This is a genomic window from Klebsiella sp. CN_Kp091 (genome assembly GCF_040065095.1).
Taxonomy (GTDB): domain Bacteria; phylum Pseudomonadota; class Gammaproteobacteria; order Enterobacterales; family Enterobacteriaceae; genus Klebsiella; species Klebsiella aerogenes.
In genome coordinates, this window is record NZ_JBEAIO010000041.1 from 111902 (window position 1) to 169572 (window position 57671).

The 57671-nt window shown below is 40.6% G+C and carries 48 protein-coding genes (2 of these 48 running past the window's edge); 28 read left to right on the top strand and 20 right to left on the bottom strand.

Annotated elements, in window-relative coordinates:
- The 6 genes from ABLV17_RS16450 to ABLV17_RS16475 form a co-directional block, all read right to left on the bottom strand.
- A protein-coding gene (locus tag ABLV17_RS16450; protein ID WP_348854441.1) for a hypothetical protein crosses the window boundary here: on the bottom strand, nt 1-43 show its beginning. 356 nt of this gene lie to the left of the window's left edge; the window shows 43 of its 399 coding nt (coding positions 1-43); it begins with the start codon at nt 41-43; the stop codon falls past the left edge of the window.
- Nucleotides 15-323 carry a hypothetical protein gene (locus ABLV17_RS16455; protein WP_155765189.1) on the bottom strand — a complete coding sequence of 103 codons (309 nt, stop codon included), beginning with the start codon at nt 321-323 and terminating at the stop codon, nt 15-17. Before ABLV17_RS16455 ends, ABLV17_RS16450 begins: the two co-directional genes overlap by 29 nt.
- A 58-nt stretch (nt 324-381) precedes the next feature.
- Nucleotides 382-822 (bottom strand): hypothetical protein, encoded by a 441-nt coding sequence (locus ABLV17_RS16460; protein ID WP_348854442.1) that lies wholly within the window; start codon nt 820-822, stop codon nt 382-384.
- A gap of 390 nt (nt 823-1212) precedes the next feature.
- Complete coding sequence (locus tag ABLV17_RS16465; protein ID WP_348854443.1) at nt 1213-1482, bottom strand: hypothetical protein; 270 nt, start codon at nt 1480-1482, stop codon at nt 1213-1215.
- Complete coding sequence (locus ABLV17_RS16470) at nt 1475-2194, bottom strand: hypothetical protein (RefSeq protein WP_348854444.1); 720 nt, start codon at nt 2192-2194, stop codon at nt 1475-1477. Before ABLV17_RS16470 ends, ABLV17_RS16465 begins: the two co-directional genes overlap by 8 nt.
- Nucleotides 2195-2228: 34 nt before the next feature.
- Complete coding sequence (locus tag ABLV17_RS16475; RefSeq protein ID WP_348854445.1) at nt 2229-2582, bottom strand: hypothetical protein; 354 nt, start codon at nt 2580-2582, stop codon at nt 2229-2231.
- A 558-nt stretch (nt 2583-3140) separates the two neighbouring features.
- On the opposite strand from ABLV17_RS16475, the gene ABLV17_RS16480 reads away from it, so the two are divergent.
- From ABLV17_RS16480 to ABLV17_RS16495, 4 genes are all read left to right on the top strand, one after another.
- Nucleotides 3141-3560 carry a hypothetical protein gene (locus tag ABLV17_RS16480; protein ID WP_348854446.1) on the top strand — a complete coding sequence of 140 codons (420 nt, stop codon included), beginning with the start codon at nt 3141-3143 and terminating at the stop codon, nt 3558-3560.
- Nucleotides 3561-3779: 219 nt separating this feature from the next.
- Nucleotides 3780-6209, top strand: coding sequence for an Ig-like domain-containing protein (locus ABLV17_RS16485; RefSeq protein ID WP_348854447.1), 2430 nt, complete (start codon nt 3780-3782; stop codon nt 6207-6209).
- Nucleotides 6210-6324: 115 nt separating this feature from the next.
- On the top strand, nt 6325-8739 hold the full coding sequence (locus tag ABLV17_RS16490) for an Ig-like domain-containing protein (protein WP_348854449.1): 2415 nt from the start codon (nt 6325-6327) through the stop codon (nt 8737-8739).
- Nucleotides 8740-8876: 137 nt separating this feature from the next.
- Nucleotides 8877-11279: an Ig-like domain-containing protein gene (locus tag ABLV17_RS16495; protein WP_348854450.1), complete on the top strand. Its 2403-nt coding sequence runs from the start codon at nt 8877-8879 to the stop codon at nt 11277-11279.
- A 306-nt stretch (nt 11280-11585) separates the two neighbouring features.
- Here ABLV17_RS16495 and ABLV17_RS16500 read toward each other — a convergent pair whose 3' ends face one another.
- The 9 genes from ABLV17_RS16500 to ABLV17_RS16540 all read right to left on the bottom strand — a co-directional run bounded on the left by ABLV17_RS16500 (nt 11586) and on the right by ABLV17_RS16540 (nt 24138).
- Nucleotides 11586-12608 carry a hypothetical protein gene (locus ABLV17_RS16500; protein ID WP_348854451.1) on the bottom strand — a complete coding sequence of 341 codons (1023 nt, stop codon included), beginning with the start codon at nt 12606-12608 and terminating at the stop codon, nt 11586-11588.
- 527 nt (nt 12609-13135) lie between these two features.
- Nucleotides 13136-14146, bottom strand: a complete 1011-nt coding sequence (locus ABLV17_RS16505) for a ParB family protein (RefSeq protein ID WP_348854452.1) — start codon at nt 14144-14146, stop codon at nt 13136-13138.
- Complete coding sequence (locus ABLV17_RS16510) at nt 14146-15393, bottom strand: ParA family protein (protein ID WP_348854453.1); 1248 nt, start codon at nt 15391-15393, stop codon at nt 14146-14148. Before ABLV17_RS16510 ends, ABLV17_RS16505 begins: the two co-directional genes overlap by 1 nt.
- A gap of 2444 nt (nt 15394-17837) precedes the next feature.
- Nucleotides 17838-20276: an Ig-like domain-containing protein gene (locus tag ABLV17_RS16515; protein WP_348854454.1), complete on the bottom strand. Its 2439-nt coding sequence runs from the start codon at nt 20274-20276 to the stop codon at nt 17838-17840.
- 160 nt (nt 20277-20436) lie between these two features.
- The gene (locus tag ABLV17_RS16520; RefSeq protein WP_348854455.1) at nt 20437-20895 is read right to left on the bottom strand and encodes a YuiA family protein; all 459 of its coding nucleotides are present in this window, start codon (nt 20893-20895) and stop codon (nt 20437-20439) included.
- Nucleotides 20896-21152: 257 nt separating this feature from the next.
- The gene (locus ABLV17_RS16525) at nt 21153-21281 is read right to left on the bottom strand and encodes a hypothetical protein (RefSeq protein WP_255299947.1); all 129 of its coding nucleotides are present in this window, start codon (nt 21279-21281) and stop codon (nt 21153-21155) included.
- Nucleotides 21282-21322: 41 nt separating this feature from the next.
- On the bottom strand, nt 21323-22513 hold the full coding sequence (locus ABLV17_RS16530) for a DNA-binding protein (RefSeq protein WP_348854456.1): 1191 nt from the start codon (nt 22511-22513) through the stop codon (nt 21323-21325).
- Between the two features lie 127 nt (nt 22514-22640).
- Entirely contained in the window at nt 22641-23408 is a 768-nt protein-coding gene (locus tag ABLV17_RS16535) for a hypothetical protein (RefSeq protein WP_348854457.1), read from the bottom strand.
- Between the two features lie 22 nt (nt 23409-23430).
- A complete protein-coding gene (locus ABLV17_RS16540; protein WP_052544821.1) occupies nt 23431-24138 on the bottom strand; it encodes a hypothetical protein in 708 nt (235 codons plus the stop codon).
- A gap of 1428 nt (nt 24139-25566) precedes the next feature.
- Here ABLV17_RS16540 and ABLV17_RS16545 point away from each other — a divergent pair.
- From ABLV17_RS16545 to ABLV17_RS16590, 10 genes are all read left to right on the top strand, one after another.
- On the top strand, nt 25567-25935 hold the full coding sequence (locus ABLV17_RS16545; protein ID WP_009652482.1) for a hypothetical protein: 369 nt from the start codon (nt 25567-25569) through the stop codon (nt 25933-25935).
- A gap of 81 nt (nt 25936-26016) precedes the next feature.
- On the top strand, nt 26017-26337 hold the full coding sequence (locus ABLV17_RS16550; RefSeq protein ID WP_042927287.1) for a type IV conjugative transfer system protein TraL: 321 nt from the start codon (nt 26017-26019) through the stop codon (nt 26335-26337).
- Between the two features lie 16 nt (nt 26338-26353).
- Nucleotides 26354-27217, top strand: coding sequence for a TraE/TraK family type IV conjugative transfer system protein (locus ABLV17_RS16555; protein ID WP_348854459.1), 864 nt, complete (start codon nt 26354-26356; stop codon nt 27215-27217).
- Nucleotide 27218: 1 nt separating this feature from the next.
- Nucleotides 27219-28376: a type-F conjugative transfer system secretin TraK gene (locus tag ABLV17_RS16560; protein ID WP_348854461.1), complete on the top strand. Its 1158-nt coding sequence runs from the start codon at nt 27219-27221 to the stop codon at nt 28374-28376.
- Nucleotides 28369-28887, top strand: a complete 519-nt coding sequence (locus ABLV17_RS16565) for a hypothetical protein (RefSeq protein WP_348854462.1) — start codon at nt 28369-28371, stop codon at nt 28885-28887. Before ABLV17_RS16560 ends, ABLV17_RS16565 begins: the two co-directional genes overlap by 8 nt.
- The gene (locus tag ABLV17_RS16570) at nt 28847-30214 is read left to right on the top strand and encodes a TrbI/VirB10 family protein (protein WP_348854463.1); all 1368 of its coding nucleotides are present in this window, start codon (nt 28847-28849) and stop codon (nt 30212-30214) included. The genes ABLV17_RS16565 and ABLV17_RS16570 overlap by 41 nt, the downstream gene beginning before the upstream one ends.
- Nucleotides 30215-30216: 2 nt before the next feature.
- Nucleotides 30217-30681 (top strand): hypothetical protein, encoded by a 465-nt coding sequence (locus ABLV17_RS16575; protein WP_348854464.1) that lies wholly within the window; start codon nt 30217-30219, stop codon nt 30679-30681.
- A 1-nt stretch (nt 30682) separates the two neighbouring features.
- Nucleotides 30683-31534: a DsbC family protein gene (locus ABLV17_RS16580; RefSeq protein ID WP_348854465.1), complete on the top strand. Its 852-nt coding sequence runs from the start codon at nt 30683-30685 to the stop codon at nt 31532-31534.
- Nucleotides 31535-31543: 9 nt separating this feature from the next.
- Nucleotides 31544-32278: a TraV family lipoprotein gene (locus ABLV17_RS16585; RefSeq protein ID WP_071984201.1), complete on the top strand. Its 735-nt coding sequence runs from the start codon at nt 31544-31546 to the stop codon at nt 32276-32278.
- A 48-nt stretch (nt 32279-32326) separates the two neighbouring features.
- Complete coding sequence (locus ABLV17_RS16590; RefSeq protein ID WP_069476742.1) at nt 32327-35044, top strand: TraC family protein; 2718 nt, start codon at nt 32327-32329, stop codon at nt 35042-35044.
- Nucleotides 35045-35072: 28 nt separating this feature from the next.
- Here ABLV17_RS16590 and ABLV17_RS16595 read toward each other — a convergent pair whose 3' ends face one another.
- From ABLV17_RS16595 to ABLV17_RS16610, 4 genes are read right to left on the bottom strand one after another with little or no spacing between them, the layout of a single operon-like run.
- Nucleotides 35073-35486, bottom strand: coding sequence for a trhZ (locus ABLV17_RS16595; protein ID WP_348854467.1), 414 nt, complete (start codon nt 35484-35486; stop codon nt 35073-35075).
- Nucleotides 35461-35961, bottom strand: coding sequence for a hypothetical protein (locus ABLV17_RS16600; protein WP_348854468.1), 501 nt, complete (start codon nt 35959-35961; stop codon nt 35461-35463). The genes ABLV17_RS16595 and ABLV17_RS16600 overlap by 26 nt, the downstream gene beginning before the upstream one ends.
- On the bottom strand, nt 35948-36664 hold the full coding sequence (locus ABLV17_RS16605) for a hypothetical protein (protein WP_348854469.1): 717 nt from the start codon (nt 36662-36664) through the stop codon (nt 35948-35950). Before ABLV17_RS16605 ends, ABLV17_RS16600 begins: the two co-directional genes overlap by 14 nt.
- On the bottom strand, nt 36654-37457 hold the full coding sequence (locus ABLV17_RS16610) for a TrhO (protein ID WP_348854470.1): 804 nt from the start codon (nt 37455-37457) through the stop codon (nt 36654-36656). The genes ABLV17_RS16605 and ABLV17_RS16610 overlap by 11 nt, the downstream gene beginning before the upstream one ends.
- A 687-nt stretch (nt 37458-38144) precedes the next feature.
- Here ABLV17_RS16610 and ABLV17_RS16615 point away from each other — a divergent pair.
- The 8 genes from ABLV17_RS16615 (at nt 38145) to traN (ending at nt 50117) form a co-directional block, all read left to right on the top strand.
- Nucleotides 38145-38597, top strand: a complete 453-nt coding sequence (locus ABLV17_RS16615; RefSeq protein ID WP_348854471.1) for an HtdA — start codon at nt 38145-38147, stop codon at nt 38595-38597.
- Nucleotides 38587-38982 (top strand): hypothetical protein, encoded by a 396-nt coding sequence (locus tag ABLV17_RS16620; RefSeq protein WP_348854472.1) that lies wholly within the window; start codon nt 38587-38589, stop codon nt 38980-38982. The genes ABLV17_RS16615 and ABLV17_RS16620 overlap by 11 nt, the downstream gene beginning before the upstream one ends.
- Entirely contained in the window at nt 38967-39506 is a 540-nt protein-coding gene (locus ABLV17_RS16625; protein ID WP_348854474.1) for a plasmid transfer protein, read from the top strand. Before ABLV17_RS16620 ends, ABLV17_RS16625 begins: the two co-directional genes overlap by 16 nt.
- A gap of 126 nt (nt 39507-39632) precedes the next feature.
- A complete protein-coding gene (locus ABLV17_RS16630; protein ID WP_348854475.1) occupies nt 39633-43874 on the top strand; it encodes an Ig-like domain-containing protein in 4242 nt (1413 codons plus the stop codon).
- A gap of 145 nt (nt 43875-44019) precedes the next feature.
- Nucleotides 44020-44544 carry a signal peptidase I gene (gene lepB / locus ABLV17_RS16635; RefSeq protein ID WP_348854476.1) on the top strand — a complete coding sequence of 175 codons (525 nt, stop codon included), beginning with the start codon at nt 44020-44022 and terminating at the stop codon, nt 44542-44544.
- On the top strand, nt 44531-45892 hold the full coding sequence (locus ABLV17_RS16640) for a TrbC family F-type conjugative pilus assembly protein (protein ID WP_348854477.1): 1362 nt from the start codon (nt 44531-44533) through the stop codon (nt 45890-45892). The genes lepB and ABLV17_RS16640 overlap by 14 nt, the downstream gene beginning before the upstream one ends.
- Nucleotides 45889-46926 (top strand): IncHI-type conjugal transfer protein TrhU, encoded by a 1038-nt coding sequence (gene trhU, locus ABLV17_RS16645; RefSeq protein ID WP_009652382.1) that lies wholly within the window; start codon nt 45889-45891, stop codon nt 46924-46926. Before ABLV17_RS16640 ends, trhU begins: the two co-directional genes overlap by 4 nt.
- A 14-nt stretch (nt 46927-46940) precedes the next feature.
- Nucleotides 46941-50117 (top strand): conjugal transfer protein TraN, encoded by a 3177-nt coding sequence (traN, locus tag ABLV17_RS16650; protein ID WP_348854478.1) that lies wholly within the window; start codon nt 46941-46943, stop codon nt 50115-50117.
- A 39-nt stretch (nt 50118-50156) separates the two neighbouring features.
- On the opposite strand, the gene ABLV17_RS16655 is transcribed toward traN, so the two are convergent.
- On the bottom strand, nt 50157-51008 hold the full coding sequence (locus tag ABLV17_RS16655) for a hypothetical protein (RefSeq protein WP_348854479.1): 852 nt from the start codon (nt 51006-51008) through the stop codon (nt 50157-50159).
- A gap of 266 nt (nt 51009-51274) precedes the next feature.
- On the opposite strand from ABLV17_RS16655, the gene ABLV17_RS16660 reads away from it, so the two are divergent.
- The 6 genes from ABLV17_RS16660 to ABLV17_RS16685 form a co-directional block, all read left to right on the top strand.
- Nucleotides 51275-53074: an ATP-dependent helicase gene (locus ABLV17_RS16660; protein WP_348854480.1), complete on the top strand. Its 1800-nt coding sequence runs from the start codon at nt 51275-51277 to the stop codon at nt 53072-53074.
- Between the two features lie 330 nt (nt 53075-53404).
- Complete coding sequence (locus tag ABLV17_RS16665; RefSeq protein ID WP_348854481.1) at nt 53405-54400, top strand: hypothetical protein; 996 nt, start codon at nt 53405-53407, stop codon at nt 54398-54400.
- A gap of 105 nt (nt 54401-54505) precedes the next feature.
- Nucleotides 54506-54859 (top strand): hypothetical protein, encoded by a 354-nt coding sequence (locus tag ABLV17_RS16670; RefSeq protein ID WP_348854482.1) that lies wholly within the window; start codon nt 54506-54508, stop codon nt 54857-54859.
- 59 nt (nt 54860-54918) lie between these two features.
- Nucleotides 54919-55776, top strand: coding sequence for a hypothetical protein (locus tag ABLV17_RS16675; RefSeq protein WP_348854483.1), 858 nt, complete (start codon nt 54919-54921; stop codon nt 55774-55776).
- Nucleotides 55773-56834 (top strand): AAA family ATPase, encoded by a 1062-nt coding sequence (locus tag ABLV17_RS16680; RefSeq protein WP_348854485.1) that lies wholly within the window; start codon nt 55773-55775, stop codon nt 56832-56834. The genes ABLV17_RS16675 and ABLV17_RS16680 overlap by 4 nt, the downstream gene beginning before the upstream one ends.
- Nucleotides 56835-56926: 92 nt before the next feature.
- Nucleotides 56927-57671: the 5' portion of a DUF3150 domain-containing protein gene (locus ABLV17_RS16685; RefSeq protein ID WP_348854486.1), read on the top strand. It continues 332 nt past the right edge of the window; only the first 745 of its 1077 coding nucleotides appear in the window; it begins with the start codon at nt 56927-56929; its stop codon lies off the right edge, out of view.

The window sequence follows — 57671 nt, forward strand, 5'->3', positions numbered from 1 at the left end:
TGCCTCTGTCATTACTATTCTTTGAAAGTTCTAATGTTTTCATACACTTTTATTTTGCCATCTGAATATGTTCTCAGCCTGATATTCATTTGCCCATGTTCTGCTTTCACTGCCTCAAGAGGAGAAAGGTTCGCCTGAAAAATCCTATTTCCTTCATCAAAATCCGGAAGGGTATAGAAAACAATCCTGTATAGTACATTTCCATACACCATCTCTGTTTTAACCACTTTAGCGGTAGCCCATGAGGACTTTGATGTTCCTAAATCACAGCCAGACAGACACAGGGAAAGTGATAACGCCATGAATATTAATAATTTATTCACAAACAGCCTCTTGGGTCGTTTAAAATAGGTGATAAGAAAGTTACTTTCATGAAATCAGCTATGGACTGAGTTTTGATGTTAGTCCTGCATGTTTCAGATTTTCATTGCGTTGTTGGTACAATAACCATTCGGTTGTGTAATAGTCGTAACTGTATTTTGGAATGTTTTCAATCACTCCGTTGCAATTAACCTTGTTTGTCGGTTCGTCAAAAAGACCATTGTTAATGTTAGTTTCAAGTAGCTGGCACTCATTAAGCCAGCGCTCTCCCATCTTAATATCATCCAATGATATTGAACTACGGTTAACAACAATGAACATGACAAAACCAGCCAGGATTAATGTAATTCCTGATATGATAAGCCCACCATTAGCCGTTGATTTTATTTTTAGCATTGAAGTGATTTTATGGGACAATAAAAATACAATGCCAAAAACGACAAAACCCATAGCAAGGTATAAAAGCCAGTCTACATTTTTACCGTCCATATAGATATTCATAATCGCCCCCGGCGACATCATTTAATAAGAAGAATGTCATATTCTGATTGTCTGGATTGATAGCCATGTTGAAAAGTTGCTTTTCGGTCCAGAGCCACAAGATTTGACCAGATGTGGAACAGCGCTAAAGCTGTCCCTCGGTTCCAGCGATGCAGTAAATGGTAATATAAAAATTCACTGCACCAGCTGCCTTGCAGAGTAAAAGAAATCGGTAACGCTGAACGCTGTATTGAACAGAATCAGTTTTATGGATGTGAATAATCATACCGCTGATACTTAAAAAACATAACGTCAGAATGAAGCTCAGTGCTCCAAAAAATGGGTAAAACATGACAGCTTACTCCATATGAAAAGAACAGCCCTGATATTTCATTTTATCAGCTGGAGTCTCTACACCCCTGAATTTCCTTCCTTTCCTTCCTGGGGAATCATTTTAACCCAACCTTTCCCGGTAACGTGATGGATCAAACCTTTCTTTCGTAGAGCCTGTAGTCGCCTGTCGAGTATACGAGCAGGCTCTTTTTTATTGTCATTAAGAAATTCCACGCAAAGCGTGTATATTTCCGGAAAATATATATCCACGAATGCTTTTGGATGTTTACCCACCTTTTCCAGAATCTTTGCATCAACAGCCTCGTATAGAGCTGGCGTGTTATTCATTCCTCCCCCTGTCGATATCCAGTAATTTAAACGTGACAACCCAAACGACCGGGTTAGAAGCCCAGCTTCCAGCTTCATAAATCTTATCCCACAGGCTCTGGAAAGAGTTACGGTACAGTTCATTCATTTCGACGTAGTGATCGATATCGTCAGACCAGTACTGAAAGAATGCATCGGGTATACCGTAATTTCGGGCAACGACAACCTGGTCCCACACTTCAGTGAGTACCCCCTCCGCATATGCATCGGTTTCAGAGATATCGCAGAGTTTCTCAAGGCGCGTATCACAGACTTCGAGCAAATACCGGCTAGCCCATCGAGGCATACTTACCGGCGTTGCCCACGCAGGCACGCCTTGTGATGTCAGACGTTTTGTAGGGAACAATCGGCACGATGAATCGCTGGTCAGTTCCCGGTACTCGTTATCAACTCGGTACCGTACTCCGGTCTGAACCCTTAACGGGAACTCCTGTACTTGCTGCCACTCGGCCCTTGCTGTTTCTCTGATCCAAATCCGGTCGCCGGGCTGACCATAAGGGCATTTTAGTACTGGTATTGCAGGTCCCGAAGTCACTCTGGTGGTGATACTTTCTGAAAAAGCATCGCGACCTTTCAATGCCCGGCGGAACTGGGTTTTGTGCCCGTTCTGTAGGCAAATAATTTCTTCAGGAGAAAAGGTCAGCGGTGTGATTTTGGGGGTATAACTAAGCATTCAGGCTCCTTTAATCAAAGAGGTCCGGTGGACGTCAGGTACGCGCTCTCCAGACGTTGAAATACACATATCCCATCCCGATGAGCAAAGGCGCGTAAACCATCTGATACTCAATGAAACTGGCCCTGCTATACCCGGCATTGATATAGAGCTGGATGAACGAAAGAATGGTAAAAACAAGGTGGTGTGAGATGATGGACAAAACCAGAAACCGTAAATTTTTATATTGTGGCCGCAGGGTAAATAAGCGAACCGCAATAGCCATAGTCACGATGACCAGAAAAATGGGCTGCGAATGAGGGAACAGAACAATCTGACCACAAGCAATGATTGTGAAATAGACGACCGCCAGAATATTAAACTTTTTCTTCAGATGAGTTGCATGCATATACATCCCGCTTGAATAACCTGGAAGTTAAGCTGATTTTTCAGAAGCTACCGCCATTCCCTTTTACCAGACAGGGCACTGGTTTAGTTCTGGCCTAATAAAACAGGTCATAATCTAACATAGAGAATTTTGAGATTTTCCCGCCACGAAACTCATTCTTGCAGTTGAGCGATTTTTTTTAACGTTCAAAGATGGATTTTTCTCTGAATGCCTCTTGATACATAACCTCATCAATTAGCTGATCAAGAATTCTGTTAGTAATGAAACTGTCATTAGGGCTGTGAATCAGCCTTCCCCTTCTGCGAAGCCGCTTTCTTCTTGCTGTGTATACATTTTTCTCATTACCAAACCTGAATGCAGGTGTCATTTTGACTTCTCCGTATGTATTAGTCTTCTGACAATAGCAATTTGAATCGCTCCTGGAAGACCCTATTTTTCTGTCGTATTTTTTTTTGCCATGGCTTTTTTTCGTCCTGTTATTCAGAAATTTTCGATCCTGATTTTGATATAACTGGATTATTGGCATCAGGCCTATTCATACGGAAAAGGGAACCTTTGATGAGCTCAAAAACCGTGGTTATTAGTGCGAAACATCCGGTTGCCGGAAACCTGTACTTGGAAATGATCCCGGATAGCGAGGTCGGGTTTTCAGATATCTATCAGATAACAGATAGTCTTTTTCGTGCTGACGTACTGCCCTCTGACTGGCGAGAACAAAAACTGCAGTGGGTTAAGGAATTTCTGGGCCACGGCTCATGGGATGTGTACTACATCAAACAGCATGTGAACCGGATTAACTGGTTTGACAATGGCGTCATTAAAAGAATCGTGGTCAAGCACAAACTGTCCATAAAAGAGCTTATTGACTGGGTGGCCGACCCTTGGCGTTGGAAAGATATTACCGTTGATGTGGATGATACCAGTGGTTCCAGACCTATGGCCGTCACCATAGATAGCGCTACTGATACACCTCTGTAAGCCAACGAACCAGAGTCGTTTTGGAGAAAAGTAACTTTTGAAGAGAAGGATAGCTCTGTGAACCATATGGGAAAAGTGACTTTTTAAGGTAAGGATAGCTCTGTGGACCATATGGGAAAAGTGACTTTTTAAGGTAAGGATAGCTCTGTGGGCCATATGGGAAAAGTAACTTTTATCCCGCTGGCAGGCTTAGAACGCTCTTTTTTGGAATAAATTGAAATGGTAAAAAAAGCAAAATTTATGTCAACCCTACTCCTTGCAGGATTTGCCATGTCAGGTCATGCTAGGGTCTATGAATATGCTTTCAAGGATATTAATGGTTCACAAAAATCCATCTTAAGTACTACGAATGATACAGCTCTAAACCCTGAAGGGAAATTAGATCTTGTTCTTATCGCTGGTCTTGATCAGAAAATCCAAATTAAAATTCTAAATAGCCAGGATATTTCTGTCTACAGCACACTCACTCCAGAGATCACTGTAGACAACCGCGTAACATCCGCAAACGGTACAAGTTTTTATGGGCTAAAAGTTACGATACCACCACTAAGTGACGGAAAATACACTGTAATTTCTGAAATTTTAGATGTTAAAGGAAAGGTCGTATCGACCACCTCTCATTCCTTTTTGGTCGACACTTCAGGTCCTATGTCTGATAAACTCTCTGTTCCGTGGATACCCGGATATGGAATGGTAAATACTGGTGAATTATGGGAATTAGGTCGTGGACAAGAACGAACAATTTATGTTTCCGTACAAAATATTAAAGATTTATCAGGGCTCGATTATGGAATTATTCAGGTTATTAATCCTGATGGAACCGTATTTTCGTCCTACAAAATGACATATGAAGAACAATCTTCTTCTCTTTCAGCCCCGATTACAAAAGGATACTCGCAAAAAAGTGACTGGATGCCATTGTCAGATGCGGATACCATTTATAGATTCCATGTAACTTTATATGATAAAGCTGGAAACTCCAGCGAACTTGCCGAGCAAAAGTTCATCTTTGACTCTACGCCGGGTGAACATAGTTTGTTCGCAGTGTATGATCCGGATTACCCTCAAAGTGTTGTTCCGGGGTTTTCGTCGGGTTATATATCTTACAAACCGGGCTTAGCTGTAAATACTAACCCTGTAACGTTTATCTACAAATTACCCTCATCTAATTATCGTCCCAACAATAAAGCTGGTCTACAGTTCGGTTCATTGTTAACGGAATTCGATGGTTATTCATATATAAAAGTAACAACGCCAGTTGGAACAGCCTTTACCATTCACAATGCCTATCAATGGGGAGGTGGAAACAGTTCATATAATGTGGTCTTGAGTGACAAAGCTCCTCTCACTCCTAAAATTAATACCGCATCATGGGATTTCAGTACTTATGGAATTCTTAGTGCGAACGGCGCATCAGCAGTTAATATGCTGTGGCCTGCCAGATTCATTCCTGGTGAATATACAAGTATGACGATCAATGTTGAGCCCAGACCATATGTGCAATACCTGTATAATAACACTGACTCAAAAATAGTTTGTCAGATCCCAGTTGGAGAATCTTCCTGTACTGGTCCATTCAATTATAAAATAAATCCAGGCCACGGTGCTTTAACTCACCAGTTTTTTGTTCGTTCCACATCCTCTTCGTTTCGTTCAAACTATCTTGAACTGAGATCTATGTGGAATACTGACTGGCTTCCTGTGATCACAGGGTATAATTATTCAGAAGAAGACAAAATCGTCAACCTTTTTGTAACGCAGCCAGGTAATGGCTCCTGGAGAGAATTTCTGAAGTTAGCTAAGACTTCACTTGTTAATCGTAATAACGGCAACATCATTCTTTCTGGAAAGCAGATCGCTATGTCCGGCGATGATTACACGTTTAGTTTTGACCTAAATTCGCTTGATGAAGGTCGCTATGACCTAGGATTTACTGCTCAAGATACTGCAGAAAATATTACTACATTACCTTTCCGAGACCTTATAATCGACAAAACGCCTCCGGAAATTGAATTTAAACTCGAAGGTTCTCCACTAATAAACGATAGTACGGTCTATGGACTTGAGCACATAAAAATTAGTGTGGCGGACCTCCTCAGCAGTTCATCAGTTACCAAAATCGTCCTCAGAGGAGGCCCCACTTCTGATGAAGTTGAACTGGGTTTTACAAATAATGGTGATGGCACTTATACACTATTATACCCACGGATATTTCCTTCGTTAGACGAAAGTTCAGACAAATACACACTTGAGGTTTATGCTTCTGATTCATACGGAAATACTACATTTAAATCTGTAAGGTTTGCTTATTACCCTAATAACCTTGTCACTCTAGAAAAATTGAAAACATTGGGTGTTGGCAAAGCTCTAAAAACAAGCGATAACACTCCTCTGGCTGTAATGCGTACCTCACAGTTACGTAAAGATGATGGTTCGCTTGCTCAGGGCGTACAGACCGCCAATGTGACTTTAAGGGCAGATGCTGACTATGCAATAAATATTCTGGACACAATTATCCAGCCCGGTGATACCAGGGAGATTCAGATTGATCTTGGGGTTGGCGAAAATTCTGCAATCCCGATCTTCCCGGCCGCGAATGACTCAACGGGGCAAAGCAACTTCATTGTCGAGTTCCCGCAAATCAAGTAAAAACTTTCGGATACAGTCACCTAGCTGGTGGACCGATACAAGCATATAGATTGTAAAAAGCGAAAAGTTACTTTCTAACACACTATTTTTTCAAGTTTGCCCGGAAAGATTTGATATGAAAACCAAGATAAAAATGCTGACAACTTTTATTCTCATGACCCTTTCTTTCTCATCGTATTCGAGGGTCTATGAATACACTATAAAAGATATATACGGTATAAATAAATCTGTCAGTGCTGAGTTTGGCAAACTGAACACAAACGATAAAATTCAAATAAGTTTGATTTCAGGTCTCGACAGAAAAATTCGGGTAACGGTGAAGAAAAATGGAGAAGCTGTCTACAGTTCGACCACTGAAAGCATCAATGTAGAAGACCGTATTAAATCATCAAGTGGCGAGGAGTTCTATGGGAAAAAATTGACTCTCCCTCCGTTGAGTGATGGCCTGTACACAATCACATCCGAAATTCTTAACACTCAAGGCACTACCGTTGACTCGACTGAACAGTCCTTCCTTATTGATACAGCTGGACCATCGGCAGATAACCTGAGAATTGATCAACGCCCCGGTTATGACATGGTGCTGACAGGCGATTTGTGGGAACTTGGACAAGGTGCTGACGCAAAACTTTACCTGAACGTGAAAAACGTAAAAGCCGCTGCCGGTTTTGATAAAGCGACTATTCAAGTTATCAATCCCGACAATACTGTTCACTCCATATCCGATATGGTTTACGACAGTGGCTCATCGTCGCTATCTGTTGCATGGACCCAAGGAGGAGCGGTTAAATCATCCTGGATGCCTGTTTCGAATGCCGATGTGGAATACCGCTTTCGTGTGACTCTCTATGATAGAGCTGGCTCCCGCACAGTTCTACCTGATCAGCGATTCCTTTTTGACTCTGACTTAGGGGAATATACCTTATTCGCCGTATATGACCCCGAAGCAACATCAAGTGTCGTTCCCGGTTTTAGCAAAGGGTATGTTGAATACAAAGCTGGTATGACCGTGAACCAGAACCCTATCACGATTGTTTATCGTATACCTTCAACAAACCGGAGAGAATATCGTAAGTCTGGTTTGAAGTTCGGTCAGATTATCTCTGAGGCAAATGGATATAGCTATGTTTCAGTAACAACCCCCTATCAAACTCAGGTCGTCATCCACAACGGGTACCGCTGGGGGGGAGCATACGTCACGTACAATATTAAATTGGGGCCCGATGCATCGCCAAGCCCATCAACTCCTAATGTCTGGCTGACCTCCGATAAGGCAGGCACGGTAAATGCTTTCCATTATTTATGGAAAACCTCTGACTTACCCGTCAAATTCCTTACTGCAACTGCACGTTCTACAGCTCGTAGTTATATTCAACAAGTCATAGCCACATCCAATTCAGTTAGCTCGAAGGTTTGTAATATTCCCGTAGGTGAGACTGAATGCACCGGAACTGTAGGCTGGAGTATACCAAAAAGTGGCAATGGGACAGTTACCTACAACTTCAGGACCACTAATCTAGATATGAGCCTGACTTCCGGAAATACAGAGAGGCGAAACCACTGGAATACAGATTTACTTCCAAGAATAACCGGTTATGACTACCAAGAGGATAAGAAAACCGTACTTTTGTTTGTTACTCAGCCGGGTAATGGGAAATTTGGAGACCAGCTTCTTCTTAAATCTGCAAGTATTCTGGACAAAGGTACAAATACAGTTGTACTCACAGGCACACGCACGGCCCTAGCGGGTGAAGATTACACCTATACGTTTGATCTGAGTAAGCTGGCGGAAGGAAGATACAATTTAGGCTTCCTTGCAAAAGACACTTTCGAAAATGAGGCAACATCTCCATTCATCACGCTCGTGCATGATATGACGCCTCCTGAAATCAGCTTTAACTACGAAAATGCCCCGCTCCCTTCCGGTACCACAGTCTACGGACTGGAAAATATCGCCGTTAACCTTAACGATGCGCTGACTAAGCCAGTTCTTGACCGCCTGGAACTCAAAGGGGGACCGGCATCTGATAGCGTGGTCCTCGGCTTTAACCTGAATGCTGACGGGAGCTATACTCCTGATTACCCAAGGTTGTTCCCAACTCTGGATGCATCGACGGATAAATACACTCTCACTGCATATGCCACAGATGCTAAAGGGAATACGTCCCAGAAAAGCATTCAGTTCGCCTACTACCCGAAAAATCTCGTGACGCTTGAAAAGCTGAAAACGCTAGGCGTGGTAAAAGCGCTCAAATCTAGTGATAACACACCGCTGGCCGTTATGCGTACCGGTCAGCTGCGCCGTAACGATGGCTCTCTGGCCCAAGGTATACAGACGGCCAATATCACGGTCAGAAGCGATGCTGAATATGCCATCAACATTCTGGGGACGGTGATCCAACCAGGGGAAACCAAAGAAATACAGCTAGACCTCGGAACTGGCGCAAATTCTACAGTACCGATTTTTCCGGCAGTTAACGGTACTACAGGACAAAGTAACTTCATCATCGAGTTCCCACAACTTAACTAACTATCGACGGCCACCGCCTCTGCAACAGGGGGCTGGTGGTGTTCCTTGCCATATGGCTTTGTTAAAACCATGCAATCAGAAAAGAAAGTAACTTTCGCCAAGGCATAACCTTCTGTAATTCTCTGGACTAATTTGATATGAAAATTAAAATTAATTTACTGACTACGCTAATACTGACTACCCTTTCACTCCCTTCATATGCTCGTGTCTATGAATATGAGATCAAAGATATCTACGGAACGGATAAGTCAATCAGCGCGGATTCTGGTGTTCTTAATACCAACGAAAAAATTCAAGTAAAGCTCATATCCGGCCTAGACAGAAAAATTCAGGTAACGGTAAAGAAAGACAATGTTGGTGTATATAGTTTCACTACGGATAGCGTGACGGTCAATGACCGTATCAAGGCTTCTACAGGTGAAGAGTTTTACGGAAAAACACTGATACTTCCCCCGCTGAGTGACGGTAGTTATGTCATAACCTCTGATATCCTGAATACTCAAAACACGGTTGTCGACAGTACCTCTCACAATTTTATTATCGATACTGTAGGCCCTTCATCAGATAACCTGAGCATAGACCAAAATCCCGGATACGATATGGTGTTAACCGGCGAACGTTGGGAACTGGGTCAGGGGGCTGAAGCAAAGCTTTACTTGAATGTTAATAATGTCAAAGCTGCAACTGGTTTTGATAAAGCGACAATTCAGGTGATTAAACCTGATGACACGGTCTATTCCATTACCGATATGGTGTATGACAGTGGGTCAGCATCCCTTTCTGTACCGTGGACAAAAGGGAATATGAGTCGGTCATCATGGATGCCTGTATCAAACGCTGATGTGGAATATCGCTTCCGTGTGACGCTCTATGATAAAGCGGGAAACCGTAAAGTTTTGCCAGACCAGAAGTTCATTTTTGACTCTGACCTTGGCGAATACACCTTGTTTGCTGTTTATGACCCAACTTCGAAAACGAGCGTGGTTCCAGGCTTTAGTGAAGGTTACATAGCATATAAGCCGGGAATGACCGTAAACCAGAACCCTTTGACACTGGTGTACCGGGTGCCATCGAATAACCGCAGGGAATACAATAAGGCTGGTTTAAAATTCGGAACGATTATTTCCGAAGCGAATGGCTACAGCTATGTATCAGCTAAGACCGCCTATAAAGTCACGTACACCATCCACAACGGATATCAATGGGGTGGCGGCTCACTCTCATATGATATCAATTTAGGCAGTGAGGCTCCAGTCAGCCCGGCAGCACCAGGAGCATGGTTAAGATCGGATAAGCAAGGAGAAATGAATTCAGGAAGCTATCTTTGGAATACCAAAGATTTGCCCGTTAAATTCAGCTCCGTAAGGATAACCGCGTCTCCACGAAATTATGATCAGAGGGCGATGAGTGGAAATACAGAGATTTGTCAGGTACCGGCTGGTGAGACAGAGTGCATCGGTGCGGTATCCTGGTCTATTCCAAAATCAGGTAATGGTATTACGACCTACTCATTCAGATTGACAGATATGGATAAAACATTTTCATCAGTCAGTATAGAAAAAAGACACCACTGGAACACTGATCTGCTACCCAGAATAACTGGATATAGTTACCAGGAAGAAAACAAAACCGTACTGTTATTTGTAACGCAACCTGAGCGCGGTAAGTTCCGAGATCTGTTACAACTCAAATCAGCAGTTCTGGTGGATTCCGAAACCGGCGGTCAATTGCTGACAGGAACCCAGACTTCCCTTGCTGGAGAGGATTACACATATAGTTTTGATCTGAGCAAACTTGCCGAAGGGAAATATAATCTGGGCTTCCAGGCAAAGGACACCTTTAACAATGAAACATCGTCGCCATTCATTGACCTGATTAACGACAAGACGCCTCCGGTGGTTAATTTTAACTATGAAAATACGAGCCTCTCCCCGGGAGCCATCGTTTACGGGCTTGAGAACATCAGCATAACGCTAAATGATGCGTTAACCGCACCGAGCCTTGTTCGGCTTGAGCTTAAAGGCGGACCGGCATCGGACAGCGTTATCTTAGGTTTTAACCAGAATAAGGACGGTAGTTATACCCCTGATTACCCTCGTCTCTTCCCTAGCCTGGATTCAGATACGGACAAATATACACTGACCGCGTTTGCTACCGACGCGAAAGGCAACACGACACAAAAAAGCATTCAGTTCGCTTACTACCCAAAAAACCTGGTTACCCTTGAGAAGCTGAAAACATTGGGCGTAGTGAAGGCACTCAAAACCAGTGATAACACACCGTTGGCCGTTATGCGTACCGGTCAGCTGCGCCGTAACGATGGCTCACTGGCGCAAGGCGTACAAACGGCCAATATCACGCTCAGGAAAGACGCAGATTATGCGATCAATATTCTTGGAAACGTTATTCAACCCGGTGAGACAAAAGAAATTCAGATAGACCTTGGGAACGGTGAAAACTCAACTGTCCCAATTTTTACAGCAGAAGATGGCTCTACCGGGGAAAGCAATTTTATTATCGAATTCCCACAAATCCAGTAGTAACGGAACAAATGGAATTTTTAATCTGTCCGACAGATGAGCCCTGATTAGGTTAATACCTGATTAGGGTCGTTTGCCCCAAATCATCACCACATAACAGAAAGTAACTTTCTATCATCGTTCATCGCCACATCAGGACGATGGATACCAGCTTTGCTGGGAGGTTTCCAGAAATGATCAGTGTCGTATTTCGACATGATCAGATCCGTTCATTTTTTTGAACCCCCCTCCCCCGTGAAAGGGATAAACGTTACTTTTGGCCGGAAATTGCCAGGGTTATTCGTGAGTAGGCTGGGCGCAGCCCTTTCAAGTCAGGCTTAAACCACGCATGGCAGATTCATATATACGAATGAGTTTTATGCACAACTTTTTAATATGGTTGTATGTATCGTCATTAACTGGAACTGAATTGAGTACATAATCAAGTAAAACGCATTCTTTCTCATAGATGACGACATAAAACGTATCTGAGCAACTTCCTCGTTCTAGGCTGAACTGATAAATTATTTCTTTAACCTGAAAATCAATTTTTCTTCCTGTTAGCCTCAAAGTTGACTTTGTATTATTGTTAATATAATCATTTTCATTATGAAACAAGCATTCCAAAGAAACTACGCTTTTATAACTGTCATATCTGTAGTTGTTGAAGGTAGTAAAGTATGCTGGAGATATTCTTAAATTTGATTTTTTCCCGTCCCAACTAATCCACCGGCTATGTGTGTTTTTATTGAATAATAATTTTTTTATTGCTTTGATTAAACCAGCATCTACCCCATGATTTGATTTGATCATGGAACGTAGGTGACTTTTAAGTATTGCCAAGTTTATTTCCGCAATGAATGCCTTGGAATCGTTGACGTCATACATTTTGTTTTCAATTACCTCATTGTGGTCAACGAAAACTAACCCCATACATTTCCCCTTAGAACTTGTCCATTTGAAATCCACGCTTTGGGAACCTATGAGATCATCATGTGAGATAATGACATTATGAGGGGCGAATATCTTATCTGGAGCTTGAATTACGCCCTTAGTAAAAATTGGACTAACAAAAATGCTAGATTCACTGCATAGGATGCTATGGGCTATATCTTTAATCGCTTCATTGAGATAGTTAACTTCGCATATGCTTATATCTTTTTCATCCGCCATAACGTGCTTAAAAAAATGTCTCTGTTTGAAGTTATCAGTTTCAATTTCATTTTGGTAGTAAATGCGACTTCCGCATTGTGTGCAATAAAAGATAATGTCAGAGGTTAACCGTGCATGGTGGGTATCGTATAACATGCCATTTCTGTCTTTAGCAAACAGCAAATATAAGTCTTCCATATCCTTCCTGTTCAGTTAATTGCAAACGAAAGCCCATATAATCCAAACCAGCTACCATTCCTAATCTTATCAGCATGAATATAAAAAATTCCCAAATAACACCCAAATTTATAGTGAAAAACAATTCACTAGGTGTAAAAGAAAGAACCCGCCTTTACTGGTGTTCAGAACGAGTTTAAGGGGGTTTTTTGGGGACGCGGGGCATCGGGAAACAGCTAACCCCCCTGTCCCTGACTGCGAACAACGGGGTTGTTTTACAACCTGCAGGGCATCAGTAAGCGACTGTGAATCCCGAGGCTGACTGGGAACAATGGGGTTGTCTTCATCCTGCAGGGCTACAGGAGACGACCGAGACTCCCGAAGCCAAACTGCGAACAACGGGGTTGTCTTATTCTTGCCAGGCAACAGTAAGCGAGCGGGATTTCTTAGGCCTAACTGCGAACAATGGGGTTGTATTTGGTGAGACCAAATGAGAAAGTCATGACCCCTGTTTAAAAGGGAAAGAGCCATGACTATACATATTAATTCTATTTTGCTTTGTTAATACTGACTTTAATTAAACGTTCTATCTCATTTATTGTTGATTGATTTATACGCTTAAACTCAAAACTCACCTTTTGACCGTCAGTACTTTTCTTAATCCTAGCGTAAGTATCCTTATCTTCAAATTCTGCAATATCTGACACTGTCCATTTAGAAGGTTTTTGTGCATCATTACAAAGAATACTAAGTACTGAAAGCAAACCTGTTAATATAGACTTCTGAACTTCCTCAATATCATTAATGTTGTTTATTTTATTGTCTTCTGCCCCAACTTCGGATGTTAGTTCCGTAAGAGGGATACTATTATTTTTGGCGGTTTTTTCAATTTTAGCCAATTTACTATAGTAAGTATTAGGTATCCCTTCACAATCGGGAAAAATTTTAATAAGTTCTTTGTCTACTTTAGCGGCCTGAATTCTTTTTCTTATCGATTCAATGCCAATGTTAAGATAGGAAGCAAGTTCATCATTGGTTTTGAACTTTTTATTCTCCATGATTTCAAGGTATTTCATACCCATTTCACGATATGAGAATCGCTTTGCTGTTTGTGCTGCATTTACAATACAAGCGGCATCTTCACGGCTAATTTCTTCATCGAATGTCCATAAAGGCAGGTCTGCAGAACATTTGATGCAGCAGTATCGACGGCGACTACCTTCAACCAGGTAATATTTACCATCCCGACATACAGCAATAGCTTCAGTCGTTACCCCACTTTCTTTAATTAGGGGAAGTATATCTCTTGTAGAAAGATCATCAACTGCCTCTTGATTTCGAGGGTTTAGCTCATGAACGAGCGTTTTATCAGATACTTCTGATCCTGGGACTACTACGTAGCGAGCTTCAACTTTGCGCCCATTCGCCAGAGTAAAGAGTCGCTTTTGCGTAGGGGGAGTTCTTAGAGGCGGAAGCCCGCTTTTTTGATCGACAACTGTACGTTTACCGTTTCCGGTTAAGTATTTGTCTTTGCTTGTACCGCGTTCAACTTCGCTCATTATTCACTGCCCTCCCTAACTGAGAAACTTTTAATCTCATTGATAAGTTGTTGATATACCGACTGAACTGACATTTCAGCTATATCATACTGCTTTGAAGAACAGAGCTCTTCTGATTTTTTGATATCGAGTACTGTTCGACCTTTTTCGGCAGCTGCTACAAAAGCTTCTGAGTGTTTAATGTTGGTAGTCATGAATCTATCACGTACTGTTCTTACCAGTTTATTTAAAGTACGAATTTCATGTTGGCTTCTATCATCAACATTCACAGCTAGTACATTTAGCCATTTAATGTTCTCACCCTTAGAAGGCAATTGTTCAAGTCGGTCAGAAATAGTAATCATATAGTTTGTAGTTGATGCAAAATCATATTCTCGTGGTGTAATCGGAACAAGTATTGCATCAGCAGCTTCATTTGTTGACCAAATGATTGGAGAGTCTTGTGGTGGAGTGTCAATAAATATAAGATCATATTTTTCTTTTAATACAGGTATAACAACATCGCGAAAACGAGTAAGCAGCTTGTGTCTTGTTTCTTTATCCAGACTCCAATATTTATCAGTAAATCGGTCATCAGTCGGGAACGCTGTTATTACATCCATGTTGGGAAGATGCGTAGAAAATGCCATCGTTCCAATAATCTCAGCTTCCGTGTATCCCTGCTTTATATATTGAGTGAAATCGTTATCTTCAATTTCGCTAAGCAAAACGTCAGTAATAGTTAGATATACACTATCTTCGCTAGTGGAATGGATCAGGTTATTTCCTAATGAACCTTGTGGGTCTAGGTCAATGACACATATTTTGGCATTTAGATAAAGATCCAAAGCAGCTGAGGTAGCGAGTGTTGCAGTTGTTGTACTTTTACCGGTTCCACCTTTATGGTTTTCAGTCACGATGACTCGCGGCAAATACATGTCACGGTATTGAGGTGTGCCCATTGCATCCATTATTTTTTGCACATCCCAACGGGTATACAGGTGACTCTTGTTTTGGAAAATAGGTTCACCAATTACATTTTTTTCATGCAGTTCGGAAAGAATTCTACTAAATGTATTTCTTGATTTACCAAAAAAATCAGAGAGAGTTTTTTTATTTAAACAGTGATTATAGATAAGACGGTCTAATCCATCGACTTGCTCATCTGAAACGTCAACTTGGCTCGACTCAAGGATAATCTCCTTAAGACTTGCTTGTTCGTTTTTCATTTTCATGCCGATCGCACGAATATCATTTAATATGCTCATAGTCTCTCCTTAGGTTAGTTTTTACATTATTAATGAGGATTGAGCACATTACAAGGTAAAAGTGCATTGCAATGCACTTTTACCACATTAAGCGCTCAAATCGAGATTTCGCGCACAAGTCATTTGTTTACTCTATGTAGCATAAAAACTGCAACATATTGATATACAATAAAAAAATGATTCAAAGTGAAAAAAAATCGATTTGGTGAATTCTATCGCTATCGGCCTATATCTACAGCTTACTTTTCAATATTCGTGTTACCCTTGCATTAACTAAGACGATGAAATCCGCCTCCCCTCCCCTCCCCTCCCCTTCTCTTATATCCACTGTTTACACCGATAGCTATGAACATCAGCAGCAGGAATTCTTGCTGCAAACATCGAGGTTGTCTTTGCCTTTGGTACTTCAGTAAGTGGATGGGTCTACCGGAATGTGGCTGCGAACAACGGGGTTGTTTTGTACCTGAGAGGCATCAGGAAACCAATGAGAGCCCAGTTGGATAGCTGCGAACAATGGGGTTGTTTTATTCCTGAGAGGCATCAGGAAGACATTGAGATCCCAGTGGATAGCCGCGAACAACGGGGTTGTTTTATTCCTGAGAGGCATCAGGAAGCCAATGAGAGCACAGTTGGATAGCTGCGAACAACGAGGTAGTTTTACACATCAGAGACATCAGGACGCGTAAGAGATCCTGATAGGTTTGTGCGAACAGTGGTGAAGTTTGAACCTGCCGGATATGAGGAATCTGCTGAGTTCCCCTGTTTGTGACTTCGACAACATAGCTGTTTTTGACCCACGAATTATCAGAAAGCCACAGAGATCCAAGTTAACTATCTGTGTACAAATGGGCTGCATTGTTGCTGACAGGTATCAAGATGAGTATGAGAACAAGGCTGAATATCTACAAGTTACGTGGTTGTATTTCTCCTGATAGGCATCAGGAAGCGTAAGAGAACCTAGTGGGCTACCTGCGAACAATGGGGTTGTTTTTATTCCTCAGAGGCATCAGGAAGCCAATGAGAGACTAGTTAGATAGCTGCGAACAATGGGGTTGTTTTGTTCCTGAGAGGCATCAGGAAGCCAATGAGAGCCCAGTTGGATGGCTGCGAACAACGGGTTGCTTTGTTCCTGAGAGGCATCATGACGCGTAAGAGAACCTGGTGGGCTACCTGCGAACAACGGGGTTGTTTATTACATGAAAGACATCAGGACGCGTAAGAGAACCTGATGGGTTTGTGCGAACAGTGGGGAAGTTTGAACCTGCCGGGTATGAGGAATCTGCTGAGTATCTATGTTCATGACTGCGACAACATAGTTGTTTTTGACCTGCAAATCAGCCGAAAACCGTAGAGATCAAAGTTTGCTATCTGCGTACAAAGAGGTTGCATTGTTGCTGCCAGGCATGAGTACGAATATGAGAACCAGGCCGACTATCTGCAAGCTACAGGGTTGTATTGCTCCTGATAGGCATCAGGACGCGTAAGAGAACCTTTTGGGGTAACTGCGAAAAACGGGGTTGTTTTGTTCCTGAGAGGCAAGAGGGATCCGATAAGACCCCAAAGTGTTTTCTGAGAACAACGGGGTTGTTTTTTACATGAGAGACATCAGGACGAATAAGAGAACCTGGTGGGTTTGTGCGAACAGTGGGGAAGTTTGAACCGGCCGGGTATGAGGAATCTGCTGAGTATCTATGTTCATGACTGCGACAACATAGTGGTTTTTGACCAGCGAATCATCAAAAAACCGCAGTGTTCAAAGTGGCTATCTTCGTACAAAGGGGTTGCATTGTTGCTGACAGACATCAGGACGATGTATGAGAACCAGGGCGACTATCTGCAAGCTACGGGGTTGTATTACTCCTGATAGGCATCAGGACGCGTAAGAGAACCTGTTGGGTAACTGTGAACTGCGAACAACGGGGTTGTTTTTAGTCATGCAAAGACCCTTGAAGCCTATCACGCTCACGAATCCGATCTGAGAAGAAGGGGGGTGAATTTATACCTGCGAGGCTACGGTAAGAGTATGAGGGCCCAGTGGGTTTCTGCGAACAACGGGGTTGTTTTCTTCCAGCAAGGTACTAGGAATCTGATGAGGCACCAGAATCAGCACTGCGAACAAGGGGGTTGCTTTGTTCCAGAGAGACATCAGAAAGCACCTGAGACTCCGGGGGATGCGAAATACAGGGTATTTTATTACCTATGAGGTAACATGATACAGCTAAGATATAAGTGTGAAGGCTGAGAGCGACGGAGTTATGTACGGTCTTCCGGGGAACAGAAATACGCTGACTTTCGATGCTATCGAAAGAAATCACGGGAATAGGGGAGGGGGAAAAGAAACAGAGAATAATAAGAGAAATGAAGTATTGTATGTGAAACGAATATACATCCTAACCTTTACCGGCAAAAGTTAGGGCCATCGAAAAGACTGGCCCTAAAAGAGTTTATTTCAATTGTGGGAACTCAACAATAAAACCAGCAGAGCCAACAATACCATTTGTACCAGGAAATATTGGAATTACGACATCATTTCCAACTGTGCCCAAATCAATTTGTATTTCTTTAGTTTCTCCAGGGTTAACGATGTTACTTATAATACTTAGAGGGAAAGAAGCATCAGAGCGTACTGTAACAAGAGCCGTCTGAATACCTTTTGCTAAAGACCCATCATTTCTTCTCAATTGACTGGCCTTTAACACCGCCAATGGTTCTCCCGTAGATAAAGAAAGGGCTTTATTGACTGCAAGGGTGTTTAACTGATCCAAAACAATCAGGTTTTTAGGGTAATATGCAAAGCGGATAGAGTTAGTACTCACATTTCCTGCACTGTCTTTAGCTTTCACTAGAAGTGTATATTTATCAGTGTTCGCATCTAGAGATGGGAATAAGCGAGGATATAATGGCGTGAAAGTACCATCAGAATTTTTCACGAAACCCAATTCTACATCATCAGAGGTAGGCCCACCCTGAAGAACCATCTGATATATTTCCGAGCTACTAAGCGCATCTATTACAGAGATAGATATGTTCTCAAGTCCATATACAGTGCTTTCAGTAAGAAGTGGCTTTCCTTCATAAGAAAAAGAAATTGAAGGGGGAGTATTGTCAACAACAAGAGATTGGAACGGAAGTTGAGATGTATTATTGAAAGTATCAGTAGCACTAAACGCAAGGTTATAGCTACCTTCGGGTATGCCTGATAAATCAAATGCATAGGTGTACTCTTCGCCCGACATGGCAACTTTTGTACCAGTAAGAAGTACTGCATTAGAAATTGTATCGAGTATCTCTACCTTTGAGAGCATTAAAACATCACGCCAGCTACCATTTCCAGGCTGAGAAACATAAACAAGCACAGACTTATTTTCTTTTTTATAATCGTAGCCCGTGATTTTTGGAATTAAATCTGTATTCCAAATACTACGAATTTCAAATTGATTTGATGAAAGTGTCTTATCGGGATTTCGAACAATAAAATAGTGAGCTAAGTACCCATTACCTTTATTTATAGAATATGAAAATGGTCCCGTACAAGAAATTTCACCTTGGGGAATGGTGCAAACTTCATAACCTTGAGTAATATTATAAAACGACTGCACATAATCTCTTGGATCAACGATGACAGTAGCACTTTGATATTCACCAGGTAAATCCTTATTGGTGAATTTCATTGTACCAGCGGAAAAACTTCCAATTGTAGAAAAAGTAGTTGCGTAGGATTTAATAGAAGGAGATTTTGGAGCCGTTGAACTCAACTTAATGTTATAAGAAGAGTTACCACCTCCATACTGGTAACCGTTATGTATAGTAAATGACGTTCCAACCGGCGTGGATTGTTTAATATAAACGTAACCATTAACTTCTGTAAGCAGCGAACCGAAAGATAAACCAGCTTTATTATAAGCTCTATAATTTAGTTTGGGTATTTTATAGACAAGGGTGACAGGATTGGTATTAACAGTCATACCAGCAGTATATTTAATATAACCAGTAGCAATACCTGGAACTACACTTGTTGTTGAATTAGGATCAGCAACTGCAAATAGTTCATATTCCCCGGCCGAAGAATCAAAGAGAAATTTCTGATCGGGGACTTGAGTTATATTTCCCGCTTTATCATAGAGAAATGCCCTAAAGCGATACTCTACATCAGCATCAGAAACAGGCATCCAGGTAGCTTTGGCTATTGCACCCCCACCTTTGGTTATAGGGGCTGTAGCTGCTTTAGAACCCTCATCATACGTCATTTCATAACTTGATTGTGTAGAACCATCAGGTTTTAATATTTGAACTATAGCTTTATCAAAACCAGATAGATCATTGATATTCTTAATTGCAAGATTGATGGCAGATTCCTGTCCTTGCCCTAGTTCCCAACGCTGCCCAGTTACCACCATGTTATATCCTGGTATCCATGGTACTGAAAAGTTATCTGACGTAGGCCCTACAGTGTCTATTACAACAAGATGGCTTGTTGTTGAAACAACAGACGATTTTGAATCCAAAATGTCTGATTTTATGGTGTAACGGCCATCACTAATAGGAGGAATAGTAACTGTCTTCCCGTAAAAATAATTGCCGCTTGAGGAGGCAATTCGGTCATCAACAGTAATGATGCCGGTTGTTGTGCTAAAGACAGCATTGGTATCCGTATCGCGAAAAACGGATACGCGAATTTGTTGGTCTAAGCCACCAATGAGGAGGACATTAAAACTTCCATGTGGATTAAGATACGGCGCACTTTCAGAGACACTTTTTTGAGCCCCATGGATATCTGTGAACGTATACTCGTATACCCGGGCATTCGCAATGGATAGCATGCTTGCGGCAATTGAAAAGGTCATAACTAAAGCAGAATGATGTAAGAATTGTGGAAAACCCATAGGAAACCTTTTAATGTGAGAAGCCACGAAAGTTACTTTCAAAAGACGCTCATCGGTCTATACGTGAATAATATCATGCGAAATTTTTTGGATTTCGAGATAAGAGGGCAAAAGAAAAAAATGTCACAATCTAGTGATAGTGACATTTGAACTCTGGAGGTCAGTTGATTTCGGAGAGGATACGCTCTGCTACCGCAATTTGCTTACTGGAAAGATGACGGCCACTTTTAATGGTAAGTGTAAGACTTTTCAGGAATTGATTTTTGCTGCTTGATAACATGATTTTTTGCTCAAGTGCAGATAGATTATCAATTTGGTTCTTGCGCCAGGAATTTGAATTAACAACCTTTTGAGCAGCTGAATAATTCTTTTTAAAAAGCACCTGCAACGTGAAACACTCTTTGATCAAAGTACCCTGTTTGCCAGTGCCTTTACAGGAAGTACATGTACCTGAAGAGTTTGCATAACTGATGCGATGACGGCCGGAACCATGACAATATGTACATAAATAGTTTTTTTCGTACCGAGCGGAGCCATTGAATTCATGAATATTAAAAACAAGTTTATTATCAATTAACTGACCATCAACTGAAAACCATTGTTCATTTGAATGTTTCATTTAGAATCCCCCGCCTTGTTGTATATGACACCATTAAATCAAATAAAAACGCCCTGTATAGGCCCTATTTTTAATGATGTATGAGCAGGGGAGGAGGCAATTCTCATGTGTTTATCACAAACATTAAGAAATAACAGAAAATATATATTTACTAAGTGTTTATAAAAAACAACGCGGTTATGTATTTGAAATATATAGAATTATGGGGTGAGAGTATCACCCCATGATTTAAGATGAGAATAGGATTGCAACAGGCGTTAATTTTCTTCTGGATTAGCAATAGGAAAATTATTCATGATTACCGGAAGAACCGTGACTGCTAAAGGTTCACCATTTTCAGGAAACGGAGGTATTCCCTCCATCTCGTTATCTTTTAAATCTGACATAGCTCAATCCTCAAAAATTAAATTAATATGGGTAATTCACTTCATACAGCAGAATGCAAATTCAGTAACGAAAATTCGTTATTCTGATTGTTCGAAGTTGGTTCATTCAAAGGAGCATTGGAGGCCGGTGTTATATTGGTGTCATCAGTTGTAGATTGAGTAGACTGTGAAAGTTTACCCTTTGTGGTTTTGCGCTCAAGCTTGGTTTCATGATCACGAATAGAGGCATAAGCCTGCAAAATAAGCTCAACAAAATGCCTGTCGACCTCAATATTTATTTTTTCATTTTGACCAATTTGTTCAAGATCAATCTCCGTAGGAAGGGAGGCTCGTAATCTGTTTGAAACCTCTTTGATACTGGCCGCCAGGTTTTGAGATAGTTTTCGTGGGATCGGCTGAATGCCAATCGAAGATTTTGTAATCCGGACTGCTTTACGTGTACCGGTGGTTGCTTTAATGATGTCAGTTACATTAAGTGGAAGTGAACCAACTCCTGATAAATCAGGTGAGAGAACCTTAATCTTGTCATTAAGGTCTGAACGTATTTTTTCAAGGGCTTCGTGTTCGCCAAGATCACGGATCAATTCCAGACACAAAGTATACGAAATCACATCCTGGCTAATTAGTACTTTGAGCTCATCATTGATTGTTGCCAATGAAATGAGTTGACGTACGGCCATATCTGAAATGTTTTCACGTTTGGAAACTTGCTCCACAGACATTCCTGCTTCATTAACCAAACGACTATAGGCAATTCCGCGACCTACGGGGCATAAAAGAAGGGCTTTTGCACCATCCAAAGAGTGCCATTCCTGCTCAATATCATCACCTAGGAATTCACGTAACCGAATCAGTATAGGAAGACCTGTTTCCTTGAGAGCAAGTAAAGCTGCACGGGTACGGCAGTTTCCCTGACGTACACGAGGCCGACCGTCAACAATGACGACAGTGATAGGGTCGATATCTGCACCGTTGATGAATGCGTTTTTAAGGTTCTGAATGTGCGCCGCAGGTTTTGGAAGCTTGTAATATTCTTCCCCCAATCCCATCTCCCTGCAGTTCCAGTTAGGTACGAGCTCCAATGCCCTCGGATCAATCATGTAAGGCTGTCCATTCACAGCCTTATGGCAGATATCCGGGTTGGCATCACTAAATTCCCGTAAATTTCTGACCTGACGGCCGTGGCGTTCTGTTGTGATAAAAAAGGATGCAGATTGTTGGTTGTTATTCATTCTTCTACCTATGACCAGTTCAACTACAGAAGCATTACTTTACATTAATATGGTTTGAATTATTTTTGGCTTGCTGTAAGGATCAGCAATGCAGAACTATTTTTTTTAAAAGTAACTTTTCTAGGAATCACATAAGGTTTAACCCCTCAATGAAAACACTAACACCATGAATTTCAATGCTTTTTCTGGTTCTTGTGTAAGATATAACGCCATGGTGATTCAGTAGTTTCAAATCTGATATTGTTGCCGGTGCAATATCAGCGAGAATCAAACCTTCTTTTTTCAAAAGTAACTTTTGCAACAGGGTGTAAAGACTAGTCCGTTTTGAGAAAAACAAGGTTGATAAGACAATGGCTGTTCTGTTGCTTAGTACATGTAGTTGCGAGGCAGCGCGAGGGTTGATTGCTATATACCCTTTGCTGATTGTGCTTGTTTCAAACTCATGTCTTACCTCTGTAAACATAGCTATGGTCCGAACACAATTGTTGAGAACAATTTCTAACCTGAACTCAATCAAGAGCAATAGAAAATATGAGACATCGGAAAATGAATATTTGATTGCTCGTAATCCAATGGCCTGGCAAACACGTTCTGACTTTTCAATCAGTTCCACAACTACAAAATTAAAGTCAAACACATCTAACTCAACATTTTTCCTTACGTTCAAGTCAAGTAAGATAGCTAACCACAGAGGTTGAAATCGTGTATGCATGATAGGGCCTGATAATTTTATCGAATCAGGGCGAGAGCATTTCTTACCGTTAACCAAAAGTGCGCTGATGTCGCAGGACGCTATCTCTATCTTTGAATGATCCAAACTTAGGGAAGCCTTATGGTATTTCTTGAAAAATACCTGCAACACCTCGATTTCTTGAAGATTTTTATGACTATTCATATCCAAATTAGCCCTTAAATACTTAATAAGCATTATCTGACTGATTTACAGATGAGGAGCTTTTAACATCAGAAATTGAGAGTAATTTTACTTGTAAAATACTCATGTTATTGATCCAAAGCCTTTTGGTTGTATAGATCTTGGCATCGATGACATCACCTATTTTATACTGCGAAGGGTAGGTGTCATATAGAATGAAATGCCGGTGTTCAGGGGTTTCCATAAGGAGTGATGAAAATTTCTCTGTTGAGAATTTCCTCGTAAAAACGTCAATATGCTTCACGAAAAGAGTCACAGAAATAGTTACCCCAAGTTTTGCATTAAAAGGCATAACTAACCGACCGCCAGATGGTTTTGTTTTGTCGGCGGCAGGCAAAATATAACGATATTGGAGTCTTGTAGGAAAGTTACTTTTGTTAAGTGATGCATAGATAGATGAATAAAAGTCACCTTTATCTTGCTCCACGAATGCCAACCGTTCAACCAGATGTTTTTTCAAGCAAGTCTGCTCTACTGATTGATTGAAAGGTAGCTTCAGCCCGTGTAGTGCAGCCCATTCATAAACGGGATAAACTTTTTCAAGAGCCGGTGGTAATGACCCGATTCCAGAGCAGACCTGACAATTGATACCAGACCCTAAACAGTTGGGACATGGGCGATGTATATACATGTGACCATCAGAGTTAGGCTGATTATCTACTATGAAAATGTTATCTGTTGTGACCCACATAATTACCTCACCTGAAATATGTTCCAATCCTATCAGGAAAAATTTATCAGGTAAGGGGGTATTTTTTTTTCATTAGTTGATCGCTGAAAGGGACTATGGCGCTTAAAGCCGAACATCCCTTTAGAGGTTAAAACAATTGTAAGTCAATTGAGCTTTAGACATGACATTGTATCTGTCATTTCGTTCCTAGAAGATACCTGATGATTTACCAAAGGTATGATGCTGACGTTGGAATTTAATACATTGATGATATGTTTTATATTTTTGGAAAAAATTTTAAAGACCCATTCAGAGTCAATCTTTTCAAAAATCTCTGATTCAGAGAGAATAGAGTTGCTAATAATGCGGCGGGTTTCATAGTTACAATGTCCGTCAATATTGCAACTCAGAACTAACACATTGTTATAAAGCGATATTTTTAGATTTAAACCCGCAACTTCAAGTAACCTCGTTTTCATGATTTTCCATTCACGTCCTGCATCAGAATGATCCTAAATTTACAATTTGAAACGCATTTATGGAAGAGGGTAATGTTGTAAATTTCGCCAAAGATGGAAGATTATATTCCAGATTACATGTTGCAACCGTTTATATTTAGGTTAAAAAACTATAAAAATAGATTTAAACGATCAATTTCAATGGTTTATATATATCACATTTTCTTCAATACTACTTCATTTTTCGTAACATTTTGAAGCATCTGCAGCCCAAACACCCCCATAATTATGGTAAACCACCAATTTTTGTAGTTTAGTACCCTCTATAGGTTTGGCCGCTAAGGTGACCTTCTCAACTCGAAACCAACCGTCAAAAGTTACTTTCGTCAATGATAGCTGGATTTCATAACAACATAAGTTCCAATCTCTTGCCTTATGTTTACTGCTCTCAACTAACCACACTCCTAACGACTATGTTGAGATTGTGGACAAGTGTGTCCAAAAGTTACTTTTCCAAGGTAAGGAGCTTAACCTGGCAGTATTCTTTTATGGCATAGAAGAATGAATAGTTACGAATTTGATAAAAGTGACTTTTGCATACGGTAAAGTTGAAGCTTGAGAATGAATCTAAAGGACATCTGGTGTAGTTTTGGTGAGTCATAATATGGGTAAAAGTGACTTTTATCAGCTGAAAATTTTGACAAAGAAACAGGGGAGATAGAACAGAATTATCAACAAATCCAAATTATCAACATATAATTCATGAAGTTACGACATTTTAGACTATGTACTGCGCTCAAGTTCTGAATTTATAACACTATAGGAGTTGCTCCTACTTCTATAAAAGTAACTTTTAAATGGTTCTCATTTTTTGATTTTTTTATAAAAAATATCATCCATATATTGAAATTTAAAATTCTCTCCTAGGTATTCTGAAATGGCTGGTTAGTCACCAGATCACATAAACAATTTCAGTCTTCAGGAGTTAAACATGATCAACAAATCCATGGCTATGGCCCCGAAAGCAGTTTCTTTCACACTGTCCGAAGGTATGCGTAATCTGCTTAGCAATAAAATGTTCCAGGTATTTATCGCACTGATGTGTGCAGCTCTGTTCTCATCTATCGCGCTGGCTGGCGGTGATGACGGTGCTCTGGGTGAAATTTGGACCCAGTTGTCTGAAGCACTGAGCGGAGCGCCTGGTAAAGCGCTGGCAGCATGTATGCTGATCTCTGCTTTCTATTTCTCTATCGGTCGTCCGAACCCGGGCCTTGCTCTCGTTTCCTTCCTGATGATGATGATTTTGGCTAACGGCGAAAAGATCATCACTGGTTTCCTTGATGCAGGTGTAGCACTGTAAAAAATAAATTTTGCTAAACGGGCAAAACAATACTGAGGGGACGAAAGTCCCCTTTTTTTTACCTATACAATAGGGGTCATTATGAGCAATGGTACTGACACAATGGATAATTACACATACCGGTTTCCATTTAGAATTAATCTCCCTTTGTTAATTCTCTTCTTTGATGCGAAGCAAATAGGGGTCGTCATGGGGTTGCTTTCATTTGGTAATATTTTTGAATGCATGTCCATAGCAACATTTGCAGCAATCGGATATTGGATTGCATACGGCAAAGCTAAGGAGAGTGCGATAAGGGGGAGATTAAAACATAAGTTGTGGTGGAATGGCTTTCTACCGGGTAAATCCGTTTTCCAAAGTCGCTATTTTTCTGACCCCTTTATGAGAAGATTTTACAGCTAAAGTTCCCGGAGAAGTAATGAACGAAAAGAAAAAGTCACTTTTAGATTACGTCACGAGCTTCTTCTCGTTTAAACCTAAGAAGTTGGTTGCTGACAATGTAGTAGATGAAGAGAAAGATGATGGAAGAGGTCAAAAGTACGAAAGCTATAGTACTGATAAAATACAACGTAGGAAAAGCATACTCAATGTTTCTGAGGAACTGAATTTACCTAAGAAAGGTAAAAAAACAGGTGCAGAACTGACATATTCCCAGTTAATTCAACGGGACAAGAAACTAATATTAAACAACCGTTTGTTGACTGTTATTGCTGGACTTCTTGTTGTTAAAGTGGTGTTTTTTTCTACGACGGAAGTGATTGCCATACCTCCAGATATGACCGAAGAAGTTTCTGTAGCAGGTGCCAAGGCTAGCGAGTCCTATAAAACACAATGGGGTCTGTTTATCGCCACCACTCTTGGAAACATTAACCCAAAAAATGTCACATTCGTAACGAACTATATTTTAAAAATGTTTCCGGCTGCAAAACAATCAGATTTAGAAGCTGAGCTTAAGAAAGCATCTGATTTGATGCTTGCAAGAAAAGTTGACCAAACTTTTATTCCGGAAGATGTCAACTTTTTGCCTGGTGACAATGTGCTGTATGTTTGGGGCACCCGTAAAACCAAATTCCTCAACGTATCAGATAAGGAACAATCTGAGCGTTGGACGTATGAGATGGTATTAAGTGTTAAAAGTGGTCGCCCAAGAATCCTGTACCTGAACCAATACTCCGGCACACCTAATATCAAGAAAGTAACCGTTAATGGGAAGGTATTGGAAAAAGAGTTCACCGAAAATACCGACATGATCCAGCCACAAGATGAAGCAGAAGCCCAATAATATGAAAAGAAAACTCATAGGATTACTTATCACTTTAAACGTGCTTGCTCCAGCTGTTCATGCAGATGAACCATTTAATATTCCTGCTTCGGCAGTGAATACACAAGCTTTTGATGAACCGCCTGATTCCTCTGAAGCTATGAATATTGTGACCAATGCAGTGAAACAGGTACCCGGTACGGTCACGAGTAATAATGCTACTCAACCACCAATAAATACTAACCGGCCGACTACAACGTTGCCAGCTGCTCCAGGGCTTTCCCCAGCTAGTGCTTCATCACCTGCAGTTCGTTCTATGACAGATACATTGATGAATAATGCACCAGCTGAAGGTCCAGGACAAAAAGCTGTTAATGAAGCAAAAAAACGCTATCAGCCAATGCAGAATGTCACTGTGCCGCCAGGTGGGAACATTGTCTTACCGGTGTCTCTGGGTTTACAAAACAGGATCCAGACTACATTCAAAAATGTAAGTGTTTCAACAACAGCACCATCAGAAGATACAACCATCTATGTTGATGGAGGAAGTGTTTTTATCACGACAGTGAAAGACACACCTGTTGGGATTATGTTATCTGAAGAAGGGGTGCCTGCATCCACTTATAATTTGACCTTGATACCAATTGATGTTCCTGGAGCTATGATTCGTGTCCAAACACAGTTAACCCAAAATATGGCTATTGAACGCGATCGCCATATTGCTGAAAACACGAATAAGGAACTTCTAGAGCAAGCACAGTCTGGTGAACTTGATGAGAAATCGATAGCTCAGGATGACCGTAAGCAACGTATAATTGATATTCTTTACCCAGTCGCTAACGGTGAAGTTCCTACCGGCTTCGCGCTTCAGCTTGATAAACTTTCTGTAATACCAAATAAAGAACGGACGCCGTGCAGTTTTAACTTTTATGCAAAACTGGGACAACGCTTGGTCGGAGCTCGTGAACTTGTTGATGTAATTCTTGTTCAAAATAACTTGACTTACCCATCGGTTATTGATGACCAAAAATGTATTACTCCTGGTGTAATTGCCACTGCAATTTTTGATAAAGCATTCCTACAACCTGGTGAAAAAACGGAGCTGTATATACTTCGTGACAAACTTTATCAAGAGCGTGAGTCTCGCGTAACTAAACGGCCAAGTCTAATCAATGATTGATAAGAAAAGTTACTTTTCTAAGTTCAAATTGGCCATTTTGTTCAGTGTTGGTTTGTGTGTGGGTTTTTACATCGCTAACATTGAAAATGAACGCTCTCAGTTTGTACAAATTGTGCCCGCTGAATACAAATCGTTCGAATTTCAAAAAGCTGATTATGATGCTTTCAAAGTATATGACATAGACAATTTGCTCTCTGATGAGATTGACGATCGTGATGCTCATTTAATATCAGGGCAAAATATACCCACTGAGAGTGATATCAGCAATTTCGAACCAGAAACTCAGGAGCAGATTAAAGAGATACCTCAAACTGCACTGGAGATCGAAAATCAGTTCTATGAGCATCTTGAAAACAACACATTCAAAAATTTACGGGCTGAGCCTCCTTACTCTGTTCCGCAGATAGATGAAAAAGTCAGATCATTGAGGGTAAAGAGATTTTTACCTCCCGGTAATAAAGGTCAACGTAATGAAAACATTGAAGCTGAAGGAATTGTGGGCAGAAAATAAAGCCATTCGTATGGCATTTTTGCTCATCGTCGCATTTGCTGCTCTTGTAATGGTGACCCTCACACTAATGGGGGGGGATGACTCAAGCAAGAAAACGAAAAAAATAAAGCCGGTTACTAATCTGCTTGATACATCTTCGATTGTTAATATGGATGAAGAAGGGCAGAAACGTTTTTTGCAGACAGTACAGACGCAAAACCGAAAAGATCAACAAAGTATGTTGGACCAGGTAAAGCAGATGGAAAAATACAAATCTGAGAATTCTGGTGAGATTACTGAGCTTAGAGGCCAGATTAAGCAGTTAACTCAACAGATTTCAGATATGCAGAATGGTAAAGGTCCGGCAAGCAACCGCAGCCTCGACAGTCGTGGCATTCAACAACCTACTGACAGCCAACAGCCCAATTCTGCATACCAACTTAATGGTAATGCTGCAGGTAATCGCAATCAGGAAATACCTGTTGCTGGGGGGATATCCCCTCAACGAAATCAACTGGTTCGCACCATTACAAGCAACAGCATTACCACGGCCAATAATGGTGTACTGGAAGTAACTCCTATAGTTGAAAAGAACATTACAAATGCTAACCAAAAGAGAATAGTTAAATCAGGTTCACCTGCGTTAGCTGGTGATGGAACTAAACCCATAGATAGCAACGCAAAACACTCAAGACGTTCAGACGATCAGTATTTGCCAGCAACGTCACAGTTGTATGGAGTCTTGATTACTGGTGTTGAGGCCCCGACATCTCTTTCGTCGCAAGAAGAACCACTTGGAGTGACGTTCAGGGTAAAACGTGATGTGTTCCTGCCTAACAACTACAGAATGGATTTGCGTGACTGCAACCTTTTAGGAACGGCCCGGGGGGATATGGCTTCAGAGCGAGTCTATATCAGAACGACGAACCTTAGTTGCGTGAACTCTAAAGGAAAAAGCTTTGATATTAAACTGGAAGCATACGCCGTCAGTGAGATCGATGGTAAAGCAGGAATCAAAGGCACACTTATTTCCAGAAATGGTAATGCAATCATGGGGAGTGCTCTTGCCGGTGGTTTAAGCGCGCTTGCTCAAGGTTTGAGCCCAAGTAAGGTTAGTCAACTAAATATCGACCCCAACTCACAAGCTCAATATCAGGGACCAAATATTGGTGCGTTAAGTGCGGTCGGTGCGAGCGGTGCTGTATCAGGTGGACTGAATAAAATGGTCGATTGGTACACTCATATCATGGATCAGCAATGGCCGGTTGTAGAACTTTCCCCAGGAATCAACGCTACTTTTGTTGTTCTTAGCGGCGCGTCCATTCCAACAAACTTAGCGGCGAAATGACTATGACTGAACAGAATAATAAAAATGAACATAATGACGCTGACTTTGATCAAGATGTCAAAGAGAAAAAAAATCTGACATTTTCTGTATCATACTCTTTTGCAGAAAAGTCGCTGAAATTTATCATTCTGGCTGCAATTATTTCTGGGGTTGTTGTATTTCTCTGGAAGCAAATAGATGGAAGATTCAGCCTATTTAATGAGTCCGTAAAAATCGCAGTGCTGAACCCTTCAGCACTAAATGAACAATATCTAAAAGCACATAACGGAAATAATAACGATTATATACCCTATATCCGTAAACTAATGGCGCTTTACCGTGCCAGAGATGTACTTGTCCTTGATATGAATTACGTGATTACCCGACCGTCATCTGTAAGTGAAATTTCTTACATCAGCGACTCAGACGTTGAGAGTGAACTCGCTGAATATGGAATAAACCCGAAAATGTTTGAGGAAAAGCAGTAATATGAAAAAGTTACTTTTCAATTTACTCATTTTGATTGCATTACTACACTCATCATATTCATTCTCGAATGGTCAATACAATGCAGATGCTGCTGCATTAACGCGTGCAGCATCTGATAACGGTCTTGCTCTGAATCAGTCGACACGTGGTTTGGTAAACAAGCTAGGGGCCTACCAGGCGAAGGATGCAATTTACTTGCCTACTGGTGGACTTTTCTTATTTGAAGATCAACGAAGTGGTTTGACGATTGTTACAACAACAGGTCGCTACTCATTTTCCGAAGGTAAAGCCTATGACGTAATCCGCAAGACTCAGATACAGACAATTGCTGATATCAGGAAAAGTTACTTTTTACCGTTGAGTGAAGCACCGTTCAGAACTGAGGATTCCTTTACCATACAGTTTGGAAACCCCTCACTAAAACGTCAGGCAGTGATATTTATTACACTGGACTGTGCTGATTGTGTTGCTTTCCTCAGAAAAATGAATGAAATAAAAAACGATGTGCGTTTTGACATTGTAATTCTACCGAGTCCAGGAGAGGCAGCAAAGAGAGTCAAGCAGATGTGGTGTTCTGTTAAAGCCGGTAAAGTAACTAATTACGATATACTTCAGTCATTATTAGGTAAAGTAAGCGATATTAATACTCGTCTTATTCCACATGAAAGCCTGACTGACTGCTCTGTAGAACCGATCATAACAGGTTTATATCTTGCATCTATTTATAACGTTCAAGGCACACCCTCTGTTGTTCGCGAAGATGGGCTTTTAGGAAATGGGATACCCACAGACTTTAAAGCCTGGTTGAAAGTGAATTTACAACCTTTGCTGCAAAACCCATTTGATAAATAAAGGTCACATATGAAAAATTTCATAAAACTCATCATGTCAGTTGCTGCAGTATCAGCATTATCTGGTTGCATCGGACAATCTGAAAGTTCCTGTCCCGGCATTGAGGAGGGGGTACTGTGCATGGGTCCTAGGGCTATTATGGAAGCAACCAACAATCATGACGATCTCAAATATTTAAAGAAGGAAGGTGATGTGGGAAAGCAGGATATTGCGGATAGCCAGTATCCAACTACATTAACACCTCCTCCGGGCGTGCAGTATCCTAAGAAACCTGTTGTGAATACTGGGCCAAAGCCGTTATTTTCAGGCACTCCGCAGCCGGTTAAACCACTTACAACCGCAAGCTATGTATCTCAGCAACATGTTCCGGCGGGTAAAGGGTTGTATTCAGAGTTTGATGGTAAACCAGTTAACCCAACACTTAGCGCTTATCAAGAGCGTCAGTACCAGGTGCAGGGAACCAAACAAGCAGTGATTGCGCCAGAGCCTCTGGCTGTGTTGCGACAAGGTAAAGTTATGCGTGTTCTTATCGCACCCTACACTGACGATAACGACGCGTTAAACCTACCTGGTTATGTATATGTCAATGTCAAACCACAAACATGGGTCGCTGGAGATTCAGCACTGAAAAATCCCGCCCGAATTGTACCTTTGGAAGTTCAGGATCGTGCTCGCGATAACATGCAGCAGCAGCAACGCAGCGCTAAAGGTGTAACGGCTGCTGGAGTCACCGGCTCATTCTAGCTCGTCCCATGAAGAAATGAATAGCACCACGGAATGTAAGGTAAACGTATGAACAATTCTCGTCTTGCAAAAGAACTGGAAAGATTAAATCTTGGACACTTCATTCCTGTAGTGGACAGAATGGTAGACGTTCCATATTTTTTACTGGAAGATAATGCGGTGGGCATGTTTTTCATTTGTAACCCATCTCCAGGATTGTATGACAACCAACAAAACCTGATGACTGATTTGTTTAAAATGGATTTCCCTGCTGAGTCCATTATGCAGATGTCGTTGGTAGCATTGCCTGATGTTAATACGTCACTTTCACGTTGGTTGCGTCGTCGCGGTAATCGAATGGGAGGTCGCGACAATGAAAAAGCAGACCTGTTGACCGTATATTCACTTGATTATCTTTCTAAGAGTCAGTATGACCCGTTGAAAGTTGCTGATGGTGTAAAAATTACCCATGCCGATGATTTAAAACTCAGGAACTTTGAGCTTTGGATAACTGTCAGAATACCAATCAATAGTTTTGTGCCAAATGAATCAGAATCAATTAGGCTGGATGCAATTTATAAAGATTTACTGGCTAAATTGAAAGGGCTTAGTCTATCACCGGTTACTGGTGATGCTGATATGTGGTTGTACAGCGTTGATAAAGTTATTAACCCTGGAAAAGATGCTCGCTGGAAGTATGGTGGACTTGAATCGAACTCTCTTCAGCCATTAAATCAGCAGGTAAACGTTCCGGGAAGAAAGTTTGAAGTAGGTGAAGATTATTTCGCTTCACTTACTGCTGATGGCGAAGAAACAGCTCAACGATATTTTAAACACTTGTCTATGACAAAGTTCCCTGAGTATGTGAATTTTGGGGCTATATATGAATTAGTTGTTGACTGGATGACAGGAAGCAAAACTATATTCTCACCGTTTATAATTAATTTCTGCATTCAGTTTCCGTATCAAAAGAAAATTCAAAAAGAGTATCTGCGTTATAAAGCAATTACAGATAACCAATCCAAAATCCCGATCGTGTTGAAATACCTTCCACGTCTTGCTGATATGGATAAAGATTATTCGGCATTAACCAGAGAGTTAGAAGACAAAGCCAAATTATTAAGAACCTACATGACATTTATTGTTATGGATAACACTTTGGATAGAGTCAAAGTTGCTGCGAAAAGCCTTATAAGTTACTACAGTGAAAAAAAAATCACAGTTGTTGACGATAGTTATATTTGCTTTTCCGGTGTCATGTCAGCTTTACCTCTCTGCAATGACCCTGCCACATTCAGAGATATGGATCGTGGTGATGTGATGACAAATACGGGGGCAGCTCATTTAGCTCCAATTTTTGGCCCATGGAAAGGCAACACACAAAACCCCGTCATACCATTTGTCACTCGTGAAGGGCAATTGGTTATGATTGATATTTTTGAGACTTCGGCATCTTATAATGTCTGCGTTGGTGCAACATCGGGAGCGGGAAAATCATTTGCAGCAAACAATATCATTCTTAACTATCTGTGTTCAGGTGAACATATAAATCCTTTGTATCATTTCGATGATATTAGAGAACAACTCACAAACGATAAATTTTCCCCTCCACTTGATTTAAGCGGAAAATTTAATGCTTCTGCCGATGGTGCTCAAGTGTTTGTAGTTGATATCGGACGTTCATACCAGGGGCTTGCTGAGCAATTTGAAGACTCTCAGTTTATTGACTTCGGTGTTGATGCTAAGTTTTCTCTTAACCCTTTCGCTTTCATGGTTAAAAAATACACCGATGATGAATCATTGGAGGGAGTAACGGGGAATTCAGAAGGATCAAATAAGGAATCAGACATTATATCTCAGACAATCATGGTCTTGAATCAAATAAAGCTAATGGCATCAAGCAACGGTAATATTAGTTCTTACCAAGAAGCCGAAATGATTCGACTGATTGTTGAAGAAGCAAAAAACCCGGAAGATAATTATCTTCCTTCTGTTACTGGGTTTGCAGAAAAATGTAAAAAGCAAGAAAAACAGGAAATTAAAGATATCGGCGTCCAACTTGGTCCATGGTGTGAAGGCGGTATTTACGGGAAAAGATTTACAACTTCGTTACCACCAATTGATTTTGATAGCCGGTTTATTGTACTAGAGCTGGAGGAACTTAAACCAACTCCGCATCTTCAGTGGGTTGTTTTAATGTCAATTATTCAGGCTGCACAACACGCTATGTTTATTAAGAAAGATGGTCGACGTAGACTGTTTATTCTTGATGAGGCATGGGAATACATAGGTGAAAGTAATGGTGATGATGCTGCAGTCACATTCTTCACTAAATTCCTAGAAGCTGCGTGGCGTCGCTTCCGAAAAACTAACTGTGCAGGTATCTGTATTACACAGAGTTTTGAAGACTTCTACAAGTCTCCAATAGGAATTGCAATCGCGAACAACTCACCATGGAAGTTCATCATGAAGCAATCTCCGGAAGCGATCGATTCAATGCAAAAGAACAAATATATCTCTGCAACAGCATCTGAATATGAAAGAATGAAGTTGATAAGAACTGAAAAATTTGTTTTTTCTGAAATCATGATTCGTTTCGAAAACGTACAGCAGATAGTACGTCTTTATGTAGACCGTAAAATGGAACTTTGCTTTACTACAGACCCTGCTGACAGGCGTAAAATCTGGAATCTTATTGAGGACGGATTTACCTACGCAGAGGCTATAGATAGAGTGTATGAACAGGAACAAATTCAATTAGGGCTATCCAAAAAATTAGTTGCATAAATGAATATAGGGGCTGATGCCCCTTTATTCATTGGATATTTACGCGTTCAGACATTACAGGTCTCAATTCTACAATGACTTTATCCTGTGATTCATCAATGTTAACGCCCAACGGATATTCTCCCGGAAGGGCACTTGTGACGACAACGGGGGGGTTATTCGTAAAGGCTCTCTCAGGCGTTGGAGCTGGTTTGTATATCATGAGGGCAACGTTCCGGTAGTCCTTATATGAGATACCAAATGTTCTTCCTTCCTGTGTATCTGGTATTTCTACTTTTACAGGAGTTACCCCTATTTTTTGTTTTGTGACAACGTTAATGATTATTGCCCCAGGAGGATTTGTATCTATAGTGTAGGAAAAGGCCCATGTAATCCCAGTTGTAGAAACTAAAGTGAATAGAGCGAAACAAAAGTTTTTAATCCCACTGGCTATAAATAACATTAACATACTCCTCATATTTTTTAGTTGAAGTAAGCTTAAACCGCATCGCCACTTCTACAGGAACGGCCATTTTTTTGTTCTCACTAGATAAACCATTGAACTTTTTGCTTACAAAAACCATCTTAATATCATCTGTATAGCACAACCCTAATAATGCGATATTTGGAACCATAAATGTACTGACCGATGATGGTGGAATTATAATTTCATTCTGAGATTCATATCCACAACGATTCCCATATAAAGCGAGTTTATCAATCATCATGAACTCATTATATCCATTATCTATGATTACATATACTTCTAAACCTGCATTCACTACGTGAACCGTGTATTTAGCTGTAAGTTTACCCGGTACATCGATGGTTTTAACAGGTGTGTAACTTATCGCAGGTAGATTCCTGTGCCAATCTAAAGGCTGCTGGCAAGCTGAAAGTAGCAATGTTACAAATAGAATTATGCTATTTTTTAACATGAGTCACTCCGGTGTTTTTTATTATAATATTTTCGTTAGGGTAGGCAATGAGGTTCTTTGTGAAATACTGTGAACCTCCTAACATCCCATTTCTCGAAATAATATACACCTCTTTGTCGAGATTTATTGATGTAAACCTTCTAACTTTTAAAATAGAAAATCCACTTTTAATTTTACTGACTTCATTAAAATTAGATACACTGTGTACAACATCATTATTGGTAACTCGAATAAATTCAGGAGAGTCCTTATAGGTGATAATAATGGACTCTTTAGCTGCATTTATTTCTTTACCCGTCACAACTGTTAGAACTTTAGGTTTCTTCTTCCCAACCATATAAACTACAGGAATGAAATCGTAAAATTTCACCCCCTCATTAATACGGAGAACTACGTCACTCCCAGGCTCGACCCACACAAAATCTTTACCTATTGATGCAATGGTACCATGTCCATTTTTTGCGACAATTGAAAAATCAATGTCTGGGAAAGTTAACATTAATGGTGTGATGACCGTTTCATTTGTGATTCTTATGAATTTTGTTTTTTCATCTTTACTTTTGAAATACCCTACCTTAGCATTTAACATATTGTTATTTTGCTCTACACTGATATCAGCACTAAGATAAATTTGTGAATCAGCTAGAACATAAGTCGCAGGCATCAGTAAGCATAGCAGGCAGGATACTATTTTAAATTTCATATAAACGCCCCAGTTCTGTATCAGTGACATCAAGAATTCTTATTTTAAAATCCAAAGGAGCAGAGGATAAACCATCCCAGTCATTGGGGAAGAGGCAAGTGATTTGTTTATTAATCACTGCGTTAGTCTTTTGTCTATATGCAATTTCTTTAGGCTGGTGCGCACCTAACACTACAAGCGAAACGTTGTCTATTACTTTGCCAGAATCAAGAAAATACCGACTCCTGGTGATATTACTTGCCATAATACGCAGTTTTTGACTGTCCATTTTGTTTAGGGTATCTATTATGTCTTTCCATTCCCTTCCATCTTGGGGGATATCAGACGAACCAATTATGTAAACACCGTGCTTTGTTTTTACATTAATAACCAATGGGTAATCTATTTTGTATATGTCACGCTCAAGTAAGATTTGATCATATAGATCATGCCATTTACCGCCCAAACTTCTCCAGTGTTTACGAGTATGCGTGTCTGGATAATAGCGGAGGTTTTTATTGTTTTTTTGAGTTATAGCATCAGTCATGAGAAGCTCATGAAAGCCCACTACTGAAAAAACATGGACTTTTTGGTCGCCAATTTTTCTTTCTACAATTGACTTTAAAAGACTCTTAGCAGATGGTCCCCAGTCAAAAAGGTTACCGGTAGTTATAATAACGAGTTCGTCGCTAACAGCTGTCAAGCGTGACAACCCTATGCGCAGTAAATCAAAGTGTCCATACAGATCACTTACGATAAGAATACGTCCGTTAAAGGTAGTCAGGTCAATGTTTAAATTTGAAAGAATAGTCATTTTTCACCTCACCTTGATCATACCTTCAAACATACAGATATGAGCTGACTCTGGAGGCAAAATGCTATTTTTGCCGTATTTTTTTTAAGAATCTGTAAGGTTATGGTGAAACACACTTTTTTGACTGTATCAGATTAACATTTCTTTGTACGATGTTCTGGGGAAGAAGTGGCGTATGTCTCAAAACTGGTCAGACCATAGGTTTGGTTTTAAACGGAGTATATACTCTAATGATTCATAAACAAAAAGTTGGCTAAGCTATAAGGTCTAAGCCTGATGTTCGAGTTTTAAGATATGAAAACAATGCTTTAACATATTGTTTTTTATGGATAAATACAGCCGGAGTGATTTTATCACAAACCTTGTCCCTAATGTGACCTAATTCCTATTGCTTCTGATAAAAGTTACTTTTAAACCTTCAGAAAAGTGGCTATTGATTGATGATTTTGCAGAACAAGTGAATAATATAGCCCCTTTTGTTGTCCTTGCTGCGTAACGTGGGTCTCCACGACGGAGATGGTCGATGAAAGCGAAAATCCGTAGCTTACATGTTAAGCTAAGATTAGATATATCTATGCAGCCACTGCGAATACAAGTTTTTTTATCGTTCTGGCTAAAGTAGGACCGGTTTGTTTTTGGTATGATTTTAGCGACATACTTCCCATCAAAGCACATGAGTAACTACAGATGACAGATGGCATGATTTACCATGGGGTAAGAAAGCATGAACTACTCAGAATTATCGAGCGTTCTGGCTTAACCTTCGAAGAAGCACCAAATACTTTTGGCTTTGCTGAAACCTCTCATAATCCACTTTCTTTGATTCTGGATGGTTACTTTATTCAGATTACTCCTATGGCCCGCGAAGATCACAACTGGGAAATAGCGCCGGTCGACACTGTTATTTTATCTATTATTATTCCACCTTCTCTTGATGAAGATCTGGATGAAAACACCATGACGATTATGTCTGATTGCGGAGTTGCTGAGTTTGAGCTTGAGGATGCCGGGACAAGGATTAACAGGCTGATAACATTTGTCGGTGGAGCAACGGCAGGCAATTTCTTACATCAACTGAGGCTTCTTTACATTACGGCCTGCCAAACTCAAGGGGGGTTTGAAGATAACGATGAAAATTAATTTTAAAAAAGTCAGTTTATTCGTATTACCTATTATTTGTCTTGCTTTCTTTTATTCACTACTGATGGGCGAGCAGAGCCTGTTAAGCTTTAAACAAAAATCGGTACGCGCTTTAAGCCTTTCTGGAGATGAAACCAGTTTAAACTTTCAGATAGTTGATAATAAAACAATTCTTATTAACAACATACCTGCAGTTGTAAAGAGCGAGTACACAAAAAAACTAACTACTGAAGAGCTCCCGTCCGGAGCACCTTCGGGGAGCTATCTAATACTGGAAACTAATTCATATATTATTGCCATGAAGCGTTCTGGTGAAAGCACATACATTGGGCTTATTAAAAACTTAGTAAACGAAGGTGAAAAAAATATATGGTGGAAAATCTAACAAAAGATTCATCGTCGCAGTTGCAATACAGAAACGAGAAGGTTTTTAACTCCGGAAAAGCTGCGCTTGAACTCAATACTTCAGCATCCAATGGTGACGTTAACCTGATACTTACCGGTCCATCGCCAGAAAAGTCTGGTTCTTTTGACTGGACAGGTAGTAAATGCATTTCAACAAAGCTTAGTGACGATGAAGTCATAACTTTATGCATGGCATTTCTTCACCTTACTCCAGAAGCAGCGCTTAAAGATAAGAAAACCATGCATCATGGGAAGAGAGTCTATAAAAACATAAAAGTAACTTTTGACGGAAAACTAACAGCTATACTGGAAGGTGGGGTTCTTGCCATAGACAAGACCGAAAGTGGAGTCAATTTCGTACATAAAATTAGTATAGAACCTTCAGCTTGCCTTAGGTTAGGACTTTTCCTCCTGTCAGTCATTCAATCACGAAATCCTGGCCTACCGTCCGATACGATACTTACGTGCATGCGTCTAAATGCAAGCGCTCGATCCCAAAAGTAACTTTTACCTGACGGCAAACGCGTTTTGCGAAATTTTAAAAAAAACACTTCACGTAATTCGGTAAATACACTCTCCTCATAAGATACAGTAGGTGCAACTATGGCATAACTACGTACAGAGCTTCCCATGACAAAAATTAATAAAATCTCAATGCTGATGTTCTGTTCTGTGTTCAGTGCTGTTTCTAACGCAGAATCTATCATGGTTTCCGGGACCTTAGAGACCGCCTTACCTGATGTCAAATTTTCGACATCACCACAAGTAAATACAGCGTTTGTAAAAGAAAACACTGTAACTGCCATACCAGTTTCGGATGGATGCGATATATCCTCTGACCCTAATGTCAAAAGCACGGCTGGAAGCCTGAAATGTGTTTTCGAGTGGTTACCTAATAACTCCGGTATGCCGGTTGCCAATGGCTTTTCACTCAAGGGTTACCCCGCAATTGCAGGTGACATTAAATTGCCCTGGCAGATCGCCTACTACTCAGGCTCAGAAAGAGAAAAAGTGATTGTTCGTGAAGGGGAGTATATTTTTAAGACTGTAGAACCCGTAGCCCCTGTTTTTTCAAGTATTAAAGGGTCAATGAGTAACGGCACCTCGGGCTCCACACTAATTTCATACATAAAAAACGAGACTCTCTCAAATATTGAGATCTCTGTGGAGCCTCGCGATTACGACATGGTTGCTTCTGTCGGTTCCGGAACATCATGTGCTATCGCGGCTGGCGCATCAAAATGCTCTATCACGACTGGAAGCGTAGGTATCAGTGACGGCAGTACCGATTTCAGCAGCCGTGATGTAGCCATAACATTGAACTCAGCTAATAACTTTTTTTCCCCACCTATCGCAGCTAATGTGAGACTAAGCTGGGATTACCGTGCTCCGGCAGTCGATAGCACTTTCTGGAACGTATCTAAAGAAGCCAGGGCTTTTAAAGTTGGTGATAAAGACATCTTTGTCGGTCCGAAAACCATCGCTGTTGCTGTATCGGTTCCAGCAAAGTCTGATACAGGTGACTGGTGGAAACCAGCGGCAATGTCGCTGACATTAGCTCCTGATGGTAGCTTCTCGCCAACCACAAAAGTTACTTTGGACGATGGTACTGAACTCAATTTTAACAAAATTTGGTCTACCCCTTCCCGGAGAACTCTGCAGCCAGTTGCTGGGTATCAGGAAGTTGCCGGGAAATATGTCTATTTCTTTGATATAAGTGATCTTGCCAGTGCGTCCTACATTGCGACTTTCTCTGTCGCAAACACGGCCGGAAACGACTCAAGTTATACAGAGCCGGACTCGAAATTAGTACTTTCAGATGAGCCCACAGTTACTGTCTACAAGGAAGGTGCGGAGCTCGTTAAGCGGGATCAAGTCTATTTTCTGAATGAAATCGTTATTGCAGCCTTCCAGGGCGAAGAGGGTGTGGCCGATATAAAAAGCGTTGCTATTGATAATGTCATGGCCTCATACAGCCCAACTAATGTGAAAGGCATTTATCGTTTAAATCAGATGACGTCCCTGGAAACAAACAAAGTACATACTTTGACAATTGTAGCTGAAAACGTTAATGGAATATCTAAAACCTATTCGATTGATTTCACCTACATGCCGATGACCTTCACCCTGAAGTCCATCGACTCAGCATCCACAATTTACAGTTACGTACGTCCCTATACCTCTCTGGTAACGCAACAATCAGGAAATACCTGCAAAATATTCTCTACTGAGGAAGACGCTCAGGCTCTGCTTGGTCAGTTCGGCAATGGGATTTACGCTACTGCCTGTTATGTACAGTGGAACAACGTTCCTGCAGGTATGGAGTTTTACTCTAAATCTAAAGTGCCGGGCCTGACGGGTTACTTCTCTAAAGTTGGGGATAACATCCTTGATTACAACGTTTATGTGATAAACACAAAAGGCTCAAAAGCTCTTGCAGCTCATAACCGTAAAACGATCCCGGCAGTAGAACCTTTCGCGCCCGAGATTTCTTACAAGTTAAGTAAAACGGTTAGTACCTTAGGAAAAAATACCGCTCTGGTCTATATCTCTGGAGGAGATGCGGCAAAAGTTCTGGCGAAGTCGGTACCGGCCAACATTGTCTTGACGTCTAAGGTTGAGGGTCAGGATACGGAAACGACGACTTATAAGAACAAATCGAGTGGTGACACGCCTGTAACTTATTCCGAGCGAATTAAAGTTCCAGCAGCTCCATTATGGACACAAACCAACGTCAACATTGATGTTGCCTATGAGAACGAACCGAGTATTAAGTCCTCCAGTATTCTCAAAGTGTATACCGTTCCTAACTTCAGCATTCGTGCTTACATGAAGGTAGAAGAGCGTAAATCGGCAACGAGCCTCAAAGTGCCTGTGTCGGTTAACATTGGTCAATGGAATAACAGCTGTAGTTGTACTCTATACGACGAAAAAACAATGGGTAACTGGGATGTAGTGGTTTACAAAGTTACTTCAAAATGGGTGACAGATGCTGAAACTGGTAAAGATTATTCCGTTTCTGAACGAACTCCATTGACCGGCAAGCTGGCAGTCAATTCAGAGGGGATTGCAGCTGGTGAGCTTAACATGGATGATCTGACTCTGGGTAGCCACCGGATTATTGCTGTAGCAACAGTAAGGAGCCCGTTTGATGACTTTGAACTCCAACGTGAAACGTCCACAACAAGTATCCGGGTCTATAAAGGCGCTGACCTAGAAGGGGGGCTTTCTAAATCGCTTATTGTTGGCCGTGTACCACTTTCGGCAATGGTCTCTTTCAGAACAAAAAGTACTGATGATTATGATTCACTTAGCCCGACTGAATGGCAGATCTCCAGTAACAATGGATCTACATGGAGTACTCTTGAGGATATGACTGGTCTTCGGAGTGTCAGTATCAAACAAAAAGAGGTCGGCAAGTGGCTCTATCGTGCAAAATTAACGAACAAATACACGGGTAAAACATCATATACCGATAATCTCACTGTAGTCGCGTACAGAGAACCTAAGCCGGTTATCACGGTAGGGAAGGTTCTTGAGGGGCACAGTATCCCTGTAACGCTGACCGACAACAATGAAGAAATCAAAGGTAGTGCTGTAGACGTGCAATGGTCTGAAGATGGCGAAGATTGGACTGAAGGGGGAGTAAAATACACGATCACCTCCTCGGAGGTCCCGAAGTATATTTTTGCGAAGGTCCGATATACCGAAACCGATGAAATGGCCGGTACATCCGCGTGGAAAGAAACACGAGCTCGTGTAACCGTCATTAAGCACAAGAAACTGTCAGTAAAGGTTGAGGGTAACGCGCAAGTAGAGGTTGGCAAAAAAGTAACTTTGCAGGGAACTTACACGAACCCAAATACTGAGTACTCATCTGATGCTGAGGTTTTAGAGGAGTGGATACTGCCTGATGGGAGCGTTAAGAAGGGCGGGCTTCTCGATACAGTGCTAACCGAAGATATGCTTGATGCACGTGGTTACGCTGCGTTTACCTATCAGGCATACATGCCAGAGGCTAAGGAAAGGACATTAGCGAAGCGCACGATTAGCGTGAAATCATGGGTATATAAATTCCCTGAGCCTCGCCTTAATACAAAGCTCAAATACACAATGATCCCATCCGAATTGGCAGTATCGGTAACGGGAGTGGATGTTACCTATCCAGGTGTAGTTTTCACTGAGGACTGGCAATACAACAAAGATGTCATGACACTCGATAGTGATACTAATGGGAAAAAAGTGTTCCAGGTGTTCAAGTCAGGAACGCATACACTAACCTATGTTCTGAAAGATAACCGTAATAATGAGGCAAGAGTTGAATATACTTTCGTTGTAAACGAACAGAACCCAATGGAGATTACGGTTAACCCCAAATATTCAAACAAGTTCATGAGGGCACCATTAGATCTATCTATGAGGTCGAGTGTAAAACTAGCTCACTCAGCTGACAGCATTGATAGTGTCTCCTTTAAGCTGAATGGCAAAGCTGTAGATGGAGGAAAAAACTACTGGTCCCAGACATTTGAGAACATTATGGAGGGCAGCTACAAGCTGGAAATGGATGTTGTCAGTACGCAGGGCCAGAGAGGAAGTGTCACGGTCGACTTTGACGTGATACCTAACACACCACCGAATTGTAGCCTGACTTATACAGAAACACCGCTGAGCTGGGCTTTTACGGCTAAATGTAATGACCCGGATGGAAAGATATCCAGTTATGTATGGAAAGTTAATGACCAGGTTCGCGGGGTTTTTGGTAGCACAGCTACACTGTCAAAGTCACAAAATAAAGGTAAGCTGGTGGTATCAATCACTGCTTATGATGACAGTGGTGATACGGCAACAAGTTTTATCACACTAAATAACTGACATCATACCAAACCGGATACTGCCCATAGCCCCTTAAATCAGGGGCTATTTTTTTATGTAAATCATGAAATTCCTCCTGTTATCTGGAAAAAATTACTCACCATTGGGGCATAATGATCTGAAATAATCACTCAGGACACATTATATGTTGATGTCGCTAAGGTATCTTTCACCTCAACGTAGGGGTTTATTAAAAGTCGATAAATCACTAATTTTGCACTTTGTTATAATTTCTGTATTGATACATTTATTTTTTTCCAGGTTCACGCTGGGCCACGGACTACTCTATGGTTGCATTCCTGCTGAATATTACATGGTGGATAACCACGACAAGCAATATGAAATAGGAGATATGATTAACTTTACAATGGACAGGGATGTGAGATTCATTAAGGCTGGCGATAAAGTAATAAAAATTGTCGCGGGGAAGGGAGGGGACAAAATCCAGATTACCGATACATACGTTAAAAACGGAGATCGTCTATTCCCGGTCGATGGAAGCCGTATTGTGAAAAAATATAAAATTGCACCAGAAATCCTGAACCGAGAAGTGACGGTTCCCGCCGGGCATATATTTGTTGTAGGACAAACCGACTACTCATGGGATTCCCGTTTTTGGGGAACAGTACCAGAAACGACAATCACAGGAAAAGCATATGCCATCTTCTGAATGCCTCAAAAAGTTACTTTTTTGCTGTCTGTTAGTAACTCCTCTTACACATGCTAGTGACTCAGCTGAACCTGCAGGAACTAAAAGTATGGAATCGGTCGTCGCTACGCCTCGTTACAATCCAAGCTCTGTATCTGACAGCGTCCGGGCTGTAATTGAACATACAGGTAAGTTACGAGAAGCGAACACCATGAGTGAAGTAGCTAAGGACATTAAGCAAAACCAACCCACTGAAGTGTTTTCAGAGGATGCTGAAAAGATAAATCAGACAAAAAACGAAACGATGAGAACGCAGTCATCAAGCATAGAAAAAATGTTCGGGAAGTCGGGAATAACAGCACAGGACTTTGAACGAAAACTGGATAACAATAAAAATGAAGAACTATCAACTGATAATGGTTTGACGATATTTGCATCATTCAGCATGCCAGATTATGTTTTGACTGACGTGATTAAAACGGCATCAGAAAATAATGCACGCGTTGTTTTCCGGGGACTTAAGGATGGTGTTGAAAACCTAATTCAGATGCAGGTAGTGTTACGTAATTATATAGCGAATGCAAAAATAAAAAATGAACCTTTAGTCACTCTCGACCCGGAAAGTTTTACGCAGTATAGCGTTAAAGAAGTTCCAACCATGGTTTACAAAAAAGATGATAAGACCTATAAGATCAGCGGGTCAATTAACATCAAGTACTTCATGAAACAGATAGAAGAAAACCCTGAAAAAACATCCTTCCCGGTGACTGCCCAAACATTCCCTGTAAAAGAGAAGAGCATAATACAGGAACTGGAGGAGCGTAGTAACAAATATGACTGGGAAGCGGCCAAGAAGAATGCATTAAAATCGACATGGCAAAATCAATGGATGGCCACCCTTCCTGTATCAGACGAAAATAAAATCTGGTATATCGACCCAACTATTCAGGTAAACGAAGATATTAAAGATAATCAAGGAAATCTTCTGGCAGCTGCCGGTCAAAGAGGTAACCCTTTAGCACAATTACCTCAGAAACTTACCATGATCATCTTCGACCCAATGAATTCAGAGCAGTTAACCTGGGCGAAGATACAGTTTATGCACCGTTTTGGAGAAGGAAAGGTCATGCCTGTCTTTACGCGAATCAAACGTGAAGATGGCTGGAAACATTTGGAAGAGCTCCGTGGACAGTTTTATGGACAAATGTACAAAATCAACCCTGAAATCATTAACCGTTTTCTAATCAAAGCCACTCCATCAATTATTTCCGTTGAAAACACATATTTCAAAGTCCAGCAATTTGCCCAAGCTGATGTGCGCGAGTACACCCGAATTAATCAGCAATCAGAAAAAGAGGTGACGCAATGATTAAAAAGTTACTTTTACCTGCGTTCACAGCAATTATGCTAAGCCTCGCGCTACCTGGTATGGCAATTGGTGCAGAAAACGGTAGTGGAATTTGTCAATCAGCAGGCGTATGGAAAGGGTTGATCAAAAATATTTGCTGGAGCTGTATTTTCCCAATGAGAATTATGGGAGTAGGTAAAGCACCAGAAGGAGCCGCCCCTTCAGAACCTGTTTGTTTCTGTACTGACCAGAACGGGGTTCCTGAGGTTGGCTGGCAGCTTTCGTTCTTTCAACCAGTAAAAATGGTTGAAGTAGTTCAGTCCCCCTGGTGTTCACCCGTTCTCGAAGGTGTAAGCCTGCAGGCATCGAGTTTTGACATGGGCAAAGGCGCTACCAATAAACCGAAAGGTGGTAACGAAGCGGGGTTTTATGATGTTCATTTATGGGAATTCCCGATACTGGTCATGCTAAAGCTTCTCATCATGGGGGATTGTACGGCCGAGCCATACATTGATCCGTCTCTGACATATATAAGTGAGGTAGACCCTCTTTGGGAAAATGACCTTCTTACGCTCGTTCTGAATCCAGAGGCTGTAGTGTTTGCAAACCCTATTGCTTCTATGTGGTGTGCAGCAGACTGCGTCAAAGTGACTGCAGGGGCAGATAACTTGAGTGCACACTTTTGCGCCGGATGCGATGGCAATCTATATCCGTTAACCGGCCACGTATTTGCGAACGACGATTCAGTCAGAGTTTCATCTTTACTGACACAACGAATGATAACAAAGCTTCACAGACAAGGAATGCTGATGCAAACGATGGGTAAGGATGCGATGTGTGAGCGAGGATTTAGTTACTTCATGCCAAGATCGCAATATCGTTTGTCGATGTTATACCCCGTTCCGGAAGCAGAGGGGCCTGAGTGTTGCCATCGATTAGGTGATTCAGTCCATGACTGGTCCACTAGAAAAGGCGGGCGTAAACGAATAGGTGTTAATAACTACGTATATATGCTGTGGAGATATAATGACTGTTGCGTTAGATATATCCCTTGATAACGGTAAAACATATGAAAAAAATTATTTCTTTGATTTTATCCGTATCAATAATAACTAACACACTGAGTTGGGCATACTATGTCACCCTGATAAACATGGTATTGACCCCAAGGGTTTATGCCGCAAACGAAATATATGAGGGTCTTGAAAATACTTTTGACCTGAGTAACCCCGCTGCAAACAGAACCGCAACAGTTACGACAGATGATATTCTGGAAAAATATAAGAGTAGTGAAGGTGGTTCATACACTGAGAAACTGAATTCATACGACAATACTGGCTCTTCAAGTGTTGATATGAGTAAGTACAGTGGTAAGCAGTTTTCTAATGAGGATGTATTAAACTTTGCAAAAACAGACGGAGCTGATATAGCAGGAACAGTTTCACTTCCAAAGATGAGTGGGAATAACATAACAATTAATGGAACTGAAAATGGAGGAAAGTTACTTTCACGGAATGAAGATGGAAGTATATCAATTACACCTAACCCTAATGCTGGTGGCAAAATAACGGGCACCAATACGGCAGAAATGTACAGTTCAGAGCAAAATAATGCTGATGTTCAGTTTAATGCAGATGATAGTTATGGGGATAAGAAGGGGTTTGTAGAGGATATAAAAAACAGGAAAAGTCAGCTTTTTACAGCAAACAGCTATGACGGCCAGGCCTACCGGTCGCTGGTGGCGGCTACCAAGTCGAATCCTATACCTAATATTTCACCAAATGACCCTATGTTCACGAGTGGAAGAAGCGAGATTGCCAATGCAGCAGCCGGAACGGGGCAGTGGCTACAGAATTGCTCAACGCAGACAACTACTTCAACAATTGACAAACACACTCCAGATTATAAGGAGTATTACTGTAATGCTCCCAAAAAAGATAATTACAGCAGTTGTACGATAACTCGTGATTTTAGTGTTCCCGTGTACATATCTGGCGGGAATGGGGACCTGAGTGTCTGTGGTGATAGCTGTATTCGCGTTTGGTTCGGTAAGCGAGGAAATGACTATTGGACCGGTGGTGTGTATGACAATAGCATGACGTTACATTTCCACCAGGATGCGATATTAAAATCAGCAAGTATTGTCAGTGCAGAGTGGGATGACCATATGCAGGTCAGCCTCGATGGAAAACAAATTTTCGCTCATATTGATGGTGATTATCGTGAACCTGGTTATGGGCCTCCCAGGAATGGAATGGAGCGTAACAAATCCAATAAATTGTCAGAACCTATTGATATAACCAGTCTGGTTGCAGATTCTGTATATAACGAATCAGACCATGAAGTAGAAATGTCCTCCACGGTATGGGTAGGAGGTAATGGTGAAGGTTACTTCGAGGTGGAACTGGTTTTTGAGAATATGAAGCTTGAGGATAAACACATTCAGGAACCTCCTGGTTGCTATGATGCGGTAAAAAAACCTGATTCATTCTGTCGGTTTGAACGATTCGCAGATATTGACGTTGGAACAAAACGGTTACCACAGTCGATACTTCAATATGCATCTCCTCTTTATGATGGTGATCAGGGTAATCTTACCTGGAAAACAAACCTTGAGGGGTATTTTTGTGACCCTTTAGGTCAGGAGAAACTATGCCAGTATGATGCATCAGGTAATATTCTGAAGGATGAAAATGGAAATGATGCCTGCTACAACTACGATCAGATAAAATCTATGCCAGATGCTTGTTCTAAATATTCAACAAATAACTCATGCACAATGACAAAACAAACTTGTGCTGAAGGATGGTTCGATGCTGGGACAAATCAATGTTATATGTATGAACAAAAATGGACTTGTGATGAAGGCACAACAAGAACAGTAACTATTACAAACGAATCTAATACATGTATTGGAATGATCCCATGTGCTGGTGGTACGTGTAATACTGGTGCTAATGAAGAAAATAAAGACTTTGGAAAAGTGGTTGCTTACACAAGCATGGTCCAGAATATGCAGGGTGACGCAATGTGCAGCGACCCAAATGATTCAAACTCATGCATTGTTTTTTCTGGTGAGAAGCAATGGTGCGGTCGCTCCGTAGGTTTTGTTAATGGACTCGCAAAAACTGACTGCTGCGAAGCTCCTGAAGGAGCCGCCGGTAAGCTTGAAGCCATTATCCTGGCAGGTACCATGTTGAGAAATACAAACTGGAGTAAAATATCAGCTAAGTTGACGTCCTGGACTGGAGGCGAATCCGGTACCTGGGCCTCTATGACCAATTCAGTAGGGCAATGGACGTCCGGAGTATCGTCAAGTGTGGGGCAAATGTGGCAACGAGTGACCGAACCGCTAACGTCAGTGTATGAGTCAGTTACAGGCAACGTTTCTAGACTGATTGGATCTACCACAGTAGAGGGGGGTGGTTCAGCAGCCGCAACTGAGCTTACTAAAGACGGGTTACAGACTGGAGGACTCGCTGCAATTAAACAGCAGTTAATGAATAAAGCTTACGACATGTTGCCCGACGCAATTAGGGACTTTGTTTTTGATAAAACAGCAAGTGCAGCCGGGCAGGCTGTTTTTTCCTCAGCTGTTACCAACTTTATGTTGGCCTTGAATGTTATTGGTTGGATTTATACAGCTTATCAAATAACAAAAATGCTTCTCGAAATGCTTCTGGCCTGTGATCAAAAGGAAATGGAGGCATCAATACACAAGAATCAAGGAGCATGTTTTGTAATTGATACCGACCGTTGTGTTAAATATCTTAACGTTGGATTCACAAAGAAATGTATTAAAAAAGCAACGGATATGTGTTGTTACAACTCGTTATTATCGCGTGTTATAATGCAGCAGGCATATCCTCAATTAGGTATTAATCCCATAGAAAGTGGTTGTGTTGGATTAACTATCTCACAGGTTCAGCAACTTGACTGGGATAAAATAGACATGACTGAATATATTGAATCTGCCGTTGTAGCAGGGGAGGTCCCCGATGAATATGCAACATTTACAGAAAGTTCAGTTGCTAATATGGGACCATATAAGAATGACAATGCACAGTTACCATCTGAACGAGCATTAGAGTCAATGGGTGGTGATGTCAACATGACAAAAGCAAGGGAAGAGAATACTCAGGCTTTGAAAGCAGAAAATGTTGATTGTTCATACTTACCAAGACCAGCAATCTGCGAAGTAGGATCAGTTTACACAGATCCTATTACCGGAGCTATTATCAAATAACCATCTGACCGGGTATAGCCCGGTCAGATTATAATATTTTTAATCAATGCCTTTTTTTAAAGGGAATTTTTTATATCCTAAATCACCCTTGATAAAGTAATACTCTCCGCCATTAATAGATACACTTGCATAGCCCGGGGCCGTTTTTGGTGTTTGAGGCATTAGTGTAAACCCAGGGAAACCAGTGGTGTCAAAAGATAGTCCCTTCACCATAAAGTAGACATATCGAATAACTGTATAATTGCCAGCTTTTATATGTAATTCATCAAGTTCTGACCCAGTAGCTGGACGGATTACTTGATACTTAAAGAAGGTTGTTCCATTACTACCAGATTGCGGTACTTCATTTTTAGTCTCACACGTATCCCAAGGCCCCATAAAGGACTTACTTATTGTACATTCAGAAAGAGCTTTGATTTGTTGTGAGTAAGTAGCATTGTTTAGTTTAGGATGATCTTTGATAGCATCGATAATTATTTTTGCCCCATTTTTAACAAGTGCCGAATCATTGTATGGCAGATTGGTTGGGTTTGGCACGAAAACGACAAATTGTGGGACCTGGATGTATTCTGCATCTGCTTCACTATAAAGAGATGCTGTAAACATTCCGATTCCTGCGTTAAGGCCACCGGTGATAGCTCCAGTAGCCGTATTCAAAAGCATTTTGGAGGCAAGACCTTCATCGACGCCTCCAGCCGCATTCTCAGCTTCTGAGACATTTGCCTGTACCCCAGCCAATGAGTATGCGTTTACTGCCAAGGATTTCTGACGATCTGAGTGCCAGTAGACGTCATGCATTTTAGTAAACATGCGGTTTTCCGGGCTGGTTGGTTGTGTAGCACAACCGGCTAGGAGTGTACAAGCCAGTACAGTGATCAGTATCTTTTTCATTTATGTGTCCCAGTGGTTTATTTAAAGTGATTATTCCATATAAAATTCCTTGTGCAAGAGGGTATTTTTTCATCTTATCTTTTGTAGGTCATAAACAGTGTGAGTTTATGAAACACAACAGGAGTAGGATTGGCTTCATAAACTAAAGAAATTTACAAGCACATCACCATAAAAAATAATTAAAAGAAAAACTTAAAGTTGATACTATTACAAAAAAAATTTACCTGGATGTGACATTATAAATACCTAGATATAAAGGAGCTAAGATGGCATCTAGTACTGAAGAACAAGACCGTGTTATAAGAAACATGGATAAAAACACGATGGTGATTGCATGCCCCGGCAGTGGGAAATCTTTCACAATGAAGGAAGGAACCAAAGCTATTTTTCAGAGACATCCTTTAGCCAGAGTAGCATTGGTTACTTTTACCCGTGCCGCTACTGATTCTTTAAAAGGTAGTCTACAAAAAATGATAGAACCAAAACTCATGAATAGGATAGAGGTAGACACATTTCATGGTTTCATAAAAAAAATGGTTAATCAAACCGGCTGGAAAGGTGGGCTACTTATTGGTCACAAACAGATGGCTATGGTTTCTCGTGTTCAGAAACATTTGGACTACCATGAAGGTGTGTACGATATCATGCCATTTATTGATGGAATCGGACGAGAACTAAATCCTGATATTATTAAGATAAAATACACACGTGACCAAATAGCATTTTACAACGAATATATGAATTTTTGTAAAAAGGATAATGTTGCCGATTTCAACTCATTGTCAAAATATGTTGTTGGAATGCTCAGCACAGATAAAATGAGGCCATTAGGTATCACGCATCTGATTGTTGATGAAGTACAGGATACCGATGGAATTCAATTCACATGGATTTCAGAACACGCCAAAAGAGGGATCAATACCACGATAGTCGGTGATGATGACCAGACAATATATTCCTTTAGAGATGCCGGAGGCGTAAAGATTTTCAGGCAGTTCAACAAAGCATACAACCCCAATGTTTTTCATCTAACAAAGTGCTTCCGTTGTGCCCCACTCATTTTGAAATTTGCTGATGCGGTGATAAGCAAGAACAAGGCGCGTTACGAGAAAAGCCTTGTATCAGGAAGGCAAGGAGATAGAGGGAAAGTAACTTTTTTGAAAACTGATGATGCAGAAAACCAGTTTGAGACTATCAAAGATCTGGTGGAGAAGAATCCAAAGGACTGGGCCATTTTGAGCAGAAACAACACCACTTTGGACAAGATGGAAAGTTATCTTGAGATGCCGGTCACCCGGATAGGAGGTAAATCCTTCTGGGAAGGACTGGAGCCTAGTAATATCCTTCACTTGTTTACCTACTTCAGGCAGCCTGGTAACGTTGGTCTGATGAAGCGAGTGCTTTCATTTCTAAATGAAGATGAGCAAATCCTTGATGTGTTATGGAAACAGATGAGTGCCAGAAAAGTTACTTTTCAGCAAACGGACTTACCCAATGATTGTTCTGTGCTCACTAAAATGCTGCATAAACATATGACGCTCATGTTGACTGACACGCAAAGTAAGGAAGAGATAGAAAACCGGTTTAAAAAAATAAAAGAGTGGTTAGAAATGGCCGGTTACAAAATGTTCAATACTAAAGGTGACCCATCAGTTACCCGGTTATCATTAATGTCATGCTATCGATGGGCAATCAAAGATGGATGGCTGAAGATGCTCAATATTGCAGCTGGCATGACGATGGGGAGCAAAAAAGAACCAACTGATACCGATCAGAGTGGAATATGTCTTTGCACACTGCATGGTTCAAAGGGCCTTGAATGGAAAAAAGTAATAATTATAAATTGCAACAATGACCAAATACCATCACCGAAAGCCATTGGCGATGAAGGTATTGAGGAGGAGCGCCGATTATTTTTTGTAGGAATGACACGCGCCGAGTTAGAGCTTTACATAACGTGGCATGGAAAACCATCTGAATTTATAACCGAATCGTTCCCTAAAGTAGTTGAGTTATCTGAGGAATATGCCGTAATTGAAGGCAAAGAAGATTTTTGTTTACAATGAAAGAATGTTGTTGTATAAATTTATTAATAGTTTGTTTTAATACCTATACCCCTTCTAAGATATCCATAAATGGATAGCTCATTTTTGAGTTGCGACACCAGAGCCTCTTTTCCATAGAGTGGCGCTGGTGCGATTACTCACGTCTGTATTTCCACAACTCGTAGCTTATTTACTTTTAAAAAGTAACTTTCTACGGACTCCTTAATGCCAGAAAAGTATAAATTCAGGCGGTTTGTTACTTCCGGGTGATAAACGACGGCATATGCCACCTTTAACTGAAACTATGTATGTGGTTTTAGTTACTCAAATCTAAACTAATAGGTACTTAAAATGACTGCTACTACTGCTAATTCAACTGCTAATACATCTACTCGTGCTAAAACATCAAATGCTGCTAAAACTTCACAGCCAGCTGCTAAAGCTCCTAAAAAAATTGATAAAGACTCAATTTTAATGGCGCTCGCAAAAGTATTCTATGGTGAGGAAATTCCACCATCAAATACTGGCAGTGATATTTGCAAAATTGAAAAGGGCACTGATAACGATAAGGCTTACATTTGGTATATGACAGATTATGTCAGCCGTGTAGTCGAGTTAAAAGCGCTTGAGGAAAGTTCAAAACTGAAGCATCTTGTTGGTTCTGAACGTTCTGTTATCTACAGCATTAATGTTAGCGATACTTTCATTAAGGAGATCACTCTCGATGAGGCTGAGCAACTTCTTGAAGAGTTCCCTGACATTCCACGTGAAAAAACACTCGAAGAATTTTTAGCATCTCTGGATGCTAAGCTTATCGAGTTAAATATTGACTCTATTGTTTCATCAGAAAATCTTAACTTCGGAAAAGAAAAGCTGATTAAACTTGGAGCTGTTAAAGTAAGTCAGTGGCTTCAACTTGTCATTGATGAAGTCTTTGTTTTTTATAAACGTGAAAACTTTACTGAGACTGTAGAATCTCCCCATAAGGACCTTAATGACTTTTACAGTAAATTGAAACCTTTGATGAGAGAGTTTGGTCTTAAAGATAAACATTATGGGATGTCATTTAAAGAGATGATGATCCACAAAGTGGATGGTTTTGATTTTGTTGTTTCTGATTCAATGCCTAAGTTGCTTAAGCTTGAAGCCTCAATGAAAGACGAGGAATTAAAAGCAAAGGCCTTCACTGAAAAGACATTAGTTGATGAAACTATCATTCAAATTCCAAAAAAAGAAATTTCTTTATATGATTCGGTAATGTCAAGAGTTCTGAAAGGAGCTGCTTGTGCAGCCGTTGTCTATTTTGGAGCTTCTGCTTTATATAACTTCGTTAGCTACATTCAATGAACGTTATATATATAGCATCTTCTTTATACAATATACACACATACCATCCATAAGGAGAAAAGAGACTCCTTCTGGGTCTCTTTTTATTTTTCAAAAGAGGCCTAAATGTTTACTAATCATATTAATACTGTTTGTGTTTCCGGTGACGTCAACAAGGTTATAATTCGTCCAGAATATGACACTATTATGTTAATACTGGATAACAAACAAGAAATGGAAAAAAATGGTAAAGTCGAAATGGTTGTTTCCCCTATCCAGGTGAAGATACCACAAGACCTGTATGATAAGGAATTTAAGGAAATTATTCGAGGTGACAGCCTTATGATTTCTGGTTGTCTGGTTACTGATAAAGTGTCTTCTGGTGAATTCACGGTTGTCAGAGTTCAAGCCCAGAAATTGCTTCATAGAGTACCTAAACCGATAGAAGGCTTTGGCGCTACAAGGTTCTTAACGCGTTAATTTTCTTTAACCCTATAGGGAGAAATCCCTTTTGGGTTTCTCCGTTGGAGAGACCTATCATGCATTTAAGTAGTAAATTAAAAAGGATTGTTAATGAAAACCAACTTAGTTTTAGCTTCTTTTTATTCGAGGAAGATGAAGTTAAGGAAAAGGTATATAAACCTGTGGTTTCATCTTCAATCGATGAATCTGATATAGGTGACGTATCAACCTATGAATATCAGGAACTTGATGATTTCGTTTGGTCTGATGAACATATTTCCACATTGTTCTATAAGTTGATGGAATCATCATTTGTAACGGTTCAGTACCATATAGACCATTCTATGGTTTATAAAATCGATTCACATGGCTATCGATATTTAACACCTAAATTAAAGTTGGAGTTAGACTGGTACTGTACTAAACAATTTCAAATCGTGTGTCATTACTTTGGATATGACCCCGATGAAATTATTTCATTTATAAAGTCAAGGCTCTTACTTGAGGTGCGTTCCAGAGAGTCAATGCAAAACCTTATCAATTCATTAAACACTGACAACTTAACATTATCACACCCTATTATAGGGCCGCTGAAATGGTCAGATTTTCTGGATCCAGGTTATTGCGACACAAGGAGATCGTTAATTATAAAATGGTCAATAGCAGACAGATTGAAACTCTTTAAAAAGATTTTCGACGAGCAAATGCTAATCCTTGAAAATTTAAGTGAGAATGGTGCATGGACATGGGATCGAATTAAAGATTCATACGTCCTAAAAGCTGAAGCTGTTGATTATATTCAGTGGTTATATTCAGATGCATGTAAAGTAATTTCTCATGCATACGGATTTGATTACGGATTACTTTTAAACACTTCTAAATCCATTATCAAAAACAGACTTTACTATACATATATGAAATGGGGTTATTTATGACACACGCTACTGCCGCTAATAATACATTTAACATTGTTTCTCTTACTGCTAATGAAGACTCAGAATCTGAGATTAAATATTTCGAATCACATGAGTTAACCAAAGCAGTAGAGTACGAAGATTGTGATGATTACATTCTTGTTCGTGCGAATGAGCATTTTAATGTAAGCAGCTTTACTGAAAATGACGTTGTACCTATTTTCAAAAAAATCACGCCTTTTCGTGCACCACTTAATAGTAAGTACCGTCCAAACCCGATAACCCTTCGTCGAATGATCAAGTTGCTCCTGAATAATGAGGTAACAGCTGGAATTTGTCTGCAAGGAGAGTCCGGGTCTGGTAAAACTGAGCTGGCATTATATATCAGCCACATGCTTAACTGGCCTATCACCATCAAGCAAATCAATAACGAATTATCTATTGATGACCTTGAAGGTATGAGAACGCTGGAAAATGGTAATACACGATATGTATATAGTGACCTTGTCCAGGGCTATCGTGACGGTCACATCATTCTTCTTGATGAGATTGATAAAATAAATCCCGATACTGCTGCTAAGTTACATATGCCATTAGAACGTAAACCGTGGGCAACTGCGAAAGAAGGAGGCGATTTGATTCATGCAAATCGTTTCACAAGATTTATTGGCACTGCTAATACGAACATGAGCGGAGATGATATGCGTTTCGCTTCTTCACAGTCTCAAGACTCTGCATTTATTAAGCGTTTTTTAATATTGCCGATGTTTAGACCTGACGAAAAAGATATGTATAACGCTGCAGAGGCTCACTTCCCTGAAATGAGTCCTTCATGTTTGAGAGTGTTTGCTAAAGTTGCTTTTGAGCTCAACAATCTGAAAGACGACGAGTTGGTTATGGATATTCGTGAACTCATATCATGGATTGCCACTTCGAAAGTTCTTGATGAAGAAATTTCTGTAGGGTTCACAATTGCATTCACTTCTAAGTTATCTTCTGAAGCAAGAAGTAGGGCGGATATATTGCTTGAACAATTGTTTCCAGAAGAAAGGTCTCTTTCAATTTCACAATTGAAGTAGAAAGTTAATCTTAATTCCGTACTTTATAAAACCCCACCGGGAAATATTTTCCCTCTGGGAGATATTTTTCCGGTGTACACTGGAGAAATATCATGGCTAAAATCAAAATTGCTGCTATTGCCGATACCACTCATATCAGCAAATCCGTTCAAACTTTCATTGATCGCCATCCTGAACTACAAGATGGTGCCGTTATCATTAAGGTAGATGTCGAAGGTTCGCAGGGTCGCCGTCGTACTAATGAAATAAGACAGTTTTTTGTTGAAGATGAAGTATCAGACCAGTCCAGCGTTAGCAAAGTTGAAATTCAATGGATTTCCAGCAAGGCATTGAACTTTAAAAGCGCCGTGCATACGCGACTAAGTAATTTAAAGCGTAAATATTGCATTCCATTCAGCTCAATGAACATACTTCCGACATCTAAATTGGAGGAGTACTTAATTGAAGTTGAAGCCGTCCGAGAGTATTTCAAAGAAGGTATCCAGAATGCTTTAGAACGTTATGAAGAGTACATTCAGATGGAAAAAGACAGAAGTCCCAAAATTGCAGACTTGATTGAAAAATTGAGAATGACAAAGACAGACTTCGAAAATTCTTTTCTTTTCCAGGTTAGCCACCCTATACCTTTCACACCAATATCAATTGATGGGGAGGATTTAGGTGACCGCTATACGGTTGGTTTAATTAAAGATATAGCGGCAACTGCTGAATCTATTTATGCATCCTGCACTAAGCCAAAGATTGACCAGACTTTTGTAGAGAAGCTTGCTAATTTGAAGGAAAAGGTTGTTAGTTTTATGTTTATGGATGATCGGGCAACTAAAATTGCTGATTCAA

What these genes read in the sequence shown, in the direction of transcription:
- ABLV17_RS16630 (WP_348854475.1), top strand. Translation starts at nt 39,633, where the DNA reads ATGACAAAAATTAATAAAATCTCAATGCTGATGTTCTGTTCTGTGTTC.
- ABLV17_RS16495 (WP_348854450.1), top strand. Translation starts at nt 8,877, where the DNA reads ATGAAAATTAAAATTAATTTACTGACTACGCTAATACTGACTACCCTT.
- ABLV17_RS16585 (WP_071984201.1), top strand. Translation starts at nt 31,544, where the DNA reads ATGAAAAATTTCATAAAACTCATCATGTCAGTTGCTGCAGTATCAGCA.
- ABLV17_RS16570 (WP_348854463.1), top strand. Translation starts at nt 28,847, where the DNA reads ATGAAAACATTGAAGCTGAAGGAATTGTGGGCAGAAAATAAAGCCATT.
- ABLV17_RS16565 (WP_348854462.1), top strand. Translation starts at nt 28,369, where the DNA reads ATGATTGATAAGAAAAGTTACTTTTCTAAGTTCAAATTGGCCATTTTG.
- ABLV17_RS16590 (WP_069476742.1), top strand. Translation starts at nt 32,327, where the DNA reads ATGAACAATTCTCGTCTTGCAAAAGAACTGGAAAGATTAAATCTTGGA.
- ABLV17_RS16510 (WP_348854453.1), bottom strand. Translation starts at nt 15,393, where the DNA reads ATGAGCATATTAAATGATATTCGTGCGATCGGCATGAAAATGAAAAAC.
- ABLV17_RS16610 (WP_348854470.1), bottom strand. Translation starts at nt 37,457, where the DNA reads ATGACTATTCTTTCAAATTTAAACATTGACCTGACTACCTTTAACGGA.
- ABLV17_RS16525 (WP_255299947.1), bottom strand. Translation starts at nt 21,281, where the DNA reads ATGTCAGATTTAAAAGATAACGAGATGGAGGGAATACCTCCGTTTCCT.
- ABLV17_RS16520 (WP_348854455.1), bottom strand. Translation starts at nt 20,895, where the DNA reads ATGAAACATTCAAATGAACAATGGTTTTCAGTTGATGGTCAGTTAATT.
- traN (WP_348854478.1), top strand. Translation starts at nt 46,941, where the DNA reads ATGAAAAAAATTATTTCTTTGATTTTATCCGTATCAATAATAACTAAC.
- ABLV17_RS16535 (WP_348854457.1), bottom strand. Translation starts at nt 23,408, where the DNA reads ATGAATAGTCATAAAAATCTTCAAGAAATCGAGGTGTTGCAGGTATTT.
- ABLV17_RS16550 (WP_042927287.1), top strand. Translation starts at nt 26,017, where the DNA reads ATGAGCAATGGTACTGACACAATGGATAATTACACATACCGGTTTCCA.
- ABLV17_RS16655 (WP_348854479.1), bottom strand. Translation starts at nt 51,008, where the DNA reads ATGAAAAAGATACTGATCACTGTACTGGCTTGTACACTCCTAGCCGGT.
- ABLV17_RS16480 (WP_348854446.1), top strand. Translation starts at nt 3,141, where the DNA reads ATGAGCTCAAAAACCGTGGTTATTAGTGCGAAACATCCGGTTGCCGGA.
- ABLV17_RS16490 (WP_348854449.1), top strand. Translation starts at nt 6,325, where the DNA reads ATGAAAACCAAGATAAAAATGCTGACAACTTTTATTCTCATGACCCTT.
- ABLV17_RS16600 (WP_348854468.1), bottom strand. Translation starts at nt 35,961, where the DNA reads ATGTTAAAAAATAGCATAATTCTATTTGTAACATTGCTACTTTCAGCT.
- ABLV17_RS16660 (WP_348854480.1), top strand. Translation starts at nt 51,275, where the DNA reads ATGGCATCTAGTACTGAAGAACAAGACCGTGTTATAAGAAACATGGAT.
- ABLV17_RS16605 (WP_348854469.1), bottom strand. Translation starts at nt 36,664, where the DNA reads ATGAAATTTAAAATAGTATCCTGCCTGCTATGCTTACTGATGCCTGCG.
- ABLV17_RS16475 (WP_348854445.1), bottom strand. Translation starts at nt 2,582, where the DNA reads ATGCATGCAACTCATCTGAAGAAAAAGTTTAATATTCTGGCGGTCGTC.
- ABLV17_RS16575 (WP_348854464.1), top strand. Translation starts at nt 30,217, where the DNA reads ATGACTGAACAGAATAATAAAAATGAACATAATGACGCTGACTTTGAT.
- ABLV17_RS16595 (WP_348854467.1), bottom strand. Translation starts at nt 35,486, where the DNA reads ATGTTATTTATAGCCAGTGGGATTAAAAACTTTTGTTTCGCTCTATTC.
- ABLV17_RS16545 (WP_009652482.1), top strand. Translation starts at nt 25,567, where the DNA reads ATGATCAACAAATCCATGGCTATGGCCCCGAAAGCAGTTTCTTTCACA.
- ABLV17_RS16675 (WP_348854483.1), top strand. Translation starts at nt 54,919, where the DNA reads ATGCATTTAAGTAGTAAATTAAAAAGGATTGTTAATGAAAACCAACTT.
- lepB (WP_348854476.1), top strand. Translation starts at nt 44,020, where the DNA reads ATGTTGATGTCGCTAAGGTATCTTTCACCTCAACGTAGGGGTTTATTA.
- ABLV17_RS16580 (WP_348854465.1), top strand. Translation starts at nt 30,683, where the DNA reads ATGAAAAAGTTACTTTTCAATTTACTCATTTTGATTGCATTACTACAC.
- ABLV17_RS16485 (WP_348854447.1), top strand. Translation starts at nt 3,780, where the DNA reads ATGGTAAAAAAAGCAAAATTTATGTCAACCCTACTCCTTGCAGGATTT.
- ABLV17_RS16615 (WP_348854471.1), top strand. Translation starts at nt 38,145, where the DNA reads ATGACAGATGGCATGATTTACCATGGGGTAAGAAAGCATGAACTACTC.
- ABLV17_RS16560 (WP_348854461.1), top strand. Translation starts at nt 27,219, where the DNA reads ATGAAAAGAAAACTCATAGGATTACTTATCACTTTAAACGTGCTTGCT.
- ABLV17_RS16665 (WP_348854481.1), top strand. Translation starts at nt 53,405, where the DNA reads ATGACTGCTACTACTGCTAATTCAACTGCTAATACATCTACTCGTGCT.
- ABLV17_RS16470 (WP_348854444.1), bottom strand. Translation starts at nt 2,194, where the DNA reads ATGCTTAGTTATACCCCCAAAATCACACCGCTGACCTTTTCTCCTGAA.
- ABLV17_RS16620 (WP_348854472.1), top strand. Translation starts at nt 38,587, where the DNA reads ATGAAAATTAATTTTAAAAAAGTCAGTTTATTCGTATTACCTATTATT.
- trhU (WP_009652382.1), top strand. Translation starts at nt 45,889, where the DNA reads ATGATTAAAAAGTTACTTTTACCTGCGTTCACAGCAATTATGCTAAGC.
- ABLV17_RS16515 (WP_348854454.1), bottom strand. Translation starts at nt 20,276, where the DNA reads ATGGGTTTTCCACAATTCTTACATCATTCTGCTTTAGTTATGACCTTT.
- ABLV17_RS16465 (WP_348854443.1), bottom strand. Translation starts at nt 1,482, where the DNA reads ATGAATAACACGCCAGCTCTATACGAGGCTGTTGATGCAAAGATTCTG.
- ABLV17_RS16505 (WP_348854452.1), bottom strand. Translation starts at nt 14,146, where the DNA reads ATGAGCGAAGTTGAACGCGGTACAAGCAAAGACAAATACTTAACCGGA.
- ABLV17_RS16625 (WP_348854474.1), top strand. Translation starts at nt 38,967, where the DNA reads ATGGTGGAAAATCTAACAAAAGATTCATCGTCGCAGTTGCAATACAGA.
- ABLV17_RS16640 (WP_348854477.1), top strand. Translation starts at nt 44,531, where the DNA reads ATGCCATCTTCTGAATGCCTCAAAAAGTTACTTTTTTGCTGTCTGTTA.
- ABLV17_RS16680 (WP_348854485.1), top strand. Translation starts at nt 55,773, where the DNA reads ATGACACACGCTACTGCCGCTAATAATACATTTAACATTGTTTCTCTT.
- ABLV17_RS16670 (WP_348854482.1), top strand. Translation starts at nt 54,506, where the DNA reads ATGTTTACTAATCATATTAATACTGTTTGTGTTTCCGGTGACGTCAAC.
- ABLV17_RS16500 (WP_348854451.1), bottom strand. Translation starts at nt 12,608, where the DNA reads ATGGAAGACTTATATTTGCTGTTTGCTAAAGACAGAAATGGCATGTTA.
- ABLV17_RS16555 (WP_348854459.1), top strand. Translation starts at nt 26,354, where the DNA reads ATGAACGAAAAGAAAAAGTCACTTTTAGATTACGTCACGAGCTTCTTC.
- ABLV17_RS16460 (WP_348854442.1), bottom strand. Translation starts at nt 822, where the DNA reads ATGAATATCTATATGGACGGTAAAAATGTAGACTGGCTTTTATACCTT.
- ABLV17_RS16530 (WP_348854456.1), bottom strand. Translation starts at nt 22,513, where the DNA reads ATGAATAACAACCAACAATCTGCATCCTTTTTTATCACAACAGAACGC.
- ABLV17_RS16540 (WP_052544821.1), bottom strand. Translation starts at nt 24,138, where the DNA reads ATGTGGGTCACAACAGATAACATTTTCATAGTAGATAATCAGCCTAAC.